General features: G+C 38.2%; 48 protein-coding genes and 3 pseudogenes (1 of these 51 running past the window's edge). 26 read left to right on the top strand and 25 right to left on the bottom strand.

Going from position 1 to position 57,671, the window contains the following annotated elements:
* The 7 genes from ACPK8D_RS10710 to ACPK8D_RS10680 form a co-directional block, all read left to right on the top strand.
* A protein-coding gene (locus ACPK8D_RS10710; RefSeq protein WP_424717840.1) for a trypsin-like serine peptidase crosses the window boundary here: on the top strand, positions 1-409 show its final stretch. The gene continues 587 nt to the left of window position 1, outside the view; only the last 409 of its 996 coding nucleotides appear in the window; the start codon falls outside the window, past its left edge; it ends in the stop codon at positions 407-409.
* A 203-nt stretch (positions 410-612) separates the two neighbouring features.
* A complete protein-coding gene (locus ACPK8D_RS10705; protein ID WP_424717839.1) occupies positions 613-888 on the top strand; it encodes a hypothetical protein in 276 nt (91 codons plus the stop codon).
* 366 nt (positions 889-1,254) lie between these two features.
* Positions 1,255-2,220 (top strand): hypothetical protein, encoded by a 966-nt coding sequence (locus ACPK8D_RS10700; protein ID WP_424717838.1) that lies wholly within the window; start codon positions 1,255-1,257, stop codon positions 2,218-2,220.
* Positions 2,217-2,480, top strand: coding sequence for a hypothetical protein (locus ACPK8D_RS10695; RefSeq protein WP_424717837.1), 264 nt, complete (start codon positions 2,217-2,219; stop codon positions 2,478-2,480). The genes ACPK8D_RS10700 and ACPK8D_RS10695 overlap by 4 nt, the downstream gene beginning before the upstream one ends.
* A gap of 21 nt (positions 2,481-2,501) precedes the next feature.
* A complete protein-coding gene (locus ACPK8D_RS10690) occupies positions 2,502-6,428 on the top strand; it encodes an RHS repeat domain-containing protein (protein WP_424717836.1) in 3,927 nt (1,308 codons plus the stop codon).
* A 219-nt stretch (positions 6,429-6,647) separates the two neighbouring features.
* Positions 6,648-8,483: a hypothetical protein gene (locus ACPK8D_RS10685; protein ID WP_424717835.1), complete on the top strand. Its 1,836-nt coding sequence runs from the start codon at positions 6,648-6,650 to the stop codon at positions 8,481-8,483.
* 417 nt (positions 8,484-8,900) lie between these two features.
* On the top strand, positions 8,901-9,959 hold the full coding sequence (locus tag ACPK8D_RS10680; protein ID WP_424717834.1) for an aldo/keto reductase: 1,059 nt from the start codon (positions 8,901-8,903) through the stop codon (positions 9,957-9,959).
* Positions 9,960-10,850: 891 nt separating this feature from the next.
* Here the strand turns inward: ACPK8D_RS10680 and ACPK8D_RS10675 are convergent.
* The 4 genes from ACPK8D_RS10675 to ACPK8D_RS10660 all read right to left on the bottom strand — a co-directional run bounded on the left by ACPK8D_RS10675 (position 10,851) and on the right by ACPK8D_RS10660 (position 12,500).
* Positions 10,851-11,081 carry a hypothetical protein gene (locus ACPK8D_RS10675; protein ID WP_424717833.1) on the bottom strand — a complete coding sequence of 77 codons (231 nt, stop codon included), beginning with the start codon at positions 11,079-11,081 and terminating at the stop codon, positions 10,851-10,853.
* 2 nt (positions 11,082-11,083) lie between these two features.
* The gene (locus ACPK8D_RS10670; protein ID WP_424717832.1) at positions 11,084-11,236 is read right to left on the bottom strand and encodes a hypothetical protein; all 153 of its coding nucleotides are present in this window, start codon (positions 11,234-11,236) and stop codon (positions 11,084-11,086) included.
* A gap of 143 nt (positions 11,237-11,379) precedes the next feature.
* Entirely contained in the window at positions 11,380-11,535 is a 156-nt protein-coding gene (locus ACPK8D_RS10665; protein ID WP_424717831.1) for a hypothetical protein, read from the bottom strand.
* 377 nt (positions 11,536-11,912) lie between these two features.
* Positions 11,913-12,500, bottom strand: a complete 588-nt coding sequence (locus tag ACPK8D_RS10660) for a tyrosine-type recombinase/integrase (protein WP_424717830.1) — start codon at positions 12,498-12,500, stop codon at positions 11,913-11,915.
* Positions 12,501-13,998: 1,498 nt separating this feature from the next.
* Here ACPK8D_RS10660 and ACPK8D_RS10655 point away from each other — a divergent pair.
* Both ACPK8D_RS10655 and ACPK8D_RS10650 read left to right on the top strand, forming a co-directional pair.
* Positions 13,999-14,541 carry a 6-bladed beta-propeller gene (locus ACPK8D_RS10655; protein WP_424717829.1) on the top strand — a complete coding sequence of 181 codons (543 nt, stop codon included), beginning with the start codon at positions 13,999-14,001 and terminating at the stop codon, positions 14,539-14,541.
* On the top strand, positions 14,490-15,614 hold the full coding sequence (locus ACPK8D_RS10650; RefSeq protein WP_424717882.1) for a PKD domain-containing protein: 1,125 nt from the start codon (positions 14,490-14,492) through the stop codon (positions 15,612-15,614). The genes ACPK8D_RS10655 and ACPK8D_RS10650 overlap by 52 nt, the downstream gene beginning before the upstream one ends.
* Before the next feature lie 580 nt (positions 15,615-16,194).
* Here ACPK8D_RS10650 and ACPK8D_RS10645 read toward each other — a convergent pair.
* On the bottom strand, positions 16,195-16,449 hold the full coding sequence (locus ACPK8D_RS10645) for a hypothetical protein (RefSeq protein ID WP_424717828.1): 255 nt from the start codon (positions 16,447-16,449) through the stop codon (positions 16,195-16,197).
* Positions 16,450-16,719: 270 nt separating this feature from the next.
* Positions 16,720-17,187, bottom strand: coding sequence for a hypothetical protein (locus ACPK8D_RS10640; RefSeq protein WP_424717827.1), 468 nt, complete (start codon positions 17,185-17,187; stop codon positions 16,720-16,722).
* A 414-nt stretch (positions 17,188-17,601) separates the two neighbouring features.
* Here ACPK8D_RS10640 and ACPK8D_RS10635 point away from each other — a divergent pair, with 414 nt between their 5' ends.
* The 3 genes from ACPK8D_RS10635 (at position 17,602) to ACPK8D_RS10625 (ending at position 20,259) form a co-directional block, all read left to right on the top strand.
* Positions 17,602-17,865, top strand: a complete 264-nt coding sequence (locus tag ACPK8D_RS10635; protein WP_424717826.1) for a hypothetical protein — start codon at positions 17,602-17,604, stop codon at positions 17,863-17,865.
* A gap of 488 nt (positions 17,866-18,353) precedes the next feature.
* Positions 18,354-18,656 (top strand): hypothetical protein, encoded by a 303-nt coding sequence (locus ACPK8D_RS10630; protein ID WP_424717825.1) that lies wholly within the window; start codon positions 18,354-18,356, stop codon positions 18,654-18,656.
* Positions 18,657-19,608: 952 nt separating this feature from the next.
* On the top strand, positions 19,609-20,259 hold the full coding sequence (locus ACPK8D_RS10625; protein WP_424717824.1) for a hypothetical protein: 651 nt from the start codon (positions 19,609-19,611) through the stop codon (positions 20,257-20,259).
* Positions 20,260-21,846: 1,587 nt separating this feature from the next.
* Here ACPK8D_RS10625 and ACPK8D_RS10620 read toward each other — a convergent pair.
* Together ACPK8D_RS10620 and ACPK8D_RS10615 are read right to left on the bottom strand one after the other, a co-directional pair.
* Positions 21,847-22,065, bottom strand: a complete 219-nt coding sequence (locus tag ACPK8D_RS10620) for a hypothetical protein (protein ID WP_424717823.1) — start codon at positions 22,063-22,065, stop codon at positions 21,847-21,849.
* Between the two features lie 221 nt (positions 22,066-22,286).
* A complete protein-coding gene (locus ACPK8D_RS10615; RefSeq protein WP_424717822.1) occupies positions 22,287-22,763 on the bottom strand; it encodes a DUF3795 domain-containing protein in 477 nt (158 codons plus the stop codon).
* Between the two features lie 120 nt (positions 22,764-22,883).
* On the opposite strand from ACPK8D_RS10615, the pseudogene ACPK8D_RS10610 reads away from it, so the two are divergent.
* Positions 22,884-23,222, top strand: a pseudogene (locus tag ACPK8D_RS10610) (IS6 family transposase); the annotation flags it as partial.
* 88 nt (positions 23,223-23,310) lie between these two features.
* On the opposite strand, the gene ACPK8D_RS10605 reads toward ACPK8D_RS10610, so the two are convergent.
* On the bottom strand, positions 23,311-23,505 hold the full coding sequence (locus tag ACPK8D_RS10605; protein WP_424717821.1) for a hypothetical protein: 195 nt from the start codon (positions 23,503-23,505) through the stop codon (positions 23,311-23,313).
* Between the two features lie 110 nt (positions 23,506-23,615).
* Positions 23,616-24,866: a PLP-dependent aminotransferase family protein gene (locus ACPK8D_RS10600; protein ID WP_424717820.1), complete on the bottom strand. Its 1,251-nt coding sequence runs from the start codon at positions 24,864-24,866 to the stop codon at positions 23,616-23,618.
* A 520-nt stretch (positions 24,867-25,386) separates the two neighbouring features.
* On the opposite strand from ACPK8D_RS10600, the gene ACPK8D_RS10595 reads away from it, so the two are divergent.
* Positions 25,387-26,217, top strand: coding sequence for a sensor histidine kinase (locus ACPK8D_RS10595; protein ID WP_424717819.1), 831 nt, complete (start codon positions 25,387-25,389; stop codon positions 26,215-26,217).
* 386 nt (positions 26,218-26,603) lie between these two features.
* Here the strand turns inward: ACPK8D_RS10595 and ACPK8D_RS10590 are convergent, their stop codons facing one another.
* Complete coding sequence (locus ACPK8D_RS10590) at positions 26,604-29,021, bottom strand: hypothetical protein (protein ID WP_424717818.1); 2,418 nt, start codon at positions 29,019-29,021, stop codon at positions 26,604-26,606.
* A 263-nt stretch (positions 29,022-29,284) separates the two neighbouring features.
* Between ACPK8D_RS10590 and ACPK8D_RS10585 the strand changes: the two are divergent.
* The 4 genes and pseudogenes from ACPK8D_RS10585 to ACPK8D_RS10570 all read left to right on the top strand — a co-directional run bounded on the left by ACPK8D_RS10585 (position 29,285) and on the right by ACPK8D_RS10570 (position 34,174).
* Positions 29,285-30,397, top strand: a pseudogene (locus ACPK8D_RS10585) (IS1 family transposase).
* Positions 30,398-30,726: 329 nt separating this feature from the next.
* Positions 30,727-31,416: a hypothetical protein gene (locus ACPK8D_RS10580; protein WP_424717817.1), complete on the top strand. Its 690-nt coding sequence runs from the start codon at positions 30,727-30,729 to the stop codon at positions 31,414-31,416.
* A gap of 1,384 nt (positions 31,417-32,800) precedes the next feature.
* Positions 32,801-33,397 carry an NACHT domain-containing protein gene (locus tag ACPK8D_RS10575; RefSeq protein ID WP_424717816.1) on the top strand — a complete coding sequence of 199 codons (597 nt, stop codon included), beginning with the start codon at positions 32,801-32,803 and terminating at the stop codon, positions 33,395-33,397.
* Between the two features lie 234 nt (positions 33,398-33,631).
* On the top strand, positions 33,632-34,174 hold the full coding sequence (locus ACPK8D_RS10570) for a cysteine hydrolase family protein (protein WP_424717815.1): 543 nt from the start codon (positions 33,632-33,634) through the stop codon (positions 34,172-34,174).
* 475 nt (positions 34,175-34,649) lie between these two features.
* On the opposite strand, the gene ACPK8D_RS10565 is transcribed toward ACPK8D_RS10570, so the two are convergent.
* Positions 34,650-34,934 carry a non-histone chromosomal MC1 family protein gene (locus ACPK8D_RS10565; RefSeq protein ID WP_424717881.1) on the bottom strand — a complete coding sequence of 95 codons (285 nt, stop codon included), beginning with the start codon at positions 34,932-34,934 and terminating at the stop codon, positions 34,650-34,652.
* Positions 34,935-35,593: 659 nt separating this feature from the next.
* On the opposite strand from ACPK8D_RS10565, the gene ACPK8D_RS10560 reads away from it, so the two are divergent.
* Entirely contained in the window at positions 35,594-36,223 is a 630-nt protein-coding gene (locus ACPK8D_RS10560; RefSeq protein ID WP_424717814.1) for a hypothetical protein, read from the top strand.
* 106 nt (positions 36,224-36,329) lie between these two features.
* On the opposite strand, the gene ACPK8D_RS10555 is transcribed toward ACPK8D_RS10560, so the two are convergent.
* The 5 genes from ACPK8D_RS10555 to ACPK8D_RS10535 form a co-directional block, all read right to left on the bottom strand.
* Positions 36,330-36,761, bottom strand: a complete 432-nt coding sequence (locus ACPK8D_RS10555) for a hypothetical protein (protein WP_424717813.1) — start codon at positions 36,759-36,761, stop codon at positions 36,330-36,332.
* Positions 36,762-36,815: 54 nt separating this feature from the next.
* Positions 36,816-37,214 (bottom strand): hypothetical protein, encoded by a 399-nt coding sequence (locus tag ACPK8D_RS10550; protein ID WP_424717812.1) that lies wholly within the window; start codon positions 37,212-37,214, stop codon positions 36,816-36,818.
* A 346-nt stretch (positions 37,215-37,560) separates the two neighbouring features.
* Complete coding sequence (locus tag ACPK8D_RS10545; RefSeq protein WP_424717811.1) at positions 37,561-39,177, bottom strand: HEPN domain-containing protein; 1,617 nt, start codon at positions 39,175-39,177, stop codon at positions 37,561-37,563.
* Positions 39,178-39,423: 246 nt separating this feature from the next.
* A complete protein-coding gene (locus ACPK8D_RS10540) occupies positions 39,424-39,645 on the bottom strand; it encodes a pentapeptide repeat-containing protein (RefSeq protein WP_424717810.1) in 222 nt (73 codons plus the stop codon).
* Complete coding sequence (locus tag ACPK8D_RS10535; RefSeq protein ID WP_424717809.1) at positions 39,623-39,922, bottom strand: pentapeptide repeat-containing protein; 300 nt, start codon at positions 39,920-39,922, stop codon at positions 39,623-39,625. The genes ACPK8D_RS10540 and ACPK8D_RS10535 overlap by 23 nt, the downstream gene beginning before the upstream one ends.
* Before the next feature lie 77 nt (positions 39,923-39,999).
* Between ACPK8D_RS10535 and ACPK8D_RS10530 the strand changes: the two genes are divergently transcribed.
* Together ACPK8D_RS10530 and ACPK8D_RS10525 are read left to right on the top strand one after the other, a co-directional pair.
* Positions 40,000-40,149, top strand: a complete 150-nt coding sequence (locus ACPK8D_RS10530; RefSeq protein WP_424717808.1) for a hypothetical protein — start codon at positions 40,000-40,002, stop codon at positions 40,147-40,149.
* Positions 40,150-40,199: 50 nt separating this feature from the next.
* Positions 40,200-40,448: a hypothetical protein gene (locus ACPK8D_RS10525; RefSeq protein WP_424717807.1), complete on the top strand. Its 249-nt coding sequence runs from the start codon at positions 40,200-40,202 to the stop codon at positions 40,446-40,448.
* Between the two features lie 731 nt (positions 40,449-41,179).
* On the opposite strand, the gene ACPK8D_RS10520 is transcribed toward ACPK8D_RS10525, so the two are convergent.
* On the bottom strand, positions 41,180-41,482 hold the full coding sequence (locus tag ACPK8D_RS10520; protein ID WP_424717806.1) for a PKD domain-containing protein: 303 nt from the start codon (positions 41,480-41,482) through the stop codon (positions 41,180-41,182).
* Between the two features lie 403 nt (positions 41,483-41,885).
* Positions 41,886-43,445 carry a PKD domain-containing protein gene (locus tag ACPK8D_RS10515; protein WP_424717805.1) on the bottom strand — a complete coding sequence of 520 codons (1,560 nt, stop codon included), beginning with the start codon at positions 43,443-43,445 and terminating at the stop codon, positions 41,886-41,888.
* 464 nt (positions 43,446-43,909) lie between these two features.
* Between ACPK8D_RS10515 and ACPK8D_RS10510 the strand changes: the two genes are divergently transcribed.
* Positions 43,910-44,491, top strand: a complete 582-nt coding sequence (locus tag ACPK8D_RS10510; RefSeq protein ID WP_424717804.1) for a hypothetical protein — start codon at positions 43,910-43,912, stop codon at positions 44,489-44,491.
* A 40-nt stretch (positions 44,492-44,531) separates the two neighbouring features.
* On the top strand, positions 44,532-46,745 hold the full coding sequence (locus ACPK8D_RS10505; RefSeq protein WP_424717880.1) for a tetratricopeptide repeat protein: 2,214 nt from the start codon (positions 44,532-44,534) through the stop codon (positions 46,743-46,745).
* A 264-nt stretch (positions 46,746-47,009) separates the two neighbouring features.
* Here the strand turns inward: ACPK8D_RS10505 and ACPK8D_RS10500 are convergent, their stop codons facing one another.
* The 6 genes from ACPK8D_RS10500 to ACPK8D_RS10475 all read right to left on the bottom strand — a co-directional run bounded on the left by ACPK8D_RS10500 (position 47,010) and on the right by ACPK8D_RS10475 (position 52,964).
* Entirely contained in the window at positions 47,010-48,665 is a 1,656-nt protein-coding gene (locus ACPK8D_RS10500) for a DNA polymerase (protein ID WP_424717803.1), read from the bottom strand.
* A complete protein-coding gene (locus ACPK8D_RS10495; RefSeq protein WP_424717802.1) occupies positions 48,666-50,594 on the bottom strand; it encodes a hypothetical protein in 1,929 nt (642 codons plus the stop codon).
* A gap of 254 nt (positions 50,595-50,848) precedes the next feature.
* Entirely contained in the window at positions 50,849-51,004 is a 156-nt protein-coding gene (locus tag ACPK8D_RS10490) for a hypothetical protein (protein WP_424717801.1), read from the bottom strand.
* 118 nt (positions 51,005-51,122) lie between these two features.
* Positions 51,123-51,389, bottom strand: a complete 267-nt coding sequence (locus ACPK8D_RS10485; protein ID WP_424717800.1) for a hypothetical protein — start codon at positions 51,387-51,389, stop codon at positions 51,123-51,125.
* Positions 51,390-51,590 carry a hypothetical protein gene (locus ACPK8D_RS10480; protein ID WP_424717799.1) on the bottom strand — a complete coding sequence of 67 codons (201 nt, stop codon included), beginning with the start codon at positions 51,588-51,590 and terminating at the stop codon, positions 51,390-51,392. It lies immediately after the preceding gene.
* Between the two features lie 81 nt (positions 51,591-51,671).
* Positions 51,672-52,964 carry a tyrosine-type recombinase/integrase gene (locus ACPK8D_RS10475; RefSeq protein WP_424717798.1) on the bottom strand — a complete coding sequence of 431 codons (1,293 nt, stop codon included), beginning with the start codon at positions 52,962-52,964 and terminating at the stop codon, positions 51,672-51,674.
* Between the two features lie 84 nt (positions 52,965-53,048).
* Between ACPK8D_RS10475 and ACPK8D_RS10470 the strand changes: the two are divergent.
* From ACPK8D_RS10470 to ACPK8D_RS10460, 3 genes and pseudogenes are all read left to right on the top strand, one after another.
* Positions 53,049-53,213: pseudogene (locus ACPK8D_RS10470) on the top strand (4Fe-4S binding protein); the annotation flags it as partial.
* A 1,357-nt stretch (positions 53,214-54,570) separates the two neighbouring features.
* Positions 54,571-55,785 (top strand): aldo/keto reductase, encoded by a 1,215-nt coding sequence (locus ACPK8D_RS10465; RefSeq protein WP_424717879.1) that lies wholly within the window; start codon positions 54,571-54,573, stop codon positions 55,783-55,785.
* Between the two features lie 400 nt (positions 55,786-56,185).
* Positions 56,186-57,385, top strand: coding sequence for an aldo/keto reductase (locus ACPK8D_RS10460; protein ID WP_424717797.1), 1,200 nt, complete (start codon positions 56,186-56,188; stop codon positions 57,383-57,385).
* Positions 57,386-57,671 lie beyond the last annotated feature (286 nt).

Genomic DNA, 57,671 nt, shown 5'->3' with positions numbered 1-57,671 from the left:
ACTCGTACGCATTGACCGCCCGGTAACTAACCATCGTATTGTCCGGATCAGGCGGGATGGGAAAATCAGTGAAACTAAAACCCTGCACGTGATCGGGCATCCTAGCGGCTTGCCTACGAAATTTGCAGGTGGGGCCTCGGTTCGTAAAAACGAGGAAGATGCGTTTTTTATAGCAAATCTCGATACTTACGGAGGTAATTCGGGGTCACCGGTTTTCAACAGCGAAACGCATGAGGTTGAAGGCATTCTTGTGCGGGGCGAAACTGACTTCGTAAGACAGGGCACCTGCAGCGTGTCCCTCGTTTGCCCGAGTACGGGATGCCGGGGAGAGGACTGTACCCGGACTACCGAGTTTCAGCGACTTGTCCCTGAGCCGTCATCCCTCCGTGAACAGCCCGTTCCGCGCTGAGGAAAGCGGCTCTGCCATCACATCATCCATAATGTTTGAGAGGCAGGCAACCGATAAGGATTGTTGATTTGCTGATCCTGCAGTCAGATTGACACCATGTTCAGTCTTCTCTTTGAGGGTTAGACTGGCAAGGTGTCACTCTCTATAGCTGTGACTATAGCCGTGATTAACTTATAATCGTCAAATGAACAGAAGCGTTTACTATGTCATCCTCAACTCTTGATTTTGAGGCTTTTGAAAAAAAAACAGCCTCGACGATTGACAATGCCAGGTCTCTTGACGAGATCGAAGCCTGGCTCAGGTCGCAGCAAGGGGTAAGGTCCGTGCAACTGGCCGATTATCTCATGAAATCCAACCCACCGCAGCGCGAATTTCTGGTAGAATTCAATATGCAGGACAGTTCAACGGTCAGGAAGATTATTAATATTTTTGACCTGGGCAACCAGCAATTTGAATTCCACGAGCTGCGTGACGAATAATACAGCAGGTCGGTCACAACACTTTCTGAATGGGCTCTTAATTAAATTACGCCCTGGAAAAATAGAAGCTCCGACCACTGGCTGTACGCTACATCTCGTTCGCAAAGTGTTACCAAAAAACACTCTGATGCATAGAATCCACTTTTTGAACAGACATTCCAGACAGTCGTGAGTATAGGTTCTAAGTATATTTTCTTCAGTAATTTTATATTACTACATTTATAACATTTTGTATCGGGCAGATTGACAAAACACTGTCAGTAAAAACATTAAAACTAAGTTATCCATTGGAAGCAGGGCCCACGTACGTACAGACTCAATGTGGTGATGGGGGACTCAATATTCTTTTGAATTTTTAAAATGAGAATGAATCACTTCAGCGAGTCAAAAAACTTTAAATTCAGCAAGTGGGTCCAGCGAACGCATTTAAAACGTGCCGCCTTCAGGGCTGCCGTTAGCAGGCAATATCAATATGTGTTCGCAATGAATAGCAGCAGGAGCGAAAGAACAATGATGGAACGTTCTCCAGGCACATACGGCCCTGAATTCTTAGAGCCCGGCTTCAAAGAAAATGGAAGTTACTTTGACGCAGGTCTTCAGGTGAATGTAAATCCCTATGGTGGGAACCTGACGATTTCCGCAAAAGATGTTTCAATACCGAGTCAGGGAAAATTCGAACTTGCTTTTACTCGCACATTTAATAGCAACAGTCTCTATTTACCGGGCATGGGTATCTCAAATCAAGCTGATTCTCCTCTCGGTGAAGGCTGGGTAGGTCACTACGGAATCCTCTGGGCAGCAGGTACCCCTCTTCCTGGAGGTGGACCGGTTCCTCATCCGGAATTTGTGGATAGCAGCGGCGCAAGGCATCGGTTCTATCGGCATGACCTCCTTAACACAGAGATACCGATTAGTAGCCCGGGCAATAATGACGAATGGATCTCCGCGTCAATGGAAATCCTGCTAAAAATTGATAATGACACTTACGAGCTGTTGACCCCGAATGGTCTTAAGTACACACTGGAGCGGTTGTATACCACGGATACCTCCACAACACCGCCTCAGAGTATACTGCGCTATTTCTACTTCGTGACAACTCAAGTTAGTGATTGCTACGGCAACACGTGGGAAATTGTCTATGAAGAAGATATCACGCCATATTTCGAGCATCCGCTGGTTCAGTCTATTAATGATGGCTTCGGACGTACCCTGAATTTCGAGTATGACACTGATCAGCTTGGAAAGAGACGGCTCTATAAAGTCAGATTTAATGGTAAGTCAGGTAAGATTCTTGCCGAATATGACTACGAACCTTCCGGCACGCACGCTTGAAGGAACATCAGACAGGTGAAGGGCGTGTCACTACGTACACAAACGATTTTGCCCCTGCATCGAATTCCGCTGGAACGGTTATCAGCGCGATAACTCAGATCGAGTATCCAACAGGTGGCGTAACAAAGATCAATTATGATCTTAAACAAATTTTCTATCAATCAGGTGTCCAGACATTTGCGTATGCTGTGAAACGCATTGAGAAAGGCGGTCATATCTGGGATTACGAGTACCTGAACACCGGGCCAAGCTCGCCCTAGAACAATGAGTTCAAAGTCCGGGTGACAACAACCGATTTAGAAAACACCTACACCTACTACACATACGGTTCGTCGGCGGTGTGGAATTCCCAGCTCTGGAAAGTAGGGATACTTATCAATAGTGAGGAGAGATTCAGAGCCGGAATGACCTGGACGGAGACCGAAAAAACGTGGGACTATGCTCCCTTTGAAGTTTCAATGGAACCTCAAGCGGCTAACTCGTCATCTATGGTTTCGTCACCACGCCTGTTAAGCGAGATCGTTGATCAGGATGGCCACAGCCTGACTACGACCTATCCAGACGCAATGTATGACGGTCTCAACTTTCCAAAACTAATTAACCGGCCTGGAAACGTAACTGAGGAGTTCGAATATCAGCACGTTAAAAGCGGAACTGGCGGAGCGAATCCAAAATATATACTCGGCTTGAGAGAGAGCGAAACGGTGAGTATTGCCGGCAGTATTGTCAAGAAAACCACTCAAGACTATCCGAACACAGGGGCGATTGTCCCCAGTTATGCACGTTTTTACCATACTGAAAATAATTATCTCCAAGTTGACAACGAGTACTACTGGACGAATGGATACGCAGGTTCGCTCAGGTCAATCTCTTATGGCGGATATTCAGAGAGCTATGAATATGAGAACGGAGTCGTGAAGAAGCTCGAATATCCAGGGGGACCTAATATCGAGCGTATTATCAATCGAAATGGGACGATCAAGGAGGAAACGCGCAATGGCGTCAAAAAATCCTTCACCTGGGACAATGACTTTCGCTTGACCCTCGTGCAGGCACCTGATACGGATAATGCCGTCATTGACTACGACGATAGAAACAATATTGTAACTCTAACACAAGGGTCGAGTGAGATTAAGCTCACGCATGACGAGTGGGGCAGGCTCATCGAGAGGAAGGAGAAGGTGGAAGGGAGCCAGTATGCCGTTCATACCTACAGTAATTTTGACGCTTTTGACCGGCCTATGCAGGAAATTACTCGAACAGGTGCAACGTACAGCCTCGCTTATGATGTGCATGGGAGGTTAAGATCGCGGAGTGCACCAGGAGATGAGCATGAGTACGCATATGTCACAAGCGATGGAAGTGTAAAAACAACAGAAACCCTCAACGGATCAGTTGTTATCGAGCGTGAGGTTGATCATTTTGGTCGCATTCTTATGGGTTCTACAAATGGGAATCAGGTAAATTACAGCTATACCTCAGTGAGCGACGGGATCGAGCAAACAATTACCTTTTCTCAGGGGCAGGCGCAACGTACTATTGTGCAAAATTTTCTTAATAATAAGGTATCAGAAACGCACCCTGAGACAGGTTCCATTAATTACGAGTACACCCCTGAATTATGGTTAAAACGGGTCACTCGGCCTGGAATGGACTACACCTTTATGCATGACGGGCGTGGGCGAGTGAAAGAGATGAAACTCACTGGCGGTGCAACTGTATCTACTCGAGACTATGACCCGACTTTTGGATTCATATCACAGACTGAGCACAACGGAGTTATTGTCGGGTATTCAGATCCTGATAGAGCAGGGAGACCACAGAAAATAAAATTGTCAGTGCCAAGGCCGCTCCCCACTCCCCATGTTACCCATCCCCTGGGGTACCTTGATCCGGCTTCTCTCTTTAAAGATGCGTTTATCTGGGAAGCTGTTAAGGACGCCGATGGAAACCTCGCTGACAGTTATGACTTTGAACTCTGGGAAGGGGCGTGGTCTCCTCTGGTAGCCCCACCAGGAAGCAATCAGTATCCTCCAAGGTTGCTTTATCGGGGAGAAATCCGGGATATAAAAATACCTTTCTCCGACATCGCCTTCATCCCGGCCGGAGATCAATGGTACTGGTTTAGAGTCCGGGCGAAAAAGGCTAATGGTGAGATCGGTCCTTTCTGCAGACCTCATTCGTTTGTCGTAGGCACCCCATTCACTGTCAGTGAGAAGCTCGGCGCTATTCCAATTAAACCGGAAGGATTGCCGCCGGAGGTAGATCAACTACCTCGTCCTGAGACCGGCGATGACGCTGTCGATCCGATTGGAGATGAAGACATTTTTATACCTCCCAGGCCCCAGCCAACGACGTCATATGCTGTGTTTGTACTGGAGCTTGAGTACGATGGTCTCGGGCGAGTTTCGGGTGTGAAGCATCCGGATGAAGACCTTACCGGCATTATAGGAAACTGGCAGAAGTACGGTTTCAACAATCAGGCAAGTCACAAAAGGGTCGAATACGGAGGTAATCCGATTGTTAGTGATACCTCTTATTGGGATAGTGGGCTGTCTAGCAAAATGCAGATGCTAATGCTGGATTCACGTTTCTCACAGATCGGCAGCTTTGAGGTAGACCGTTCTTATGACTCACTGGGCAGGATTAAGTCCCACTCCGTCAAGATGAATGAAGAGTCAGTGATCTATAGCGCATCACAGATCGAATATTATGACGATGGCTATGGGCATATAAAATCCCTAACCCGCAACGATCCTGGCCTTCAGAGTACAGTAGGGTATACCTATGACCCACGGGGGCTTCTCGAAACTCTCACAATCGGCAGTGCAGTTAATACATATGTCTATGATAACGCAGGAAATCTCACTGACCGCACCGGGCTCAGTGTCCTTGGGCTTACTGCTACTGACATCAATAACAATCCTGTACCTGCAAGCCTTTACCTATCTGCTTTTAGCGGAGTCAGTTATAACAATGCTAATCAGCGTATCGGATGGGGTTATGATCTGGACGGTCGATTGATACTGGATGATCAGTGGGGGTACATTTATACATACCTTGATCAGATTGCAGGCGTACTCGACCCTGTAGCAGGATGGTCAAAGGCACATTACCTCTACGATGCAGATGGCAATCGTGTACGTGAAGTCCATGGCCATCAGGTTGTATACTCGATACGTCTTCCCAATGGGCAACTGATTAGCCAGGAGACGCAGTTTCAGTCGTATGACTGGACCGGAGTTAAGCACGATTTTGTTTACCATAACAGTATACCCATTGCACAGATTCGCTATGGAAAAAACATTGAATATGAGTTTCGGGACCGGCTTGGGAATCCGGTGGTAGCTATTCAGTGGCCCTGGGTGAAATACTACGAGTACGCACCTTATGGACACCAGATGCGAACAGAGATCATCTACAACTTGATGGAGCTTGAGTTTGCCAGCCATGAAAGGGACAGATATACCGAACGCGACTACATGATGGCACGTTATTATGACTCCTTTGCCGGGAGATTCAATCGACCTGACCCAGCCTTTGATTTCGATGAGACGAATCTTATGAGTTTCTATCTCTATAGCTATGCACTCGGAAATCCAGTCAGCTTCGTCGATCCAGATGGTCGTGTGCCGGTTCCAGTGATTACTGGTGCTATTGGCGCTGGAGCAGGATTCGTTGGATCTGTAGTTGGTCAAAGCATAAGCAAAGGTTTTAACAACGTTGATTGGGGAGATGCTTTTATCGCCGGAGGATCGGGGGCAGTTGCAGGAGCTCTTGCACCATTCGTTGCCACTAAACTTACAGGCGCTGTTCTCCTTGGCTCCAGTGCTAACATCGCTCAATATATTGTAACTCAGCTTTCAAACGATGAGTTGATCACATTGGAGGGGATTGCTATCAATGCAGGGACAGGCGCTCTGGCTGGTTTAACTGGAGGGGCATTTTCTAAACCAAGCGGTATCCTTTTCGAAACAAGCTCAATTCATGCCACCAGTACTTTTCGTGCCATTGGCAATCAGCTCAATAGAGAAGCCGCAATCAAAGCAAATGCAGGGGTTTCAAATTTTGTCCGAAGTGCGCTAGCTGGCATTACTTCAAACACCGATCCACGGGATCTTCCAAAGCTTATCCCCAATCTCACCTCTGGGTTAAGTCCAGCCGAAAAGGCAAGCTTATTGGAACATGGTCGTGGCCTGATCCATTAAAGATCAAAGGGAAAGCAAAACAGGTCGCGATGGCTCTAATGGCCGGCTATATCCCGAAACTGTTGATAGTCACTGGAAGCAATGGACAGGAACAGTTCTAGAGGTTGTGTGGACTGTCAAATGCCACCTCGCTGTAGAATAAAGAACGGTTATCCATGGTATCAGTCGGTCATGAGGGGACGGAAAAAGAGTAATAATCTAGAGCTTAGAAAAGTAGAGTTGATTTTAGAACATAAGAACATATTTAGTGGGGAGATAATTACGCAATACCGAGAAGCTATTGGCAACTGGCGCATCGACGCGAATGGTTTTATTGGCATTTTGCAACTCTGGATGACAGGCGGCGCTGCCGCTGGAAGGCTGTGGCTTGATGCACACCAGGTCTGGGAAGCACTTACCGCAGTTAGCTTCAACACCAACACTGACGAACTGGCCTTCACTCGTGGAAACCAAAGATACACCGGTAAGCTCGCATTTGATACCCTGCGCGGTCAGTTCGTGGATGGTGGACGCACCTATTCCTGGCATGCAGAGAGGGCATGGCCTGCCGAAACTCGCCAGGAGAGCACCAGCCCACGCGTTCGCTTTCTCACTGCTAGACCAGGAGCACCAACTTCACCACGCGTTCTTGTCCTTGTTGAGGAACGATTGCTTGGTCCGATTCTCGCCGCTTCAGGCGGAGGCTGGTCGCCTTTTACGCGCTGGCTCGATGACCTTCAGAATGAGGGATGGGATGCCTATGCATATACCTACGACGTCCGAAGAGACGAGACCGGCGAGCGCGGGAATCGCCATTTACCCTCGGAATTGCTGCAGCTCTATCGTTATATTCGAGATTTCTATTTTGCAGGTGGGGCACGCTTAAGCGGAGTCGTACTTGTGGGAGATTTTCCGGCGGCTGGAATCTGTACTTTTAATGATATACCGGGTGTACCTGGCGGGCGGGGAGAGCTGGATTACTTTTGTGTGGATGTAATGCTCGCCGATCCTTTCGGCTACTGGGAATGGCAGCCTCTCGCGCCAATGGTGCCCCCTGGAAGCCCTCAAGTGCTTCGCCTGCCCTATGACGAAGGGGCACCACCGAATTTCGCGTTCTATCCACGTACCCAGTGGAGTGCTCCTGGCTTCGTGTTAATGAGGCAATCGGAGGTACATCACTCGCAGCGTGATCCGAATAAATACGGTGCAGACCCGAAATACTGGATTGGGCGAATCAGTATGTCGCAGGCGGCCTGGCGCACAGGTCTCCAGGGCTGGGAATGGTCTGAAGCCGAAGAAGTCCGACTGCTCATGGACTACTTCAACAGCAATCACGACCACCGCACTACGCGGCGTACTCGAAGGGGCTATATTTTCCTTGACAAGGACTTTGCCGGCGGCTGGCAAGCCGAGCGCAATAAGATGTCGGCAGCTGTTCCAGCCGCCAATATCACGGTACACGCGGATACCGCGGCCTTCCCCGCCAACCAGAAGGCGAGTATTGCCAACTATGTAGCGTCATTCCAGCAGGAGTACCTTATCTGTCAGTATGTAATGCACAGTGACTGGCTCAATCATTACTTCGCGGCTGAGTCTGGGCAGGATGTTTTTCCTCCTAACTTTCCAGCTACCTACACAAGCCCAGGTAGTACTGCCTCTATTTCGCTCCTGCCTAGCGGAAGCGTTAAAGAAGCCCACATCCTTGCCGTGCCAAACAAGAATGAACTCTCGCGCTTTTATCTTCTCGGGGGATGTGATATAGGGAAAATTCTCTTTAGGCCGCAGTCTCTTGTGGGTATGGGCGGCGAGCAGACTTCCCCAGCGACGCCGCTAAATAGACAGTATGGAGCACATATGCTCGGCACAGCCTATCTTGCTCATGCCAAGGGACTGGCAGTACTTACCCATAATGTCACCAATCCACCCGGGGATTATACAGTAGTCTTTCAGAACCTGCAGCAGAACATGCCTTTTGGCGAAGCTGTGCTAGCGCTTATGAGGGCAGAGAATGCCGCGAATTTACCGCACTATCGAAATGTTATTTTTGGCGATCCGACTCTCAAACTCAGCTATTGAGAATGTTCTGTCTTTTTAATGCCTGTCACCTTTATCGCATTGCCTTAATAGCAATTCAAAAGAGGCGGGGGTAGATAGGCTCCCTTTTTACTATTTTCCTGCGGAAGAAGATCTATCAATAGCCTCTATTTTAAGGTTAAAGGCAGGCCAAGTCATTACGAGAAAATAAAATCGAAACTCAAACTTCCTTTCAGGATAAAATGAGAAGAATTGTCAAATTCGATCAAAAAAGCTTATAAAAGGCGGACTCCAGATTATCTTGAAAAGTTTTCTAAAAACCAGTTTCTTCCTATCCCTTGAGGATTAATAATCAGTTTTAATGAAAAGAGTATTTTCAAAAAAGACGAGTGATCTGTCAATCAACCAGAATGAAATATCAAGAAAAAATCGTGAAAGAGAATAGCAGGAAAACGACAGATGCTGTACCGAAAAATGCCAGAGAACGGAGACGAACTTTCAGTACTTGGGTTCGGTTGCATGCGCCTTCCCGTAAAAGAGAACGGCAAAATAGATGAGGAAAGAGCCGCGCGGCAAGTTAGATATGCAATTGACCACGGAGTGAACTATATCGACACAGCCTGGCCATATCACATGGGAGAAAGCGAGCCTTTTCTGGGCAGGGCGCTCGCCGACGGAGATCGGGAAAAGGTTAAACTTGCTACAAAATTACCTTCCTGGCTTGTGGAAAGCCGTGAAGATATGGATAGATTCCTGAATGCCCAGTTAGAGAGGCTCAACACGGACTATATCGATTATTATCTGGTTCATGGGCTCGCAGGAGAGGTCTGGGACAAACTTGAGCCTCTCGGTGTGACCGATTTCCTTGATAAAGCAAAGGCTGACGGCCGAATTGTCAATGCCGGCTTTTCTTTCCACGGGTCAATTGAGGACTTTAAGCGAATTGTGGATGCATATCCCTGGACTTTCTGCCAGATTCAGTATAATTTTATGGATGAGAATCACCAGGCTGGCACGGAAGGGCTTAAATATGCAGCTTCAAAAGGGCTGGGTATTATTGTCATGGAACCTCTGCTCGGAGGCAATCTGGCCAGCCCGGTACCTCCTGAAGTGCAGGAGATCTGGAACGAAGCCGAGGTAAAACGCACACCTGCCGAGTGGGCTCTTCGCTGGGTGTGGAACCATCCCGAGGTTACGGTTGTGCTTTCGGGCATGAATGAGGAATCTCAGGTTGAAGAAAACCTGAAGACGGCAGAAGAAGCCTATCCGAACTCCCTGGCCGAAGCGGAAGTACAGCTTGTTAGCAAAGTTGAGCAAAAATACCGCCAGCTTATGAAGATTGGCTGTACTGGCTGTCAGTATTGCATGCCCTGTCCTTCAGGCGTTAGTATCCCTGAATGCTTTAATATTTACAATAACCTGCACATGTTTGGCAATGCGGACGGAGCCAGGTTTACATATGCAGTCAGGATGAGCGGCGTATTTACAAACAGTCATAGTCTTAAGGCAAAGTATTGAATCAGTTAAAAGCATATGAAAATGTTACTTTGAAAAGAAATGGGGGTGAATGTGAAACCCTGCAGAGAGATGATAGAAGACTGCAGGTAAGATGATTTAATGTGATTGCGGGAAAGCCAGAGATAGCGTTCATTCTTAGGGGTGTGCCCTGCCCATCACCGTCTTCAATAAGTATAACAATGGCAGAGAATACGGCTTCTGTATATACTTTTGTAGATTCTAGTTGAAGCAAAATATTGACGACATTCAATTTTGGTTGGTGTCGCTATCAGTTTTAGGCTATTTTGGGGATACTATTGCCTATTTCTAGCAGTTCCTTATACGTAATTTAGCGACAGTTTATTTGATATTGGTTTCTAAAATATATCTAATGCGACTCTCTCATCTGCATCTGGTTTTAAACATCAATGTATGTAAAGCGGCGACTACACACGCACGCGCAGTACATATTATTTAACTTAGAAGACTCCCCGAAGCAAATAACAAAAAATGTCGTCATGGCTGTTAATTCCTGTCAATTTATAACAGTACTTTGATACCATTAAGTTTTACAGTATTACTATATTCTGTCTGTCGTCTCAAGCTTGTAGACGTGCGTCTAGACAGATGTAAGTAAATTGCCTGATTTTCCCGTTCCACACCGGAATGCTTGAAAATAAATTGTTAGGATGCGACAAGCTAATAGTAAGCTTGTGTGTATGCCTGAGCAAGGTCACAGGCTCTTGTAGAGAAAAGAAGGAAGATTAGGCTTTCTTTGTAAGGCTCATGAAACTTTTTCTCACATATGAAATATGATTTATCCCTTCTAGTCAGATACTCCTATAAAGCAATGTAAAATAATTTTAAGTCCGTCAATTGACGGGATAAAATTTAAAGATTCAATGAATTTTATCAAGCTTGAGTATTTGCCTGCTGTAAGAATCTAAAGCTCTTTTTTCCTGCTTCAATCTTAGCCTCTGAAGGTCCGTCTGGATCTTTACCCATCCTATAAGCCCATAATGTGCAGGTGCTAAGTTTAGCTTCTGGACCTGCCGTGCATTTCTCTACATCCAGGTAGGAACCTCCGCAACATTCAAGGCAGTGTTTACGGATAACTTGCAATAGTTCCGTTTTTGTGGTCATGCTCAATTCCTCTCAATGGTAACAATAAGCTCATTGCTGTTTTTTCCTTTTCTGACAGTTGTCTTTTTTCCTTTTTGAAGTTTTAATGATCTAGCAACCCGAATAGGTATATTTACAGAAAATACCCCTGTTTTTGAAAGTTGGATTGAAGGCATGTTAACACCATCTAAACCCAATACAACTTTCAGTTGTGATTATGCTGAACTCTTGCCCTTCCTGAAATCCAAACAACCCCCCAACTTCCAATGGAATTTTAAGAAGGTAATCTCCCGTCTTTTTTTCAAAACAGTAGTCGTTTTCATTGCAGGATCACCTTAGAAACGTGTAGGGCTTTTCCAACCAATTCAATGTTTACATTGTCTTCCTTAGTGAGTCCCATTTCCTTTGTAAATTTTGCAGGCACTGATATAATCAGTGTACCAGCACTGTTGTTACTATACACTTTACGAATCATTTTCAACCCTCCGAAACTCCCAAACTTCGGTATATAATGTACGTTGTCTAAGTGTATATAACTATCACAAATATGTATATAGTACCTTTATAATGATTATATATAATCTTTTACAAAAGCGTTATATAGAGGCTTGAGAACATGCTGAGTATGTATAATGTACATTTTCTGTATGTACGAAATATGTACATAACATGTGTAGAAACAGCTTAACCAGAAGACCTAGAAACGATTCGTTTTATCAGGGAGGTATAATCTATCTTATTTTTTCTGATAGCTTTAAAAAAAGGAATTAGCAGTATAGAACTGCATAAAGGAAAACAGCAAAAAGATTGATGAGAATTCATTGAAGGGTACTAAGGTCTGAGAAGGTCACTTTAAAAGCTCCCGCCGATTATGTCCGTTACAGGATCTCCCAGCTCGTCGAGCTCTCTCTGAATATCTGCAGTTGTAATCTTTAAATAAGCCATAGTGGTTGCTAAATTTTTGTGTCTCAGGTACTTTGATACCTTTGCCAGTGTAATACCTCTATTAAGTAAGTGAGTAGCTCTTGACCTTCTCATAGTATGTGTGCCTATCTTCTTGTCAATTCCTGCTTCCTGGCACAAATCATTAAGCTTCTTATATACCCATGATCTGTCTGCCTTCTTTCCTTTGTTCGAAAACATAATGAAATCAGAGGGCTTTAAGTCGCACCTTTCAGCATAACGCTTAATCTGTCTAAGAACCTGCAGGTTACATGGTACAGGCTCTATTTCATTGTCTTTACGCTTCTTACCCCCAATTACATTGATCTCCTTCTTCTCAAGGATAAGATCACGCACTCTAATATTCAATGCCTCTGTAACCCTAAGTGCAGGTGTATAAAGCAAAAGAATCCAGATTTCGTATTTTTCTTCAAGGTTAGGAAGTTCAAGAAGTTTTTTAACTTCCTCTTCAGTAAGCCATTCTTTAGAATATCCCATTTTTCATACTCCTATTTTTTAGACTCCCATATTATATATAGCAACAATAGGTTATAAATGTAGCGTTCTTGAAACTTGAGAGCCATAAAAATAAACAATTTAGCAAAAATTCAATGAAAAAAGCAACAAATTGTCTAAATTGTTGATAGAGTGGTTTATGCGTTAATCTTTAGTTTTACGATTGCCTATGGAATTATCGGTATAAATTAATCCCATACAATAACGGATTGAAAAACATTAGAAAAAGAAGATGATTTATACATAAACAAATAATTAAAAATGAGGTGTATAAATGGAAATGTTAACTAAACATTTTCATCTACAAATGACATAGAGTGGCAAAGAGTTTATGATGAAAAAAAATATCTAATTCAGACGTATTTAGTGATAGTCACATTGTTAGAAACATTAAATCAAGGCACATCGTATATTTGGTACGTGCTTTTTATCTTTTTCATCATGTGCTATACCGTAGTGATAACAAATACAAATTATGATAGACCTATTGGCAATAATATAAACTCACGGATAACAGAGACTAGGAAATGGCTGAAAAAAACACCCATCTTAGGTGTACGTATGGTGAACTATTTCGCGTTAATTGTAAGCTTATTGGTTGCCATTCTCGTTATTCAACCTGATAGTTTTCTTACCTATTTTTATATACATGGTTCTCTTGCTGAATTTGTATTTATTATAATTGATTTGTTTGCTTTATTCGCATTAACTGTAGTTTGTTGTCTATCTCTCTGGGTCTGAGTAGTGACCAGCAGGAAGGTTGCATAAATGAGTAGGAGAATGAAGAGATGTAATAAGGATTATTGGATCCAGCAAAAAAGACAAAACGAAATAACTAAGCGTTAGTTTAAACGTATCTTTTAATGCATTTTATATAATGCGGGTATTTTGAATCCGCATAAAATCTACTTTATTATGAGTCCTGATGATGAATTAATTCTTGTACTTGAATTGGTATCCTTTATTTTTATTTTATTGGATTTTTTATCAGCTTCGTGTAAACGCCATTAATGGTAAGTCAAAAGATTAAAACGATCACCAAAACTTCCATCGACTCTTTTTATTTCCAGGTGCCTCTATTGCCTTTTGATTAATCAAGCTCTGAACCTGCATAAAGTAATTATTGTGCATAGACTTAAGGTCCTCTTCTGTCTGGTGCCTTTTCTCGAGTTATACAAATTTGGTAAGTTCTATATCATAGAAAGAACTGAAAATAATATAAAATTAGCCTGATAATAGAAATTTATTGTTTTTTATTCAAATCATTTTCTTTATAGAGAAAAGTATTATGTGGTCCTATTTTTTAACTATGTTTCATTATAGATTCCAAAATTAATTTATTGAAGTTAAAACGAAAGAATCAAAATTTGGTAAAAGCACAACTTAAATAACCTATGAGGAGGATTCGAAGACGAATATTCAGCAGGTCAATATTTCTAAGAAAATATTGTTATTTTTGATTTTATTCTTTCTTGGATTGATGAGTGTTTCAGTTGCCCAGGCTGAAACTTATACTTTTGTTGCAAAGTGGGGCTCTTATGGCAGCAGTGATGGACAATTTAAAACTCCAATTGGTATTGATGTGGATTCTTTGGATAATATTTATGTTGCCGATTTTGGTAATCATCGTATTCAGAAGTTTGATAGCAACGGTAACTTCATTACCCGATGGGGATCTGAAGGCACTGGTACTGGACAATTTAAGTATCCACGGGATGTTGCTGTAGATTCTTCAGACAATGTTTATGTTGCCGAAGAGCGCAATAATCGCATTCAGAAGTTTGACAGCAACGGCAACTTCATTAACCAATGGGTTCTTCTGGCACTGGCGACGGACAACTTAGTATTCCAGTGTGGATTGCTGTTGACTCTTCGAGCAATGTTTATATTATGGATTTGGCTGCTACTACTTCGGGTTGGGCTTATCCCCGCGTTCAAAAGTTTTCCAGTGATGGCACATTTATCAGTAAATTGGGTTCTCAAGGCTCCGGCGATGGACAATTTAATAGTCCAAATGACATAGCTGTTGATTCTTCAGACAATGTTTATGTTGTGGACTCGGGTAATCATCGCATTCAGAAGTTTGACAGCAATGGCAACTTCATCACTAAATGGGGCTCTGAAGGTACTGGTGATGGTCAATTTTATAATGGCTTAAGCGGTATTGGTGTAGATTCTTCAGACAACGTTTATGTTGTGGAACCGGGTAATAACCGCATTCAGAAGTTTGATAGCAACGGTAACTTCATTACTAAATGGGGCTCTGGTGGAATCGACTACGGACAATTTAAGTATCCATATGATGTTGCTGTAGATTCTTTAGGTAATGCTTATGTTACCGATACTGAGAATCAGCGCATTCAGAAGTTCTCAATAGAAAAATTTACTCCAACAATAACCTGGAGTACTCCTGCTGATATAATCTATGAAACAGCTCTAGGGAGTACTCAATTAAGTGCCTCTGCTTCAGTACCTGGAACCTTTACTTACACTCCGCCCGCAGGAACTGTACTAGGAGCAGGTACGCATTCATTGCATGTTGATTTCACTCCCACAGATTCTGCAAACTACAACACAGCTTCAAAGGACGTTACAATCAATGTTCTGAAAGCTACTCCCGCAATTACATGGAATAACCTTGCTGACATCATAGCTGGAATAGAATTGAGCGACACTCAATTAAGTGCCTCTGCTTCAGTACCTGGAACCTTTGTTTACAATAAGCAACTGGGAACTATACTGGATGTTGGTACTCACACACTACATGTCGATTTCACTCCCACAGATATTGCAAACTATACTACAGCATCAAAGGATGTTACTATAAATGTTTTAGAAAAACCAGCAATTCCTAGTGCTAGTTTTTGGGCGACTCCTATAACAGGAAAAGTACCATTGCAGGTTCAATTCACAGATAAGAGTATAGGGGTGCCTACTTCACGGTTCTGGAATTTTGGCGATAAAAGCACTTCGACAGATAAGAATCCCGTACACCAATACATTAAAGCAGGAAAATACACTGTCAGTCTAACGGTAAAGAATGAGTTAGGTAGCAACACAAGAAAGATATCTAATTATATTGTAGTAAAAAAGTAAAATCATTGGAGTCAAAAATAAAATTGGAGAAGCTTTAATATGAGAGGGAATTTATTGACCATCATAAATAGTTAAAAATTTCGATCTTTTTAAGTAAATTCGCAACACTCCCTCTCTTTTCTTTTAAAAAGTTCTACTAAAAGAGGTAAAATTATTTAGATTCTATAACCCTTTACAGTATTTTCTTAATCATTTTTACTTTTGACCTGAAACCAATGCTTCCCATTTATTTACCCTTTCCAGAACATGAGTATTAAGAGTAAACGGTTCACCTGATTTGGCGTTCTGCTTCATGTAATGCAAAGTGCCTTTGGAAAACCTAATTTATTCCAGTCAACACAAGTGTGTATGCGTACCCTGCACGCTAAGGGCTGTCCACTACTGCTCGAAAAGAGGATTTTTCCGATTATGCAATTCAAAAGGACTGTTTCTTCCAAGGAAGCAGGGTAATATCTGATAAACAAATTTTGTTTATTAATAGAAATGCGTTTTTTAAAACTCTGTTGGAATATTTCTTACTTGGGAAAATTGGATAAGCTTTTTCAATATATGTTAAGTTTATAACCTTATTTAGATTATTTCAACCCTGAGATTTTAAGGAAATTCGGAATTCCCAATTTAATTTATTTTTATTCACAGGTAAGAAATTACATCTGACCATTGCTTCTTTGAATTGCTTATTTGTAATAAAGAAACCATCTGGTGTTTGTTCAAACAAAATTTTAAGTGCATAGCTAGTGTAATTTTTGTTTGGTGTTTTTTGAGGGAGTATATTTAACATTATCCAATTATCCAGGGCTTTTTTTTCAATGTCGGTTAATTCGTATTCACTCATTTTACTCACTCCTATCTTTCATAATTTGCCATAAAGTACCACTGAGCTATGCCTTGATTTCCTTTACTTTTGACCCATCATTTATTAAAAGACTATGCAATTGTATCTGAGGCAGGGATCCTCTCATCCTGACCTTCCTCAAGCCTGGGCGGGAGAAACTGTCTCACCCGCCCATTATCTGAGAATTATTGTAAAAAACAGCATGTGATATCAAAAAGAAGTCTGTCTTTCAATGCCTCTTCTGATAGCCTCGGCTAGTTTTTCGGGAACTTATGAGCCTATCATTATTTTGCTCATACTTCTTCCATCCATAAACTCAATAAGCACACCACTGCTAGAGCCGGCAAAAATGGATCTAACAGCATAAATAGAGGTATAAGGACGAGGAATGTCTTTAACAGAACCCCTCATATGATAAATCATTTCATCAATGGTTCTAACTTTATAGCTTTGAATATTTTTAAAAGGAAATGATCTGAAAGAAGAATCAAGAGAAGATGTGCTAACATATACTCCATCCTCCCGAACTTCAGTAACGAGCTTTTTGAAGAAAGAAATCAGGAAATAAAGTCCGAGTACCAGAACAGGCATCATCATAAAAAAACTAGATATAAAATACCATAAAATAACAACAGGAACTGCAGCCATAGAACCAAGTAGTATCATCAGTTTTCGATCAGATTCCTGGACTTCTCTAAAAAGAATAGTACCGCTTTCTTTCTCATTGTTAAGCCCCATATCTGCAACCTCTAAAAATAAATCGTAAATAGCTTAGCATGAAATGTATTTAAAATTAGTGATTAAGTAAAATAGTTTAAACCACGACTCCAATACAAAGTCCTCTATAGCAGGTATCAATATCTAGACCAAAATACTTTCACACAGCTCGGGTGCTCCTTTTAACCTATCACTCGTAATTCATTTTGAGGATGGTTAAGTGGATATATCAGAGAAATATATCAAAATGTGCTTATTAGCGAAGGAAATTCAGCGAAAATGGGTATTCCAATCCGGTGATTTTTTTATAATCCTGCTTTTGAGGAAGTTGAGGTTTTACTCTATCCCGGAAGTAATCCTATTAATTATATCTGGCTACCGAGACAAGATCAACTTCAAGAAATCTGTATCGCATTCTTTATGCAGAATCTGAAGATGTCAAAATCCGAAGCATTATTACAGTTTTTAGAGTGGTATTCTGGACGCCTTAGATATACTTTCGAACATGGACTCAAAAATGGAAACGATTTCATCGACTCGGGAGAAGAACTTTTGTTAAACCGTGCAATGATTATGATGCACTGGAAAAAATGGGACGGGGAAAATTGGGTAAAAGCTTTAGAAGGGTATAAATCATCAGGGAAAACTCCCAAAAAAATCCTAATTAACTCTAGTGTCGCGTCAATCCTCAAGGATTGAACGATTCCGAATAATTGTAATCGATTAGATGCGACATTTTACCGCTGACGCGACACTAGGCTGGATCTAAAAACTATTTCTTTATTTTAATCTTTATCTACCCTTTAGAGGTATACACTGATCCAAAGAAGTTTAAAAAGACTTTAAAAGTAGTGGTAGGCTTTATTTTTTCATACCATATAGTAAAAAATGAATACAGTTCCAAGTATGACGCTTCTGCCTGCTTAACTTCAATTACCATTCTCTTATAAATTTAATTAAAGTGGTAATTGTTAGAGACTTTGGTCATACAAATTATATGGGTATTTAGAGATTGTAGAGTTTAGAATTCAATCGGGTGTGAGATTAGCGATTGGAGTCCAGAATCCGGAAACTCGATCACTTACTTACAAAACGAGATCCAGAGAAGAGTTTTGAGTTTTAGGATTAGCTTATTTAGAATTTGAAAAGTAATATAAATTGAATAAAAAATAAGAAGGTGATATCGTATGGAAGGCAAAGTTAAAAAAGCAATAAGTATCGCACTGCTAGTCTGTGTTGCACTAACAGGTTTAGCTGCTCAACCAGCTTTAGCTGCTGGTGACGAAGCTCCCGTAATGGATTTTGAGGGTTATGATCACGGTGGCATTGTATGGGATTTTACTGACTATGAAGGCGGAGCTTCCGTAATGGATTTTACTGACTATGAATATACTAGTGGAATTTGGGATTGGAGTTTTGACACTGATGAATCTGGCGATAATACACTGGATTTTAAGGGTGATACTCCCAGTACTCCACTTGACGTTTGACGATCCTGAAACTCAAACTTGTTGTAGCATAAACGATGCTATGGATGAATATAATTATGAAGAGTACTGTATTCCTTCTGGTAACTATTAAATCTAAAGAAAGTATAATCGCTAAACTACAGAACTCAAACAAAATACGAAAAATGAGCTGTTTACTAGCTTTTGAAAAGTATTTTTGACAGCTACGTTTTAAGAGAAAACGCAGCTATTCCTTTTTAATTATCTTTTATATTTTAATATAATATTTGTTTTCAAAGTGAGTTTAGCCAAGTATATTCTATTTTTAATCCATCTGTAATCAAAGGTAATTTCTAGAGATTTTTGCTGGGAGAAGCTCCCCTTTATTTGTAAGTCAGTATTTTATCAAACACGTTTATTTTTTACAGTAGAAATACATCATCAAAATTTTAAATCAAATCCTGAAATTTTCGTCTAGAAGACAGTTTTAACTTAAAAAGACTGTTAGTATGAAAAATATAACTTCGTAACACTAAATTTATAAACAATTCTTATTTTTACCTTCATATCCTGTGGAAAATTGGAATTTCAATAGAGCATCAAAACGCAGAGAAAAAACCGATTTCCTCAGGGGTTTTGTTCACTCGTCAAATAAAAACGCCATGTTTAAACGTGCCTATGTGTTTTTGTTTATAGCTATTCCAAAGACCAAAGACTATAGACAGGATTCTGAAAAACGTTATCATTAGAATTGATTTTTAGACGATAATATTTTTCCCTTCGATAAACGTCCCATTTAGAGTAGATAATGTAGCATTTAGCATAAAATTTCAGTCAGTAAATAAAAAGTGAAATTAAACGATTTCCTTCATGAGCAGACAAATGTATAAATTCATTTTTTACTTTTTTTTAGGTCTTTTTACAATTTTAAAAGATTTACACAGTTTTATATAGGATAACGCTAAATTATGTTTAACAGTTGTATGTATTGTAAATGTATACAACTGCATTCATAAATTTTTGTGTATTATATTTAAATTTGAGAATATACGGAAGTGATATAATGAGAAAAGTATTTTCAGTAATTTTTGCTCTCATAATTTTGCTCTCGCTGGCTACCAGTGTACAAGCTCTGGAATCTAAAACAATTCAACGAGACAACGGTGCTTCTGCATGGGCCTGTTGGTCTAAAACAGATGGTGATCTGATTACCGACACTTATTTATCTGCAGTTAAATCTGACGATGGGACTGAGATATATCTGAGTACCTATACATGGGATACCACAACCGGATATACAGTTAATGATGAGTATGGGTACACGTTTACGACCGATGATGTTTTCAGCATAGATAAAAAGCTTAATTCTGCAAGCCTGTCTCAGGTTCCAATTAACGTTTACAATTGGTATACAGGTGAAATAAAGACCTTGAACGTCACTGCTGATTGGACTGGAACAGGTGAAGTTGAGAAGGGTAGTTCCACCTATGTTTCAACAAGCGGCGATTACAGATTTAGGAGTACCAGCAGTTCGAATTATAGAGCAGCCACAGCTACAGGGAGTGTAAACGATAACGACCTTGGACAAAATAGTGGTAGTAGTTTGTCTAATTTTAAGTCTGCATATATAGATATGGAAAAATAACCAATCGATGAAAATTAAAAACGTTTCACGTTCTCGATTATGTATAAATTTTCCAATGGCTACGGTTATTGATAACATGTAGCCATTTTTCTTTTTGATAAGCCCCAAACAGATAGGCAGATAATAACCCTGTACTACCCCTCTGCGTGGTTAATTTATCTACTTTACTAGCTTCAGAAAAGAGCAATTTTTACAGCTACGTTTTATGAGAAAATGTAGCTGTTTCTTTGATTTTTAGCTAAGTTTTTAGGCAAATAAATAACATATAAGCTGAAAATAGCTGCCTTTCATTTTGTAGCTATGAAATTTCTATGGAAATTGATTATTAATTACTGCAAGGCAGATAAGTTTTACAAATTGCATTAAAATTTAATAAAATCATAACGCATTTTACCATATTCATAAAAATCATTTTGGGTTTATTATTCTTGGTAATTTACTCCACAAAGTCATCTTTGAAGTTGAAAATGCTCCTTCATATTAGGCAATCTTTTGTTTAACCGTCTTTTAAAATCATTATTGGCTAAAGTCTGCTATGCGTTTGAGTTTAGTTTCATTCCAGAGACTATGTAGCACCTTTAGAAAATCGATATCGAGTAACCTTATATTCTAAACTACTATATTTTCCCCTCGATAACCGTGACTTCAATGCAAAAAGATAGTGAGAAACACATAGCAGATCATAGTGAAAAATGTTAACATTTGATAAATTTATAATAATTTGTTACGTACATCAATTTAATTTTTGATTATGTGGTCACTTTTTGCCTATATGTCAGTAAATCATGCTATTCAGATATCTTATAAGAGTGTTAGAGATTTGACCGATTACCGTACTATCAAATACAAAAAAACCTGAAGAAAAACATACCACATATTTCATCCCGCAGACTGATAACGATTATATATTATATACTAAGACTATGAAATTTACAAGATCGCGTATAAAAATAGTAGATCAGAAATTAAAATATATTTTGGGGCTCAGCTCCGTTTTCAAATTTTAGTTACGGTAAATAGCCTGAATCCGTACCTTTGGGTCAAAGCCCTCAGGTTTTTTTTTGCGTTGGATGGTGCGGTAATCGGGGTAATACCAGCGTCGTTTAAATGAGACGCAAAGTAGTTAACTTATTCAAGGGAGAAATCTTGAAATCAGTATCAAGAGGACCAAATATAATCAATATTTAGACGTTATCAGTATCAATTTAATTTTAAGTTTTTGAGAAATATGCTATTGAGAAGAAAAATAAAAATATTCTTATATTCATCGGTCGAAAAAATAAAAAATATGAAGAGATGGGTAGCATTACGAATTCTCAGTATAAGCTAGTTATTTTGCGTCTCATTTAAGTAACGCTGGTATTACCCCCTACCCCCAGGGGTGGACCTGCTCCCAGGCTTTAACGGCCTCCCACTGGGCTTTTGCCACAGCCTGGTCTGACCATCTATGACAAAGATCTTTGTTTCCTGGAATCTGGGGCCACACTCAAGAACTTCTAGTCTTCTTCGGAGTTCTGCAGCTGTTACCATATTACAGGCTCCAAGTTTACAGAGTCCCGGCTGCGATTTTCATAACGCTTTAACAATTTATGGCTCTAAGCCTTCTGTCAGAATCTTCAGTTCTTCTGTTAGCTCTTCTAGTTCGGTCTGCTCTTTATTGATCTTAGCTTTCAGTTTCTTTATTTTCTCTTCTTGGCCCAGGTCTTTCTTAGCCTTCTCAGGCTCCTGCTGGTGCAGGATAATATAAATCCTTTCCAGCTTGCGGAAGGCCCACAGAGGACAGGAGGTCCCTGGAATCGGCAACACCGGAAAATACTTCCTGGTCTGAGACTTCCAGTCTTTCCCCTATGAACTCTCAATAGGCCCTGATTTCTCAGCTTCCTGAAGGCCATGCACAATAATTACAATGCTTCAAGTTCAGAGCTTGATTAATTAGAAGGCGGTTGAGACGCTACTAATAAAAAATCATTAGTATAGTTATTATTTATTCCAGTAGAATCATGAGTCATTTAGTGAGCTTGAAATCATCATTCCTCGGAAATCTTTTCTGACCAGATGTATATGGTCTCTCTGTGGGCAGCCCATTCATCCAGACCATATTTTTTAATTTTCCTGATGTTGTTATGTGGGGCATTTCCATGGAATGGTCTAAGAAATTCAAAGTTATTACATGTTTCCAACTCTTTGCATGCCCAACAACCCTCAATTCCTTTTAAATTAACACATTTTGCAATCTCACATCCCTGTGCACACCCACCGCTTCCCGACCTGCAAGGGAGATCGCAATTTAATTTGCAGATAGCCTCCATAGCAGAGACCATTGCTTCGTAATTCCCAAGTTCCTTAACATCCTTCTGTTTGACCTTCACATAGTTTTCGTATTTTACTTTCCTTAACTCATTTAATAGTTGTGAGGCTAAATCAGAGGTTTTGCTCATATATCGGATGCAATCCCCACAAAAAAGTCCGCAATATGCCGTCAGTTCATTATCTTGCTGTTTCATGTTCCCCTCATTCTAGTTACGATCACCTGGAGAAAAAAACCATAGTGGATGTTCTGGTTCCGTTGCAAAAAAATATGAGATCGATACTATAAAATAAATAGGAATTTAGGAGTGTATGGTATGCCGATAAATGCCTTTAAATGGAAACACTTTGTAGGAGAAATCATCTTGCAAACAGTAAGATGGTACTTAAAATATCCATTGAGCTATAGAAATTTAAAGGAAATGATGGCAGAAAGAGGAATAAAAGTCGACCATACAACAATCATGAGATGGGTACATCAATATTCACCTGAAATAGAAAAGAAGATAAGAAGGCATTTAAGACCAACAAATGATTCATGGAGAGTTGATGAAACCTATATCAAAGTAAAAGGTAAATGAAAATATCTTTACCGAGCAGTTGACTCAGATGTAGACACAATTGATTTCACGTTAAGTTCAAAACGAGATAGAAAGCTTCGCATACCACTAGAAAAGGACTTCCTTGAGCTTTTTGAAGTAAAAAAATCAGATCTTGATCTAGAATAACGTTCCCGTAAAGACCTTAAACCGAAACATCAAGACCACAATCTGGGGGGAGCAGAACTACTGTGGTCTGAGGATGTTTTCTCCTATAAGCTTCACTCCCTTTTTCGGCAGGACTGTCCTTTGCTCCCAGAATAAGCGGTGGGGATGGAGGTATGATTTCTTCCGTCCTTTCCGTATAGGGGTTTCCAGCTAATAATACAATCGTTTTCATAAAAGTACTGTATTTTTGCTATAATATGGCTGGAACTGTGGAAAGGAGATTAAGACTCCCTGCAAAATGCAGTTGTTTTAAGGGGAAAAAATACTGCATTTTGAGAAGGCTCATGAGTTTCTTTTTATCGGAGTCTTAAGGAAAGCTTGGGTGCCGAAAGAAAGCTGGTGCGCTGCTTTTCCAAGACGCTTAATGCCTTCTTCTATCGTGGCTTCGTCAACACAGGAGAAACTCAACCGCATAGTGGAAACATCGTTCTTTCCTATGTAAAAGGGATGTCCCGGAACAATACACACGCCGTCTTTGACAGCCATTTCGAAAAGCTTCATAGATGAAACGTTGTTTGGCAAAGTTGCCCAGAGAAACATACCTCCTTCTGGATTCGTACACTTAACAGATTCCGGAAAGTGCCGAGCAATAGCTTCTATCATGGCTTGTTTCTGCGCAGCATATTGCTTCACGATCTTGGCAATATGCGCTGCAGGATCATTGTTAATCAAATACTGGTGGAGGACGCGCTGCGAGAATGAATTTGTATGAAGGTCAGCCGCCTGCTTGGCGATCACCATCTTGTCAATAATGGGTTTTGGAGCAACGACCCATCCTAAGCGAAAAGCAGGAACAACGATTTTTGAAAACGTTCCCAATAGAATAGTGTTCTCGGGAGCAAGATTCATGAATGACGTTTTGGGCCGCCCCGAGAAGCGCAATTCTCCATAAGGATCATCTTCCACGAGAAAAGTTTTGGTGCCGCGGATAACTTCAGCAATCTCTCTGCGATTTTCTTCCGGATAAGAAATACCCGTGGGATTTTGAAAGTTTGGGATTATGTACATCAGCTTCACACTTTGTGAAAAAGCATCCTTTAGCCGATCCACGTTCATTCCTTTCTCCGAAATAGGGATTGTAATAAACTGAGGGCGAAAAAGAGAAAATGCCTGAATAGCGCCAAGGTACGACGGCTCTTCCAAAACAACCCGATCGTTTTCATTAATAAGAACTTTCGCCAATAGATCCATGGCCTGCTGCGATCCGCAGGTTATCAAGATGTTCTCGGGCGAAACATGAAGAACGCCTCGCTCTTTATAGTGCTCGGCAATATATTCTCGAAGCTCAAATAAGCCTTCCGTATTGCTATACTGCAAGACATCGGGGCCATAAAGACTGAAAACCTTATCACATGCCTTGCGTAATTCTTCTACAGGGAAGAGGTCTTTGTTAGGAAGGCCTCCAGCGAAGGAAATCATTCCTGGAGCAATGGCAACTTCTAAAATCTCGCGAATAAAAGATTGGGGAGTTTCCATTATACGTTCGGCAAAGACGTCATCAAAAACAAATTTCTGTGAATTCTTTTCGGTCATATAAATCACTTCTTATCCTCTATTAGGCTCAATGGAAGCATAGCTGTCACCAAGTGCAAAGTAACTTCTATTATCAACTAGCAATAATCTCAATCGGAATTCACTTTTCCATATCAAGATTAAAATGTCCATATAGATTAATGTGGCTATAAATGGCAGATGAATCTAAATCGTAAATTCTGCACCATCCAGTTTTCAGGCAAAATTTTCCTTTATACCTGACTCAGAAAAAGAACCAGAGAAAGAAGAATATCCAGGCACATTATAGGGGTCATTATCAAAACTGCAGTTATAACCTTTGTGTTTACCTACATCATTTTTTCAATTATTCATATGTAAAGCTGGAAGTTCTCCAGCTGCAAAGACGGCAGTTACCTTTGCAGGTTGTTACCTTTGCAGTTGCTGTCCTGAGATCGGTAGTTTTCTCTTTGGCTTTGACCTTGGGGGACCTCAGAAGTATTGCCTGAAGTTCTTTCTTTGAGTATCTTCAAAATTTTAAGCTTTGATTATCGGACCTGGCTTGTTCTGGAAAGTACTCCGAAAAGTGGCCGCAGGAGAGGCTCTAAGATCAAAAATAAGGTGCCCCCTGGTATATGATATTACTGAGAAAAAGGATATTGAAGCAGCTCTAGAAAAAATTGAGATTGCCCGCCAGAAGGAGCTTCACCACAGAATTAAAAACAACCTTCAGGTTATATCTTCCCTCCTGGATCTTACGGCTGAGAGGTTCAATAATAGAGAGTGTATTCAGGATTCTGAAGTCCTTAAAGCTTTCAAAGAAAGCCGGGACAGAGTTATATCTATGGCTCTGATACACGAGGAACTATACAAAGGTAAAGGGTTCGAAACTTTGAACTTCTCGCCCTATATTGAGGAACTTGCTGAGAACCTTCTACAGACTTATGCGGTCGGAAATCTCAATATTAACTTAAAGATGGATCTGGATAAAAATGCATTCTTTGATATGGACACTGCAATTCCTTTAGGAATAATTGTCAATGAACTCATTTCCAATTCTCTCAAATATGCATTTCCCGATAGAAAAGAAGGAGAAATCCGGATAGAATTACACAAAGAAGAAAACGGAGTATGTACAAAAAGCATAAACGAAGACTGTAGGATTACCAATTTCGTTCTGACCGTTTCAGATAACGGCGTGGACATACCTGAAAACTTCGATATGGAAAATCTTGACACTCTTGGCATGCAGCTGGTAACTTCCCTTGTAGACCAGTTAGATGGCGAGCTTGAACTGAAGAGGGATAATGGGACAGAATTCGCCGTGCGTTTTACGGTAACAGAAAAAGAGGATCAGACATCAGCGCCAGCAATCATACAATTGATTGAATAATATCATTTATACTGAGCTCACCCCAAAACTTGATTTAACTCCATTATTGCTGCTAACATTACAACTCCCATGTATGATATTTCTTTGATTTCATATCTTGGAAATACTTTCTTGCATGACTTTATCCAGCAGAAGAACCTCTCTATTGCACTTTTCTTTTTGTATTCTTCCTGATCTACCTTTATTGGTCTTCCTCTCTTCTTTTTCTTCTGATTTCTTTTGTTTACTGGTATATTGGACTTTATTCAGAGTCTGGTCTTGTAGGAGTTCGTGCGTTCGAATCGAACTCCCAAGTTATAAAAAGTAGTCGATTTCAATAGGATATTGAGATTTTATCTGCTGATTTATAGAACGAAGAAGAGAAAGAGTTAAAATAAGAGTTTGTCTTACGCTAATTTTTCAAATTCTTCTTTAACATATATCAATAACAAAATTCCTTTAATCCTTTGGGGATTCTTCTCTTTTAAATCAACTCTACAATCCTTTGTCTCTCCTGGAGTTAGTAAAAATTTATTCGTATTTAAGCGCAATGGCTCTTTCAATCTGTGGTCATCACTTTCTTCAATAACTTGAATATATATCTCGCTGACAAATTCTAGACTATTACTCTCAGAATTTTTATTCTTTATTTCTATAATTATATATTTCGAACCTTCTTTATTCTCTAAATAGTTGATATTCTTGATTTCAACAGGATAAGCTCCAGATGATTTCATCGACGACATACATAAATTTATTGAATTTATTGATCGAAGTTTTTGAAATTCTAGATCTATGTAAGGTTCACATGTTTCATATGCTTCTATCATTGCTCCACATAAATCAGAAAAGTCAATTTTTTCGCCATTATCAAAGACTCCTGTTGAATAGTAATATTTTCTTCTCCCACTTCCAAGAAGTTCGTAGTAGGAATCTGTAGCGAGGCACTCCGTTTTCGTGTAGTAGCATATTCCTCTAGGGTCGTAATACTTATTTTCGTCTTTCAAAAATATTTCTCTGGTTATCCATAAAGGTCTTTGGCCTTTATTAAGTACTGCAAATTCCAAATCCCAAATATAATTAGATTGCTGCTTTTCCACCTTTTTGTATCTAACTTTATTTACTACAACTTCGAGATCTTTGTTTTCGAATTCAAAGTCTATACTTCCAATGTGTATATTTTCCTTATTGTTAGATCCAGGATCAAAAAGGTATGAATCTATAAAAAACGTAGATCCTTTCTTGGTTAAACTAACTTCTATTTCGTCTTTATTTATCGTTTCATACTCTGCATATCCCCTATCGTATAGTAATTTTATGTAAAAATCCATATATTTAGATCTGAATGCGTTTTCTTTTGAAATTTTTATGGCCAAAACCGAAGATGATGACTTCAAAAGGTTAACAATCTCTCTTAATTTATCATCCTTTAGTGCTACTACCATTGTACCTAATAATGGGTGCCTATACTCTATATTTTCACCCATTAAATTTTCTCCTATTTTCTCAATTTCTAAGAATGGACGTGTTACTACTCTACTTCCAACATCCAAATCATCATCCATGTTTGATTTGATACTCCATTCCCATTTGACGTCCCCATATTCTCTGTAAAATAAAAACTCACGGTCAGTTAAAATTATTTCATGCATGCTTCTATTATAGGTTATTAGCATCGGAGAGATCTTATTTTCAGATTGTAAAATCTCCAACTCTTCTAACGTACTTTTTAAATCTTCTTCAGTTATCGTTTTGTCAAAATACCGAATTCTTTGGTGGAGTTCTCTGCGATGAATTCCATTTAATAAGCTCTTGTTGTCAAATTCTGTTATTGCTCTGAAAATTTGATAGAAACAGCAGTTTGTGTAATTATTGAAAGGCCTCGATTTAAATACATTTTCAATTCTCTCGTATCGTTTGGCCATTTCCTTTATTAGAGATGTTATCGCTATATTTAATGAATTATAGTTTGAAAGTATTTTGCATTCTTCTTGCGTTTTTAATATGTTTTCGATGAAACAAAGTTTTTCTGCAATTCTTGAAACTAATCCGACATTATGAAAAGAACATTTAATAATTCTCTCAGTTAAATTGTTAGAAAAAGTTATGTTAAGTGCTTCTGCTCCTTTCGCAAGAACAAGATTTAACTCTGGATCAGTCCATGTAATATTAATTTCGTCAACTCTTCCTAATAAGTCCCCATTATAATATGAAAGAATATTTTGCTCTTCCCAAACACCACTTATCAAAACAAAAGTGTGATTCTCAAAAAAAGCTTTCAGATCAAAGGCAAATTCTTCTTTTGTAAGTTCTGAGAGGTAATGAAAATCTTCTAGAACAAGTTTTTTATTTTCTTCAAATAATTTTTTTGATATATATTGGATATTTTTTTCGTATCCACTTGTGTATTGATAAGAACATGATCTTTCGACTGAATCTGTCCCTTCGACCTCTCCTTTTAATAAAAATTTTCCAATTAATGAGCAACCTGCTTCTAATTTTGCTGCCAAACTATTTTTTGTAGAGTTAATTTTTTTTTCATCACTTACGTTAGGTACGGGTTTATTTAGTACTTCGAGTATATGTTGAAGTATGTTCTCGCAGGTCATGGAAGGAATGCATTGAATGATTGTACACTGGGAGTCAGACAATACCTTTTTTCTTAGGCACGATTTCCCTTGCTTGGAACTGCCATAAATTACAATGTGCTTTTGAGTTGATAATAAATATTTAAATTTCTCATCAAGATGTGATCTGTCCACATATGTGTATTTGGGCAAGTCGCATCCGATTCCAAAAACTTGAGCCAAGCTGACAGTGTTCATTTATTCCTCAACAAAGATAGAACTATTCCATTTTATATAAGATCGAGTTTTATATTATGTAGTTCAAATCTATTTAGTGTCTCAATGTGATTCATATAAAACTTTTGGTTTTTTCTTGGAATTGCTCTTTTAAGGGCAGAGGTCATTAATATGATCCCGAGCATAGGCTAAATTCTCCTCTTGAGTTTCTGGCTTTTCTTAGTTATTGATGGTCAATTTGTATTTGATTGATATTATATAGTAGTAATTGGATCTGTATTCTTATGGGGAAAAGAGGTCCAAAACCACAATTTACTGACGTTGCATGTCCTAATAAAGACTGCAAGCTCTACGGTCTTACTGGTCAAGGCAATGTTGTTGGAAAGGCAATGTTGTTGGAAATGGTACTTACATAAGCCGTGGAGAAAAAACAAGAAGATATCGTTGCCACGAATGCGGCAAAGCATTTTGCGACCACAACGGCACTTTTTATCACGATCTTCGTAAAGATGAGCAAGTTATCGGTTTAGCTTTAAAAATGTCTATGAAAGGAATGAGCGTTCAAGCCATTGCCGATGTTTTAGTGATACAACCTGCCAGTCTAAAGCGATGGTTAGCCCGTGCAGCTGAACAATGCGATAAAGTAAATGATACTATGATGAAGAACGTGGAAGTGTCAAAGGTAGAAATGGACGAATTATGGGTGATAATCCAAAAAAATAGTTCCAAGAATGAAAAATTATGAAGATGATGGCCCCTAGATGTGGGTAGCTTTTGTACCAGGTTGTAGGCTGATACTTGATTTTGTAATAGGTCCAAGAAAACAGTATGTTGCAGATAAGCTTGTTGAGCTGGTTAATAAACATCTTTCAGAAAAAATCCCTGTTTTTGTCACAGATGGACTGAAATTTTATAGAGAATCTCTTTTAAAACAATTTTGAGTTTTGGAAGAGTTCCCAGCTACTGGGAAAAGAGGAAGACCTAAGAAACCAGCAATAATGCCTGATCAAGATTTAAAATATGCTCAGGTTGTCAAAAGCAAACAGGGAGGAAAACTTCACAAAATCGAAAAAAGAGTTATCTTTGGTCAAAATGTAGATCAAAATGAAATCTCAACAAGTTTACTTGAGAGACAGAATCTGACTTTTAGACAGGATAATAATAGAATTTCAAGAAAAACAATAGGATTTTCAAAGAAAGTTAAAGGGCTATACAACCAAATGAGGCTTTACTATACTCATTTTAACTTTTGTAGAGAGCACAGAGGATTAACAAAAGAAAGGGAATGGGGGGACTTGAAAGAAAAGGCACCAGCAGAGGAATCTGGAATTACTAATAAGAAATGGAAATTAACAGAGTTGTTAAATTACAGGTGCCTCAAAACATCAACTAATTAACTAGGGAGCACCAAAATTTTAATTCTTAATATTGTCAATAATTTATATGACATATTGAAAAAAGAATACTTTTCTAATTTATAATGAGAAAATAAAAAGAAAATAATTCTTATGTTTTAATGACAATCTGTGTGAATACCATGTATAAGGAACATATAGCGTTTGAAACTCCTACAGACTCCACTGTAATTTGGAGGTATATGGATTCTGAAAGATTCGAGTTTCTATTAGAATAGCAAGCCATTTATTTTGCAAATTTTAAATGTTTTAAGGATCATTTAGAAGGATGCAATCCATTTGGCAACTGGAAACATTTCTATAATGTTCTCATGCAGCGCAGAGGGTACGATACAGAAAATCCAGATAATCCAGTGTTGGCATTAGAGTTAGTAAATCGAATAGAAATGCACTTTAAGAAAAATTTTTATAAGCCTGGCCCTTTTGAAGAATGGAAACTTATCTATGACAGTACCAGTCAAGGTAGAAACAACGATATAGAGTTGTTATTAGAGCTAATAGAACTGATGGAAGCATATATATCTTTCCAATATTTGATCGGGGGTCATTTTATAAATTGCTGGCATCAGAATGAATGCGAATCTGGTAAGATGTGGGAAGAATATACTCAAAAGGGTGAAGGAATTTGCATTAAGTCAAATATTAAAAGATTAAAAGAATGTTTCGCTGAAGATGAGAAACACGAAGTTAAAATTGGAACAGTAAGTTATATTGATTATTCTACCGATTATCTGCCTCCCGACAAAAATATGCATTATATTTTTACACATAAGGACAAAGAGAAGTGCGGATATGAGAATGAAGTCAGAGCATACGTTTTGATGAAAGGTAGAGAGTATCGTGATAAAAAATGTATTTGTGTACCGGTTTCTCTCGACATTCTAATTGAAAAAATTTATATATCACCAATAGCAGACGAACAGCTCTTAAATTCCGTGAAGTCGATAACAGAAAAATATGATCTAAAAAAAGAGATAATTTTATCTGATTTACATAATTAATATTCTGTCTCCTTCAAAATATCTTATCAGCTAGAATAAAGCTCTCCATTGCACATATAGCCCCTACTATTTTTTCTAATTATATTCTTTTCTTATCAATCGCAGAATAGAAAGATGATGTGAGGAAGAACCAATCACCGTAGCCGCCTACAGGTTTTGTTGTTTGCATTGGTTTTACGCAAACATTCAATAAGCTGTCAAACTTTACAATTTTTGTATAGATGAGTTCGTGAGATCTCCTTGACATCAAAAACGTATCAGATTTACTGAGGTTGCCCGTTATGCACGTATCTCGACAACCTGAATCGATATCAGAAAAATAAGTTTATGTAGGGGTAGGTTCCCGGGGGTGTGAGTTTGGTTACTCATCTATCCAAATTAATATTAAAAAGAAAGTTAGGTCGTCTGTTTGTATTCAGTTGTTATTATTCAAACGTAATCGAAATAACATATACCCTCATCTTTTCCCATGACTTTGGCGTGTTTAGATCACCGTGTCGCAGAAGCATCAAAACGCGATCAAAAGTCACGTTGGGTATTTTATACTGAAAACATCAACCCTGTATCAGTGGACGACCTAATTTTAAACATATGTGATATTATTTGAGTTCTCTCAGTCATATACCATTCTGGAGGCATTTCGCAGTACTATTTTAGAGGCTTTAGATGTAATTTTTTGAGAAAATAAAGGTTTATATTCCTTTTATACTTTCAAAGCATTTTTATCAATTTTGGCAAAATTTCATATCTCTGATTATATATTATATTTGTACATCTCTATATAGTTTCAAATTTATTTATAAGTGACCTTACAAAATGCTTAAGGATAAAACTCAATAAATTTTGACCTTGAACTTTCTTTCAAGTGTATAAGTCCTAAAGAATCTAATCTTAATTTGGTAGTGAAAATGAAAATTTCAGAACATAAACCATTTTTGGTTTATCTGCTCGCAGTTATAGTCTCCGTACTAGTATTAGTTAGGACTTACGCAGTTGAACTGAAAAACAGCAATAGTAAACTCTTAACTGTATAAACCTCAATTAACTTGATGAAGCTGCTTGTATTTGATTTTGTACTTCAAGTGCGTAAGTCCTATTAGTATTAGCTAATATTTATATAATATTTCCAGCCTCCATCCCATTATGTACGGCTATTATTACTGCAACCTTCAGTTATTATAACTCAAAAAGGTCGCAGAAAAATCAAATTGAAATTGAAGACTCGCGTGAAGATGAAAAAGAAATAAATCAAAAAATCTCCACCTACCTCCGGAAAGAGAAAGAAGATCTTTTTAACAACATTTCACCGGGTTCCACTAAACTATTAATTAGAGAAATTGTAGAAAATGATAAATTATTCATATCACCCCCTTGGGCAAATTATATGGGCACTGTCCGGTCTGGAAAACTTGTAGAATACTTGGTATCTGCTCTATCTTTAGGCAAAAAAATTCTATTACTAGGTGATCCCGGACAAGGAAAGACCACAATTTTTAAGCGAGTCTTCGCAGTTATGGTGGATAGTTTTGTGTGGGAATCAAGTAATATAATGCCTGTATACATCCCTCTCCGCGATTTTGCATATTCAGCGGATAATAATGGTAGAACATTATTAAAATTGTGGGAGCATTTGCACACCAAACCAAGCAATCCACTTCCACTTACTTATGATCAGTTTACTTCACGACGGGAAAAAAATTGCATTGTTTTTCTATTTGATGGCTTAGATGAGATGGTTATGGAGATTAGCCAGTGTTCAATAAATGAAAGTGTGCATAGTGATATCTTTGATCTCCCATCAGTTTTGTCTTGTAGAAAGAATTTCTATGAACTCAATATATCTGAATCAATAATACAACAACACTATCTGGAAAAAATAGAGTTGTTGCCATTGGAATTTGACTCGGTGAAGGAATATATTGTCACGTTCTGCAATAACAAGAGAGTTGAGAAAGATAATATCTCTGAGAGCGTGTCTTAAATTAAAATGAATTGCACAACTGAGATAGAATTCATGATCTGAAAAAAGAATTAGGTGGAGTCTATCAGAAATTTAGATAACATAAAGTCATATGTACCCAATTTTCAGAAAAATTTATGATCTTATTCCAAACTAAACGTTTCCAATTACCAGTAGAGTTGATTTTAATTTTAAGACACTCCCTTAGTCTGAATAAACCGTCAAAAATATTAATATTGAAAACTCACTAGCTGTATGAAAGAAGCCCTTCTTCTTATTGATATCCAAAACGACTATTTTCCTGGCGGCAAAATGGAACTTGTCAGCATGGAAGAAGCAGCAAAAAAAGCAGGAGAACTCCTTAAAGCATTCCGTACTGCTGGTAAACCTGTTTTCTTTATTAAGCATATATCTACAAGATCAGACGCCACATTCTTTATACCCGGAACTCAGGGAACGAATATTCATTCGAGCGTGAGTCCTCTCCTAGACGAAACTGTCATTGAGAAGCATTTCCCTAACAGTTTTTTACAGACTGAACTCCTTTCAGTTCTTAAAGAACAGGAAGTAACTGACCTCATAATCTGCGGAGCAATGAGCCATATGTGTATAGATACAACTGTCAGGGCTGCAAAAGAGCTTGGATTTAAATGTACCTTGATAGCTGATGCCTGTGCTACCCGTAATCTTAAGTTCGGAGAAGAAATTTTGCCCGCGCAAACTGTTCATGCATCATTCATGGCGGCGTTGGACGGCATGTTTGCAGCTATCATGACTGCCGACGAATATCTTAATTAAATGCTACAATTTTCCTGTTCAATCGCATGAATCCCAATTATGTGATTAAGTTTAATTTTAAGCCATCCTCTTAGAGTACGTAGGAGAGTTGCTGACGAGAACCCATCAAGCTGCTTTTTTTCTACTGAATCCTGAATTGATAAGTAATTGTCATGCAATATTCCACCCTAAAAGACCGATTTTCATTTACTTTAGGAAAAAGTGTACAAGTGAGTACATTAATCTGATAAATTTTAAACGAACACTCAATGAACGCCTTCTGTAGTCCATATCCTTTGAATACTTATTGTTAGAATTAAAATGAATTTTTGCGGCAAAAAGTGCCTGAAAACCACATTGAAAGTGACTTTTATCTAATTACGCTTCTCACGTAAGGAACTCAAACGAAGGAACATAGGAGAAGAGAGACAGAAAAATAAAACGGCATATTTGAAAAGCCCATATTAAACCTATTTTCCTTTTATTTCCTTTATATTTATTCAATTGTCTCGATTTTCTCTTTTTTGACAAAGGGCTTGCTTATTTCCTCTGGCATCCAGCTAGGTTTATTTTCTGGGGCTTTAACGATTTCTTTCCATGCCTTGAACACTTGCACTTTCTTTGTACCACGTTCCCTGAGTCGGATAGTAATTGGTTCGGATTTTGTTCCGTTACATCTATTTGCAGCTTTCAGAGCAGCCTGTCTCGGTTGTTTTCCAGTGAAAACTCCATGCTCACTACCGTCTTCGTCGCGCAAAACAAAATTTCTCATGTCGGATATAATGGTCACCTCAAAAATAAGTTGCTAGATACTGATTATGTTCTTAAGTATATAAAAACTTTCTGAGTATGTTGCCGGATGTTATTAGTTTATGAAAAAAAACAAGTGCTGCATCACGTAACAGCCTTTTGTAAAGCTTTGCATCGGTAGTCGATGAGGTGGGAAATGTATGCAATCAAATAAAACTTTGTGTTAACCCTAGAATAAAAAGAGGACCAGAAAATAAGTTTAAAACAGAATTTTGATGTAGTGCATGGCGGTGCTAAACTTTTAATTACTGCTTATTTAAAAGCAGTCCTATCACATAGAGGAGTATAAGAAACTCCCCAAAGCTAAATGTTAGAACCAAATTTTGAAACTCTCCTATAATTTTATATTTTACTTGAGTCTGGTAAACGTTTTTCCAAGCGTTTCGTTGGTTCTTGGTGTGGAAAATATTGTTGCCGAGGCACAATGGTACAATATGTGAAATGAAAACAGATTGTCTGGTATCCATTCATGCCGACTTCTTGCACCACATCAAAAAGGAAATGCAATAAACCTATAAAAGAATAATGATTGTTAACATGTTTAGCAGTGTTTATTCAGCTTAAATTGATGAAAAGTTATTAATTTCGAAGGATATTTAAATTATTAATCAAAATAAATTATTAGTTAACATGGATTTTAATGAATCTATATGGTATACTCTTATTGCTCCGCTTATAGTTTTGATTTTATCTCCCTTGGCTACTTCCATAGGAAATGAAATACTTAAAAGAAAATGGAATTGGAAAGCTGCTTTGTATAACACTGTTATTTTATCTTTACTGCTGATAGTTTTTCCAATAACAGTTTTTTTTGAGTGCAGGCAGTTGGAAAAACAATGGAACTTTCTTCTTCCATATATCGAATATGTCTCCCCTTTTATTCTAAAAGCACTATCATGGTTTTTTCATGGACTTGTGATAATACTTGTGGTATTTTTTATTTTAATATTATTTGGTATAGGTTATTATTTCGCCAGTAATGGAAGAAATATTGACACGCTTCAAGAAGAGATAGAAGAGTTAGTTTACTTTAACATTGATGAACAAAGCGTTAAAACTTTAATATTGATCTTTTTACTAGCAACGATTGCTTTAGGGTATAAGCTTATTATAGGAGCTTTAAATGTGTCAACGTGGATTCATTATGAATGTATAATAATTCTTTTCATATTAACTAGTGGAGCTGCTTACTTCTATTCAAAAGGCGGCGGGGATATTGGAATGGTTCAGGAAAAGATACGAGAGCTTACCAAGAAATAAAATATGGAATTTTTTATTGTAATTCTTGCAGAAATTCTGAAAAAGTCACAGAATACACGACCATCTGCAGTTTAACTGTGACCTGCACAAAGATATTTGCATCGAGTCATAGCCTAAATGACTGAAAATTTGAATTATGTAATTTATAAGGTTGACTCTTCTCAAAATATTTTATAGTTTGATAAACTTCTTCGAAAATATCTTCGATTGAAGTATCGATTTGAGGTTCTATCCCTTTGATCTTGCTGTCTTTATCCGTTTTTAAGTCCCAGCAAATAACTCTGCAACCTTCCACCTTTTTATAAGTATTAGCCTTATTTTTACTACTACTTCTAAGTATCACAAACAGAAATTTTATGTTTTCATTTAACCGTTTCCACATTTCATAGTCAGCGTTGTAGGTTTTTAGCAAGCTTCTTTTTGTATAACTAGCCTTCAGTTCAATTATACAAATAGGTTCACCTGTCTCATAATTCATAATTAGTACATCTGGTTTTCTTTTTCTTCGTTCTCCTGGGACTGAAACCGAATCATTCAAAGTAATTTTTACTTTTTCGAACTTATTTTCTGGTGACCATAAGTCCGGCTTTGATCATAAGTAAGAGTTCAAAAGAAAGCTGAAGTCATCTTCAAAAAAGCCTCCGGTCCTGCTGTCTCCATTTATTCTCTCAGCTGCAAATGTCTCCGAGTGAGGGTTACTAAATTCACGAAAACGATCTATTACAAAATTTGTCAACAATTCCTCTTGCTCTACAATATTCCATTCTTTTCTCAGATTTCTTGCTAGATTTATAATGTCAATGTTCTCAAATTTGGGCTTATTCTCTAGTTTTTCCAATTGAGTACTTGTAGAGCATTTCTTTGGAACCTGTGTACGATTAGCTTGAATTAACTTGTCTACAGATTTTTCGAGATCGATCAAAACGTTATCAGGAAGTTTTTCAAGCTTTAAAATTAGATCATTACTGACCTTTATTTCATACACCCCCATTATACAAAATGGGTATAGAATATTTAACTGTTTCTCGTTCAAGAGTGTGAAATAAAGACAGAATGTAAGAGCAGTGTCATATATATAGCAATTTCCTAGTCTATCTGTGAGCCAATACCGAGATCCTCGAGCAGTTACAGGCTGTCCGACAATTACCTTCGGTAATAAAAGAATTCCTTCTTTTTTGATTTTAAAGGTCTTATCTGCTTTCTTTTTAGCACTTTTTTATTACTACCAATAATTGTCGGACAGCCTGAGTAAGGGCAGGGTTGGAGGTCAATAAGGAAATCAGTTTTAAAACTTTAGTCGGTTAATCGATTGAAATGGAAATATAAAAAGATGGATTTTATGGTTTCTTTTTAGAAATTAAAGCAAGACTTTCCACATTCAACTTATTTATTTTTCCTAAAGGCAAATTTATATTTTTTTCTGGAAATCCGATTACTGATCTATCGATATGCCTTCCTTCATATCCTAAAACTTTTAAGAACACTCTATGAAAAAGTGTTTGATAAGCACGAGTACACTTTTCCATCTTTTCAGATTCTTCAGCATTCATCTTATCGCTATGTGCCATAGAATGCCTAGAAGCTATGGCTTTATCTTCAATTGACCCAATTTCGAGTCCTATTTCTTCAAAAAAAGCTGCATACCGTTTAGTTAAAGACATTTGATTTGAATAACGTATTTTATTCAGTACCTGCTTTTTCAACTCCCCCATTTCTTGAGCTTTCAACGAGTGTCTTTTTTCTGGATCTAGACTTTTGTTCTTATTTTCAATATACTTATCAAGCTTTTCTTCAGCAATATTTAAACTTTCCTCAATTAGATCTTCAAATTCTTCATTGGGTATCCAGAGTGCTTTACTTTTTGATTTTTCACTCTTGAACCATTCTTCCTTTATGATTTCGAGAGCGCTTGAAAGAGCTGGAAGATTTGTTCCAAGTGGCATGTCTCTTGATATCCAATATTTCCATAGAGCTTCTTTCAACCTCATCTTGTCTCTTAAGCTTAAGTATTTTGGAACAAGATCGCACAGTAGTTCTTCAATTTTTCCTTCGTTTATTATAATTCCTAAATCAAACGGTGATAGTGTTATATCTTCACAAACGGATCTTGAGTATCCCACTCCCCAGGAAGGTTTTGCGAAAAACGTCAATGGCTGCCATTCATGATCATATTCTGTAAATCCAACATTCAGAAGTTGTGTACCTAACACAAAGCTAACTATTTCACTGATAGCCTCTCTTTTCTGACTATCGGGGATTGGACCAAAATCTTTTCTATATTCTATACATATATTTTTTGACCAGTCTGGACCAAAACCATTCAGTACTCTTGCAACTATAAATTTTATAGTATCAAAGGTTACGAGTGCAAACTCCCGATCCATCTCTGAAGACTCAATGTTTTGGATGCTTAATTCTATAGCTTTGTCCAGAGAAATATCAACCGTAACTCTTTTTCTCGCTGCTTTATCAGATCCGTTTTCTTGAAGTCTTAATGTCTCTCTTGGAAAAAGTACTCCATTGTTTGGTCCATTTATGTACCATTCTAATAAGCGAGACGCTTCATAATCACTGTTTTTTTCAATCTTTATTTCATATACTATAATATTAAGTGTTACTAACCTTTCAGAACTATTTCTTCCTCGGGAACCTATATGAGTTATATAACAGTTTTTTAACTCCACATTTGAACCATACTGATCTTTCCCTTTGAGATTAAACGGCTCTATACGTGAGCCAGGAGACGTTTTATAAAAACGCTTATAACATTCGGTATCTCTTCCTGCTAATGGTCCGTTTTCTTCTATAGCGGTTAAAACAGCTCTTATCTGGTAAGAATCAGTTCTATTGACTACTATACTTATAGAATTTTTTGGTATCCATTTATTTAGAGTTATTTCTTCAATTATAAGTGGTTCTTGGAGAACTTCCCATTCCAGATTATTGTCAGTCATTTCAAGCAATTCCTCACCAAGTTATTAAATAGAGAACGAATAATAAACTTTTTGAATTTATGTCTGCGCAAAACAAAAACCAATGAATCAATATGCTGCAATGAAGAAGAAAACTGAGTAAAAAGAGAATGGATATTAAGACCTATGCGTAGCATTCAGAAATTACTTGAAAAAATACTGAAGAGATCTTCTTTTAAAATAGTCACAATTTCAAATAAAAATTATGGGTACTCTTTTTGAAAAGCTCTAGATTTTTTCTTCTAATGAGGCAAAGATTTTGTCATCTAATTTAGCTTCATATAACATGCTCACTTTGGAAAGTTGTTCGATAGTTAAATTTTTAGCCCCTCTTAGATCTGCTTCATCAAATCGAGCTCCCTTAATGTTTGTGTTCTCGAAGTCAGTTACTTCAAGCTGAGATTTACAGAAATTAGCCACCTCAAGATTACTTTCTATAAAAAAGCCCATTTAAGATTTGTGTACGTAAGTTAGTATCTTCAAGATTAGCACGAAAAAAGCTACAGTTCTCAAGCTTAGCTTCTCTAAAATTAACTCCTACTGAATAAGCGTCCTGAAAGCTAGCTTCCTCAAGATCAGCTCCACCAAAACTAGCTCCTTCTAGATTAGCTTTCGTAAAATCGGCACTTCCAAGCTTAGCAGACCAGAAAATCGTTTTCCTAATTTCAATACAGATTTTAATAGTAGTGCTTGCTCTTCTTTTAGCGAGACTTATTATAAGAACCATTTGATATCAAATACTTTCAGTTAGCTCGGATATGCCTTTTAACTATTGCATTAGTGATGATTTCTGAGGATGTTTAAGTGGATACATCAGAGAAATATATCAAAATGTGTGAATCAGCTAAGGAAATTCAGCGGAAATGGATATTCCAATCCGGTGATTTTGTTTATAATCCTGCTTTTGAAGAAGTTGAGGTTTTACTCTATCCTGGGAATAATTCTATTAATTAATCTGGCTACCGAGACAGGATCAACTTCAAGAAATCTGTATCGCATTCTTTATGCAGAATCTGAGAATATCTAACTTTGAAGCATTCTTACAGTTTTTAGAATGGTATTCCGAACGCCTTAGATATACTTTCGAGCATGGACTCAAGAATGGAAACGGTTTCATCGACTCGGGAGAAGAACTTTTGTTAAACCGTGCTATGATAATGATGCACTGGAAAAAATGGGACGGGGAAAATTGGGTAAAAGCTTTAGAAGGGTATAAATCATCAAGGAGAATTCCCGCAAAAAATTCTAATTAACTTCTAAGATAGATCAAAAACGATCCATGCGTCAACGGTTAAGGAATTTTCTTGCCTGTATGTCTCGATTTCAGAGAGAAAATTGATCCCCAAATTTTGAGCTCTGAAACTGAAATCGATGTCCAACTCCAACTTCACATCAATGAATAAGTTGACAAACTTTGTGGAAATCGATTTAATTTATCACGATTCCTCACTTAAGCGAAAACGCATGAATTAGAATTATTAATTTATGACAAATTTAGAGATTAACTGAGAATGTTTTATTCCAAAGTTATTTCGGTTTTTTATTCTTTTATGTAGGATGTAAATCGAATACAGGAGAGTCATTGTTTTTACTTTCTCTTCAAATTTGTTTCATCTCATATGGTCATTTCACATCACTAGATAGGAATGAATTTCCCTCAATAATTAAACTCTTGAGCCATCCGATAGTGTATCATATACCTAACTATCCAATGATTTTGAAACTGCGAAATCATTTCAGGATACAACAATCCAATATGGCAATGCAAAACTCACATTTGTGCTCGTATTGTTAGCAAAGAATCTCAGGTTGCTGAAATCAGCATTCATCCCCGATTCCCAAGGAATCGTAAAATTAACCTGATAACCATCCTGAGCAGTTCCTGTTACATTGATGTTCATATAAGAGTAAGAGCTGCTATTACCATAGATAGCGTCAAACACTTGTATAATTTTATTTGTAGAATCATATCCGAGAGCATTGGTTACAGTAAGATCACAGTATAGTTTCCCATTTCAAAGTAAGTATGGATAGGGTTCTGCTCAGTAGAATTAGTTCCATCCCCAAAATCCCAGTTCCATTCTGTTGCATTTTCAGAACTGTCGTTAAACTGGACTGACAGGGGAGCATAACCCTCGGTGACGTTGGTGCTGAAATTCGCAATGGGATGTACTGATGGTGCTGCGTCTGCAATTATCACAGACATATTCAGCGCCAGCGCCATTATTCCTATGACTGTTATGAGGGCATACCCTCTGTGTGTTTTGCCACATTTTGTTTCTCGCATTTAAACATGCTCATCTTCCTTCGTTAGCGTTTACTTATCCCACCTACACTCCAATTATTTTTCATATAAAAAAATTAATATTAAAAACCAATGCATACTTTATTAATTTTCTCATGAGCTGTTGGAAGCTTCAAAAAGCAGTTCCTCTTTTGAGAGAATTAATTAAAAATAGTATTAAGAAACCTCGTAACAAAAGGGTCACTCAGGAATAATAGATGGACTTAGAATTCTATTGAGAGGTGAACAGCACACAAGCTAGCAATAAAAAAAGGTGAAGTGTTGCTCTTTCACATTGTTTTCTACATCTATCTTTTTACCGTTGTTATTTCAATTTCTGAAATAATCATTTACTAAATTTATGTGGATTCTGTATTTCTAGGGATTTATAGAGCAAAGATTTCACTTATTCCTTAGGACGTCGTCGTTTTATCCATGCTACGATACGCTTTTTCGATTCATAATAAATATCTTCTATAACTTTGGTAAATATAACAGGAAGAGCAGCGAAAAAGACAATACCGATTAAACCAATAATTTTAATCTTTGGATTTTGAAGTAATTCCATTACTTCTTTTTGAACCGTTTGTGTATCAATAAGAGAATTGCTATGTTTTGAGTTACTGTCATTGCTGTGAGATAGATTAGTTTCCTCTGTCTGTGTCGAATGAAGTTGTTCCTTTGCTACTGCAAACACATTAGAATTTATACTACTTCCAACTTCATTCTTTATAGTCAATTTAACAGTATAACTACCAGCTTCAACAAAAGTGTGCGTTGGATTTTGGTCAGTAGATGTAGTTCTATCTCCAAAGTCCCATAACCATGAGGTAGGCGTTCCTGTACTTGTGTCAGTAAATACTACACTTAAAGGTACAGTGCCAGATGTTACACTGCTAGTAAAACTTGCAACCGGTGGTTGTAGAAGAGAATCGTTCTTAATAGCAAACTTCTGAATGCGATTATTAGTAGAATCTACAACATAAATACTGCCCGAAGAGTCTATAGCGACACTTTGTGGATAATAAAATTTTCCGTTCTCCATACCAGAAGAACCCCATTTGGCAATTAAATTATCGTTGCTATCGAACTTTAGAATGCGGTCATTGAGCTTATCAGCAACATAAATATTGTCTGAAAAATCGACTGTAACACCGGATGGATTATTGAATTGTCTGTCATCTCCGACCTGAGAACCCAAATTGCTAATGAACCTGCCATTGCTATCAAACTTTTGAATGCGATTATTATATGTATCAGCAACATAAATACTGTCTGAAGAATCTATTGCAATATCATATGGAAGACTAAATTGTCCGTTGTCGCTACCAGAAGAACCCCATTTAGTTATGAACTTGCCACTGCTGTCAAACTTCTGAATAATGTTAACATGATCTGCAACATAAACATTGCCTGAAGAATCAACAGCAACACTAGTGAGAGAAAAAAATTGTCCGTTCTCCATGCCAGAAGAACCCCATTGAGTAAGATAGTTACCATTGCTGTCAAACTTCTGAATGCGATCATTACCAGAATCAGCAACATAAATATTACCTGAAGAGTCGACAGCAATATCAACTGGTTCATTAAATTCTCCTTTGCTGCTACCCTTAGAGCAACTTTCTGCAGATTGTATGTCACCCACACATTTAATGAAGAGACCATCGCTGGAGAATTCCTGAATGCGATGATTGGACTTATCAGCAATATAAATATTATCTAAAGAATCTACAGCAATACCCATTGGGACATCAAATTGTCCGACGGCTTTTCCGTTAGAACCCCATTGCATAACATATGAGTAAGTCTCAGCGTGAATTATAGAAGCAGTCATTAGTCCGAGAAGAAGGATAGTGAGGCATATTGAAGTGACTCTTAACAAGCTCACATGTTTATACTTCATCTTTGATTCCCTTTTCGTCTTCCCTTTCTTTCCTTCCTTAATAACATCAGCTGTTATTACCATTTTATATCAGTTTATAAACTTTTTCATTTATCCTCGCTGATGAATTAATTGTCTTATTCTTCCCTCGGTGAACTCCCTTTGGCGTTGTGAGAATTCTACACATCAATACAAGTATTGTAATTTGTCGTTTCACACTTTTTTCCAGTAGTTCATTAACCATTAGCCTATTGCAAGCGAAGAGCGAATCATTTTGAAGCCGGTTATTACATTGTCATAGGGCATAAAAGCTGAGAATTACGTATTTGGTACATTGCTAATTTATCATAGGACTTACGCATATGAAGTTCAAAATCAAGTACATTTGACATTGCAGTTAAACTTGCTCTTTAAACAGTTAGAGGTTTATTGGCTCTTGATTCTCAGTTCAACCGCGTAAGTCCTAAATCATTCTAAATAGTAAAACTTATTTTACTAGCTTCTCATATCAGAAAGGAAATAGAAAAGTCTTTCAGATAGGGATTTTTGTGGATGCAGCGACCCTTGAGATTATCTCTAAGCAGGCAGCGACAATTCTTGCTCCAGCGCTTCCTTTCATTTATATAAGCGGCGAAGCCGTAGCAGAGACTGTTAAAAATACTCTTTTAGAGGAGGGTATTAAAAAACTCGGCAAAGAGACAATATATAAAGCTAGATATTTGTTAGAAAAATTAAGTCCTAAAATGAGTGAGTCTCTTGAAAAAGCACGCAGAAAAGTATCTAAAAACTCAAATTGTCCAGAAGCAAAGCAGGAACTTCAAGAAGCAAAGGAAGAGTTAAAGCAAGAAATTCTTAAATTTTTGAGAGAAAATCCTACTCTCGCAAACGAAATCGAGACTATAACTCTTAATATAAAAAATGTTAATCAGTTGAATGTAGGAGATAACTGCATTTATTTCAATTTTGGAACTCTCTCCTATGATGAATACTTTAAGATCATTGATCATATTACGAAAGAGAATGCAAATATAGAAATTGATAATGAGAAAATTCTGAACAGTTATAGCCCTTCCATTCTCCCTTATTACTGTGATCCACTAAAAAGTTTAGTTAAAAAAAAATCGAGCTGAAGATTTAAAAAAGTCTCAAGAATATCTTAAAAAACAAAGAATTCTAATAATAACTGGGGTAGGTGGAATAGGAAAGTCAACTTTATTAAGAGAAATTGTAGATTCAAGACCAGTAGAAATTCCCTCTCCTTTCTGGTTTTCTTTTTACCAGAATCAGGACGCAAAATTGATCAACGTTCTTGAGGCACTTGCAGGTTACCTGAAAGTTCCAGAAATTGCTTCATTTGATAAGGAAAAAGGGGAAGTTGGACAGATCAATATTAATAGATTAACAGATGAACTCCATAAAAATACATTCTGGCTCGTTTTTGACGATCTGAATACTATTCTGGAAGATAGGAGTTTTATAGATAAAGGATTGGAGAACCTCTTTTTTTCTCTCCATAACAACACTCACGAATCAAAAATTCTCATAACTAGTCGAATAATTCCTATGTTTAAAAATGGAGGGAGCTTAATAGATCTCAATAAAGGCGAAGATAAGCAGAAATTAGAAGGTCTAACAATTGAATTTGCAATAGATTTCCTTGTCCAAAGCGGATTTAAAGAAACTGATACTGACCAGTTAAAAGTACTTGCTGAAAGGGTAGGAGGACATCCTCTTGCCCTTTATCTCCTTGTGAGTTTGAGCAAATCGTATAGTGTAGATGATATTCTTAGAGAGACGATACTGTTTCAGGATGAGAAGGGAGCAATTAAGAATACTAGAAGATTATTTGACAAATTAGCAGGAAATGAGAAAAAACTACTTGAAAGAATTTCTGTATATCGTGAGCCTGTGAAACTACAAGCCATAACAGAAATGCGTACTCAAGACATTCCAGTAAATTCTATCCGAAATTTAATCGAAAAATCCCTACTTGAAACAGATAATGCTGGTAAATATTGGCTTCACCCATTGATTAAAGAGTTTTCCTATGAGGACCTGGAAAACAAAGAAGAAACCCATTCATGTGCAGCAAAATATTATAAGTCCCTTATACCCCAAGGGAAACCTTATACTAAAAATCTTATTCAGCCAGTAATTGAAGCCCATTATCATTATTGTAAAGCTAGGAAATATGATGAAGCGGCATCTTTTATTTTGGATTCAAACTTTAATAAGTTATTAAATGACGAGGGGTACTCTAGAAAATTGATTGAGACTTATGAACTAATGCTACCTGAGGAAGATTCTAAAGGTAATTCATTTTTTGAAAAGCAGACTTATGGAGATATTCTCAGTAATTTGGGCAATGCACGCCGTTATATTGGAGAACCCAGAAAAGCAATTAAGCATTACAATGAGGCAGTAAAAATTGCAGAAAAGAATAACAACAAAAAAGCAGAAGGAATTAATCTTGGCTATCTAGGGGATGCATACCGTAATCTTGGAGAACTCCGAAAAGCGATTGAATATTATGATCAAGCAGTAAAAATTGTGCGTGATATCAAAGATAGAAGAAGTGAAGGAATTAACCTCGGAAATTTAGGCATTGCTTATAGTGATCTTGGAGAGACAGAGGAATCGATTAAATGTTATGAAGAAGCGCTCGAAATTTCAAGATTCTATAAAGATAGGAGAGAAGAAGGAAATTATCTCGGTAATTTGGGTAGTGCATATCGCAATCTTGGGGAGTATAAAGAAGCAATCAAATATTACAATGAATCAATAAATATTTTACATGAGGCTGGAGATAGGAGAAGAAAAGGTAATCACCTTGGAAACTTAGGAAGTACATATCGAGATCTTGGTGATGAAGAAAATGATAAAGAAAAAAGAATTGGGTATTATCATTTGGCAGCTAAATATCATAGTAATGCAATAAAAATATTGCGCAGTGTTGGCGATAAGAGAAGAGAAGGTAATCACCTTAGCAATTTAGGTAGCGTATGCCTCGCCCTTGATAAGACAGATGAAGCGATAGAACACTGCAGAGCTGCGCAGACAATTTTACTTGAGGCTGAAGATACAAGAGGCATAGCAAATAACATCAATATTTTAGGTAGTGTATGTCTTAAACTTGGGAATCCAAAAAAAGCAATTAGATATTATAATAATGCGCTGGAAATTCAGGAAAAAATAGAAAATAAAAGAGGAGTAGGAAATAACCTTCGAGATCTAGGTTTTGCCTACAGTGAACTTGGAGATTCAGGAAAAGCTATTGAAAATTTAAGGAAGGCTTTGAGTATTGGAAAAGAAATAAAAGATCCTCGAATAATTAATCGTTGTGAGCAGAAAATAAAATCATTACAAGAATCTGAAATGAAGTAAATCAGAGATGTTAGTTGTTATGAGAAAAAAATTAAGAGAAGTTTGAAAAGGAGAAAGAGAAAATAAAAGATCCAGGGAGTCATAAAACTTTTTCTTTAGGTTGCGGGGACCCCTGATAGAAAAAATTAACAGACAGGTGCTAAACCTGCTTTTTTAATATTTGTAATTTTAGCGTTAGCATCATTAATATATTGAAGATTTTAACCTTCATCTAAAAGCCCATTCAAGCATCGTTTTTCACTTCCGTTTTTAGTGAATTAATGCTCACTTGGACCAACAATCTGCTACAGTGACTTCAGCAACACAAGGCAGATCTTTTAAGTACACTTTGCCTGCTTTCTCCATTTCCTCTTTCACAATTTGGGCAACTTCCTCTGCCATTGCTTCAGGAGCTTCAAAGCATAATTCATCATGGATTGTATTCACGAACCTAATAACGCCTTTAGGCTCCAGTTTAAGGAAGATATTTGCCATTGCTACTTTTATCATATCAGCGCATAAGGACTGTATAGGCAAGTTTTTAGACTGCCTTTTTACACTATTTATTTTACTTTTATCCAGAGTTCTTTCAAATTTTATGTATCTTCCAGCCTTATTCTTTAATGCAAACTTTTTGGCACCTTCTTCACTAATATCCCAGAGATAACTTTTTACTGAAGGATAGGCTTTAAAGTAATCTTTAATTACTTTTTCAGCCTCCTCTGTGCCCAATGTAATTTCAGCTTGCCTGAGATTCTTTATCAACCCTGGAACCCAAAGACCATAAGACAACCCAAAATTAACCTTTTTAGCTACTGTACGCTGTACTTTTGTTACCTGGTCCAAAGGTACACGGTAGATCTTTGATGCTGTGAGCTGGTGCAGATCCTCACCGGAATTATAAGCCCTCAGAAACTCCTTATCCTGTGATACCTGACCAAGAATTCTAAGTTCTATTTGTGAGTAGTCTGCAGTTATTATCTTATATCCTGATGCTGCTTTGTATATGGATCTCCATTCTGTAAACCTTGAAGGCTGCTGCTGAAGATTTGGGTTTGAACTTGTAAACCTGCCGGATTTTGCGCCATATTGATTAAAGTCTGAGTGGACTCTGCCAGTTACAGGATTAATGAACTGTTGAATTCTAGAGGTGAATTTAGTAATCAGTGTGTTTACTTCCCTATACTCCAAGAGTGTATCTATTACAGGATGATCATATTTCATCAGCTCACCTGCAGACGTGCCATCTACAGGGATTCCCAGGCGATTTAAGGCATCCTTTAATTGTACTGGACTGTTTATATTAACTGTATGTGGCTTGAATGAATTTGCAAGAGACTGAGCTAATTTAACCCTCCGTTCCTCAAGTTGACTGTTTATTTCTGCAACTTTTTGCACATCTGTATTGACTCCTGAGAGCTCAAGCCATACTACTGCAGGAAGGGCTTTCATCTCTGTATCAACAACAGAGCTGATACCAAGATAATCAATCATGGCTCTCTGTCTCTGCATTATCTGTGGAAGATACACCAAATCATTCAATGCGTACTCTTTTTGTTCCTCTGTAAGATCCACACCTCTTTTGAATCCGCATTGTTCGGATTTATCCAGGGTTACTCCACAATATTTAAACACAAGATCTTTGAGTGAGGCTCCCTTTCTTCTTGCAAGGAGTCCTCCAGATATAGCAATCTCTGCAATGTAGGTATCATATACGTTTTTAAGAGTTATTCCGTATCTGTATTTCAGAAACTTTGAGTCAAACTTTATACCGTGTCCTACAATTACATTATTCTCCAGCTTCGGTTTTATTGCATCCAAGTTATCAGGGTCTTTCAGGAGAATTGTTTTTCCTGACTGCGTTAATATCTGTAATGTCACAAGATTACAAGTATAAGAGTCAAGACCGTCAGTTTCAATATCAAGAAAGAGGAAGGGCATTTAAAGCACCTCCTCATCAAGGAGATTTGCTGCATCAGAGAGAGTTTCAGCACTAATCTCTCTTTTAGTGGCTCCCATCATAGATTTTAGGCTTGCACCTGCTGGCTTTGCAGTGGCGAGAGGCGCGGATTTAACTTTGGATTTTGGAACTTGATTTTTCACCTCTTTCACCAATTTCGCCGATTTCACCATTTCACTTGAATGATCTATCAAGATCGCGTTTACTATAGAATTATCCTGATTTTTCACCTTTTTCACCACACTTTCTGTATTGTTGGTGAATAGGTGAAATTGGTGAAATTGGTGAAATTGGTGAAACGTACTTTTCTCTAGGTGTTCTCTAAGGTCAACCTGATCATCTTGCAGAATTATTATTTCTCCACCTGTTTCAACGATACGCTTTATTATGACTGCTTTTGATGATTCAAGAGTCTCAAGAACATCCTCAAAATCTTTCTTTTTGAGTTTAGAGTTTTTCAATAACTTTGACCTAGTGGCTGTATTTCCCTGTCTGCGTAGAGTTACAAGCACTTTTTCAACTTGGTTAAATTTAACATCTTCTTCAAGTTTTGAAATTACGCTCATGTACGATGGTATGAAGTACTCAATAATGAGTGCCAGAGCGAGTTTCATTGTTTCTTCGGTAATTTCAAAGCTTGGTCTCTTCTTTCCAATTTCAATAAGCATGGCAAGTTTCAGTGCATAGAGTTGATACCTTCCTACTGCTGCATTGAGCATACCGTTACCTAATTTATCTAAGGAGGTCTCCAGATCTGCTACTACATGATTAAATAGAGCTAGAGCAGGTTTCTCTATGTGGAAGTCAATTACAGGTGACTCTTCAAACATCTTGTGAATTAATTTCACTCTGGCTGATAATGTTGTCCAAGCGTTTACATCTTCATCAGCCTCAAGATCAATGTCTTTCCTAGGCTTGCAGTAATCAGGTGAGAAATACAGGAACCTAAAACCCCATCCAGTATTAACACTCTCTAAGGTTACTTTCTGTACAAAGCTATCAAGAGTAGTTCCGTACATGTGAGTAACATAAGGGCTGTTTACTATGACTTCTTCTTTGGCAAGGGCTTTCCTGAGTGTCTGACCATCATAAATTGCACATTCGTTATCGTAAATACCTTCATTGTACTTCTTGTTGTATTTTGCAAGCAATCCGCTAACTTCATCTCTTACAAAGTTTGCTGTTGGAGTCTCAGAAAGAACTTTCAGATAACCTTCAACACTAAACTCATCGTTGTATAATACAGAGCTAGTGGCATGTTCATATATACTTCTGGTTTTATTGATTGCTGTTGATTTTCTGCTTGTTGTGGATCTACCAAGAATGAACATCCAGATATTTGGTTTAAGGGTTTCCTGCTTCAACCTGAGTTGTACTTTTCCCTGCGTTAATGCAGACAGAAGCCAAAGTCCAGAACCAACCTGATACTCATAGTATGTGTCAGAGAGGCTTGATAGCCATCTTGTGTGAATGTTTATAAGGTGGTCTTCTTCAAGGATCTCTGCTAAGTCTGGCATCCTGACACTGAAGCCATTAGATTTAATGCTGTCAAGCTGCTCAAGTGTTATTTCATCCTCTTCAGCCTTCTTTTCGTCAGCTTTTTTAATCTCAGCGGTAATAAATAGCAGTTTCTCATCAGTCTGAAGTCTATTCCATTTAACACTTTTAGCATATGTAGAGAGTATAGCTTCAATATCACGTTCATCGAATTCAGCAAGCAGCCTTACAAGTTTATTATAAAGTTTCTCATCATCTTGATATGACTTTGATTTAAGAATTTTAAAGATAAGGGGTTTTGTAATCATCATCTCAACTAAGTCTTCATCAATGCTACAGTTCCCCTCAATTGATTTTTGAGGTAGATAGTGATAAGTATCAAGTAACTCTTCACGGTTCATTTCTTCAACCATTTTTCACATCTCCTAAAAATCAAACTACCTTAGCGGCAACTGATCCATTTCCAGTCAAAAAAGTCGATACAAAATAAAGGTTTCCGTATGCATAGACGGCGATACCCTTAAATACACAAAGGACATAAATAATATATAGATATAAATTCTTCATATTGTCAAATCCATGATACCTTTTTGGTGTTGTGGTACCGGTTCTGCAGGGTTCTGGTCGCCAAACTTTGAGCCCTGTTGAACTTCGTGCTATACTCTTTTTACACTGGATTCCTCATATTGAATGCTTCCTCAATTATCATTCCGTAAAATGCCGAGGTTGACATGCTGGGCGTTTTTATAGCCTGCAATTTTTGATCAGTTTCAAAATCCAAGTAAACCATTCTGCCTACTTTCTTGTTCGTTACGTTTGTCATTCTTAACACCTTAGAGACGTTTCTAATTCTTGTTTCTTAATTACTTATATATCATGTTTCTAAGTATTTAAATATTTCTTAAAATGTGTACATTATACATAAAAACCTTACCCTTTGTTTATATATCAACATGCCCTAACATCTTTCTAACTAATCCTAAAAACAAATATAAATTTTCATTACGTGCAGACATTGGAAGTATATACTTTTCAGGGCAGTTTTTCAAATATTTGCTTATAGAGAAGACTTTGTAGAGGTAAAAGTTTAAATTCATGTGAAAATTTGACGTAAAACTTTCTTTTCTTTTTAATGGTTTACGTGTATATGTGCAGGTCAGGGCAGACCTGAGCAAAGCTAGATTAGAAAAGAGAAAAACAGGAAGCACTCACGCACCTCCTGCTGCGATTTCAAAAATTAAGTTAGCTTTCGCTCGTTCGGTAATAGTTCCGAATTTAGAAAGGTAATCAAGCGTTTCCTTGTGGCTGCTTACAATCTTTTTGAAAGTCTCCACTATCTCAGGATTTAGGCATGTCACAGGCTCGGTACATTGTTTATTCTGGTTTTGGTAATCATCTCTCGGCGACATCGAAGGCTTTTCAGCGATCGCTACAAAATTTTCGCCTTTTTAGTAGCTATATTTATGTTATCTGAATATTTAAAGTCAAGCTTAATTTTTGTTATTTGAAAGTTCTGAAATCTTAGCATTAAGCATGTTTAATATTTTTGGGTCTGCTGCTATAGCTTCCATTATAACCGTATCTAAACTTTCTTTTTCTCTTTCAAGTTGCTTCATTCTCTCAATTTCTGCTTTTAAGTCCTGTACTTCTCGTCTTTCCACTACATGCCTTGCAGTCTCAGATCTGAGAATTTCATTCTCTCTCACAATTGCTAGGTACTCAGGACTTACACTTATGTCAAGCGATTTTTCTATAGTTAAATAAGGTATAAATTTTTGATACATCTCTTTGAGCTGCTTATTATCAGGTCTATAATACGCATGTTTTGTTTCTCCTAGAGAGTGCCCCATTGTAAATTCTACAAACTGCGAGTCTGCACCTGCGTTCAGCATTGCTGAATTATAGTACTTCCTCATAGTATGCGAGCGTACAACGTTGTAGAATCCCTGTTTTGTGCTTTTCTTCGCTTTATCTGATATTGCCCTATACAGTTTGGATATAGCATTTTCTGTAAGCTTTCTTAATTCATCATCCTGGGTCTGCAGGAATTCGTCAGGAACTTGCCGCAGAATAAAAAGGTAGCCGTCATTATCTAAGGTTCTCTGTTTTTCGACCTGTTGTTTTCTCCTACATGTCGCGGCTTTAATATCTCTGTCTCGAAATTCAAGGTAATCTAAAACAGCTTTAGACGCCTCAGGACTTAGAAAAGTCACAAACTCTACCCCTGTCTTTCCCCTTGTTAAGTTAAAAGTAGTGATTCCCGTTTTAGAGTCGTAACCTTTCTTAAAATCATCTAACTTTAAATTTTGTATTTCGTTTGAAGATAAACCGCTTGAGATTCCTGTAAGCATAATTGCCTTTTCAAGTGGATCGCATACTTTTAATACGTCCTGTAAATCTTCTTTTTTAGGCACTAAATTATTCTCTTTTATGGTTCTTGCTCTGCGTTTGTCACTCTGAAGATTTGGAATTTCAATATCAAAAGATTTATAAAAACTCCTTACACCTGTAATGCGCCCTCTGATAGTGAAGTCTGCTAAATTTTGGTCTTGCATTTGCTTTTTAAATCGCATCAGATAAGTTTTTATTTTTCTCTGACGTGGTAATATACCTGAGGTAATTTCTCCCTCTGCTTCCAGTATCAGCTCTTTGGAACTCTTCCCTACGAAGTCAGTGTAAGCTTGCATACCCTGAAGGTACGCATTCTCTGTGTTCTCCACAGGATTTAGATTTAAAAGCCACTCCTTTATAAACTCATCTTGTTTAAGTTCGTAAATTTTCATAGCTCAACCCTGAAAAATAAAACGATCTCAAAACATAAATACCTTGCCTTAAGTATATGACTATTTACAAACACCGAGCCCGGAGGATTTGCTTCCCAGTGCATTGAGTGTGGCCAGTGTATGGAAAAATGCCCCCAGAGTCTGAAAATTCCCGATCTGCTCAAAGCTGTTGCAGAGGAACTGGAAGGACCTGATCTGGAGAAAAGGATAGCCATCGCTAAACAACTTTTCAAGAAAGTTGATTGTTGAGTAAAATTCACTAACTGGCTAATGGGAGTAAGGGGAATCAATAGAGAGAGCAAGGGGAGTAAGGGGGCAAGGGGGCAAGAGAGCAAGTGGGAAAATGGTGCTCAACAGAAGGATTTCAAACTCTGATTCTCAAAACAGTTATGAGACTTTATGCATATGGAATAAAAACGGTTGTGGAATGGGCTCATGATATATTTGGATAGCCAGCTAAGACTCCCGGATCGGAATTTCCAGGCTCTTGATCCTCCAGGTACAGATAAACCCAGGAAATCCGTTTTCAGGCTCCTGGCTCTATTCTATGTTTTTAAATGACCTGGATCTTTGAGCGTTAGCGCTGGCACCAAGTTAACTTCAAAGTTTATTTACTCTTGCCTCTTGTCTCCTTTTTCTCCACCTGAGAAGTCTTTTGGCAATACAATAAAACAAAATCATTTTTAAGATATAAAGAGATATTAAAAACGATATCACGTAACACTCTTAGCATAAATGTAGCTTACTTAGTCCAATTCTTTTGTATAGTTGCAATCCAGATCTTCACACACAGAATAATTATTGTGAGGTTCTTGCGCAGAAGATAAGTTCATACCTTTGCAAATGTAAGTGCTTATCTTTTTATAGATCTGCTTCCTTGAAAAGCTTAAGCTTTCTAAAACAATTAAGTTTTCCAAAGTAATCACGCTTGCTGTACGTGAAGTATTATAAATCATTCCAACATTCTCTGGAGTTTTGTTGTCGGACTTCCCAGAACCCCACGGGAAAGTCAGGTGCTTCTGACTTTTCAAAACCAATTGGTTCCGGAATGCCAGCTCCATCAGCTGAGACTATGACATATAGAGACTATGATAATATATCCAGTACCTCTTCCTGAAAACTCCTCTTTATTATTTATCTTTATTATTTAGCTGGTTTCCAGGCTCTTCATTAAAAAGTCAATTGAATTTCTCCATTTCCGATTAGGAAATGCATGTTTAAAGGAATTGGAAATAAACTCATTAACAATCGTTTCTAATGAACCGCAGTATCTTATTCTTCCCGGATATTCCAGTAAAGGTGCAACAAAATCTCGGTGCAACAAAATCTCAGGAAGTAAAAAGGCAGTTATTCTCTGGAAATAACCTTCCCATAAATTCTTTCTCTGGTTGAAAACTCCAGTGTTGAACATTTTAATTTTAACTGAGATATATTAGATATTTTTTTATTTGAGATCAATAAAATTTTGGGATCAACAATTTCTATTTTTACGTAATCTAGATACTTTATTCCTTTAATAAAGTCATGATAACGTATAATTACATTAATGACGTCATTTTAAAGGCAGAAGAATAATGAGAAAAGGGGAAGCAAGGGGGGAAAGTGGATACTTTACAGAAGGATTCCAAAGAACGGAGACAAGCTTTCAATACTGGGTTTCGGGTGCATGCGGCTTTCTGTAAAAGATGGGAGGATTGATAGGGAAGAGGCAAAACGCCAGATACGTTATGCAATCGACCATGGAGTTAATTACATAGATACAGCCTGGACATACCATCTGGGAGAGAACGAACCTTTTCTCGGGTCAATTCTTTCAGGTGGATATCGGGAAAAGATCAAACTTGCTACAAAACTCCCTTCATGGATAATAAAGAGCAGGGAGGACATGGACAGCATTCTGAATGCCCAGCTTGAGAGACTAAGGACAGGTTATATAGATTATTATCTTGTGCACTCCCTTATCGGGACTTTATGGGACAGGCTGAAAAGCCTCGGGGTAACCGATTTCCTTGACAGGGCAAAGGCTGACGGCCGAATTGTCAATGCCGGCTTTTCTTTCCACGGATCAATTGAAGATTTTAAGCGAATTGTGGATGCATATCCCTGGACTTTCTGCCAGATCCAGTATAATTTTCTGGACCGAAAAAATCAGGCCGGTGCCGAAGGACTCAAGTATGCGGCTTCAAAAGGGCTGGGTGTTATTGTTATGGAACCCCTGCGCGGAGGTAAACTTACAAGGCTGGTACCTCCTGAAGTGCAGGAGATCTGGAACGAAGCTCCCGTGAAACGCACGCCAGCAGAATGGGGTCTTCGCTGGGTGTGGAACCATCCGGAAGTTACGGTTGTGCTTTCAGGCATGAATGAGGAGTCCCAGGTTGAAGAAAACCTGAAGACGGCAGAAGAAGCCTACCCGAACACCCTTGCCGGGGTCGAACTGCAGCTTGTGGATAGAGTGGAGCAGAAGTACCGCAAGCTTATGAATACGGGCTGTACAGGCTGCAGGTACTGTTTACCCTGCTCCTCAGGTGTGGACATTCCTGGCTGTTTCGAAATCTATGACAACGTCTACCTGTCAGGTGATGAAGACGAGGGCAAGCTCATGTACGCAGCAAAACCAGGAGGAATAATAAGAGGTGGTGTCCTTGGCTACGCCTCCCAGTGCGTGCAGTGCGGACAATGCCTTGAAAAATGCCCCCAGCACCTGGATATACCTGCAATACTTAAAACTATTACACAGAAATTTGAAGGCCCTGATATTGAAACCTGGAAAGACGCTGCAAGAGAAAAGTTCAGGAAGGATCAGAGATTAGAAGCTATCTAAAGCTCGAATCCACCTGGAAGAGCTCCAGGCTGCCGCGACTATGTCAAAACTTCCAGGAAACTTCTATTCCAGTAATCCCGAAACTCAGCAAGGGCTGGAGGAAAAAAGGTCACGTATTACTTCCTTTCAATGTTTTCCAGGCTGTATCCGGCTTTATTTACTGCTAACTTAAGATAAAGGCACGGAAAACCCACTACAGAATTAATAACCGCGAAAAGCGGAGAATGTGGAAAAAACAGTTTTCCTGAGAATATGGAAAAAAAGTTTCCCTATTTCTTTGCTATATACTTCCCTTCCATTGAACGTTCATAACATTACTTATAAATTCACCCTCTGAGTAAGTTAAAAACGATAAACTCTTAAAAATTGGGGAAACAACTTAAAACGAAGGGTAATGGAAATGCTGTACAGGAAAATGCCACAGAAGGGAGATGAACTTTCTTTACTTGGGTTCGGATGCATGCGCCTCGCCATGAAGGAGAACGGCAAAATAGATGAGGAAAGAGCTACCCGGCAGGTGCGCTATGCAATCGATCACGGAGTGAACTATATCGACACGGCCTGGCCGTATCACATGGGAGAAAGCGAACCTTTCCTGGGCCGGGCCCTTGCAGGCGGATACCGTGAAAAGGTTAAACTCGCTACAAAACTTCCCTCATGGACAATAAAAAACACCGATGATATGGACAGGATCCTGAATGCCCAGTTAGAAAGGCTCAGGACGGACCATATCGATTATTACCTTGTGCACGGGCTTGTGGGGGCTTTATGGGACAAAATGGAAAAGCTTGATGTCCTGAGTTTCCTTGATAGGGCAAAAGCTGACGGCCGAATTATAAATGCAGGTTTCTCCTTCCACGGGTCAATTGAGGATTTTAAGCGAATTGTGGACGCATATCCCTGGGCTTTCTGCCAGATCCAGTACAATTTCCTGGACGAAAAAAACCAGGCAGGAACGGAAGGGCTTGAGTATGCCGCTTCAAAGGGATTGGGCATTATTATTATGGAACCCCTGCGCGGAGGCAAGCTGACAGATCCCGTGCCCCCTGAAGTGCAGGAGATCTGGAACGAAGCTCCCGTGAAACGTACACCTGCAGAATGGGCCCTTCGCTGGATCTGGAACCATCCGGAAGTCACGGTTGTGCTTTCAGGTATGAACGAGGAGTCCCATATCGAAGAGAACCTGAGAACCGCAGCTGAAGCCTATCCAAACTCCCTGAATGAAGCCGAACTTCAGCTTGTAAAGCGAGTGGAGCAAAAATACCGCCAGCTTATGAAAACCGGCTGCACAGGTTGCAGATACTGTTTATCCTGCCCTTCAGGTGTGGATATTCCAGGATGCTTTGAAATCTATGATAATTTCTACCTGTCAGGCAATGAAAAAGAAGCGAAGCTTATGTATGCAGCAAAGCCAGGTGGGATAATAAGGGGTGATGTGCCAGGGTATGCCTCCCAGTGCGTGCAGTGCGGACAGTGCGTTGAAAAATGCCCGCAGCATCTGGATATCCCTCCCCTGCTTGAAGCCGTGGCGGAAAAGTTTGAGGGAAAAGACCACAGGGGATGGAGACTGATGGCTAAAAAGGTGTTCGGGAAGGAATAAAAAGACAAAAGACTTTTGAAAAAGCATAAAGGCTTTTTGGAAGGGATAAAAGATTCCTGGAAAAGCAAAAAGGTTTCTTGGAAAGAAAAGGGTCAGACGACAAAGCGCTGATCCTTTTAGGAGCTTTTAAGGCTAATCCCCGTCACTTTAGTGGCGGGATACAGCCTTCATCTGTATCAACTTTCGTTATTTGCTAACGTTTTTCTACTTTTCAACCTATACTCTATTGTCAAGTTTTGTTCTGGAAGCTGCGAATGCTACAGAAGTCGCTTGACTTTGCTATTGA

The organism is Methanosarcina sp. (assembly GCF_049706645.1).
Classification (GTDB): domain Archaea; phylum Halobacteriota; class Methanosarcinia; order Methanosarcinales; family Methanosarcinaceae; genus Methanosarcina.
The sequence above is the reverse complement of the archived record's forward strand: the minus strand, read 5'-3'. Positions and strand labels throughout refer to the sequence as shown.

Excerpts from the sequence above, each read along its gene's own strand:
- ACPK8D_RS10705 (WP_424717839.1), top strand. The coding sequence starts at position 613 with ATGTCATCCTCAACTCTTGATTTTGAGGCTTTTGAAAAAAAAACAGCC.
- ACPK8D_RS10700 (WP_424717838.1), top strand. The coding sequence starts at position 1,255 with ATGAATCACTTCAGCGAGTCAAAAAACTTTAAATTCAGCAAGTGGGTC.
- ACPK8D_RS10680 (WP_424717834.1), top strand. The coding sequence starts at position 8,901 with ATGCTGTACCGAAAAATGCCAGAGAACGGAGACGAACTTTCAGTACTT.
- ACPK8D_RS10675 (WP_424717833.1), bottom strand. The coding sequence starts at position 11,081 with ATGACCACAAAAACGGAACTATTGCAAGTTATCCGTAAACACTGCCTT.
- ACPK8D_RS10670 (WP_424717832.1), bottom strand. The coding sequence starts at position 11,236 with ATGCCTTCAATCCAACTTTCAAAAACAGGGGTATTTTCTGTAAATATA.
- ACPK8D_RS10665 (WP_424717831.1), bottom strand. The coding sequence starts at position 11,535 with ATGATTCGTAAAGTGTATAGTAACAACAGTGCTGGTACACTGATTATA.
- ACPK8D_RS10660 (WP_424717830.1), bottom strand. The coding sequence starts at position 12,500 with ATGGGATATTCTAAAGAATGGCTTACTGAAGAGGAAGTTAAAAAACTT.
- ACPK8D_RS10655 (WP_424717829.1), top strand. The coding sequence starts at position 13,999 with ATGAGTGTTTCAGTTGCCCAGGCTGAAACTTATACTTTTGTTGCAAAG.
- ACPK8D_RS10645 (WP_424717828.1), bottom strand. The coding sequence starts at position 16,449 with ATGAGTGAATACGAATTAACCGACATTGAAAAAAAAGCCCTGGATAAT.
- ACPK8D_RS10640 (WP_424717827.1), bottom strand. The coding sequence starts at position 17,187 with ATGGGGCTTAACAATGAGAAAGAAAGCGGTACTATTCTTTTTAGAGAA.
- ACPK8D_RS10635 (WP_424717826.1), top strand. The coding sequence starts at position 17,602 with ATGTCAAAATCCGAAGCATTATTACAGTTTTTAGAGTGGTATTCTGGA.
- ACPK8D_RS10630 (WP_424717825.1), top strand. The coding sequence starts at position 18,354 with ATGGAAGGCAAAGTTAAAAAAGCAATAAGTATCGCACTGCTAGTCTGT.
- ACPK8D_RS10625 (WP_424717824.1), top strand. The coding sequence starts at position 19,609 with ATGTATACAACTGCATTCATAAATTTTTGTGTATTATATTTAAATTTG.
- ACPK8D_RS10615 (WP_424717822.1), bottom strand. The coding sequence starts at position 22,763 with ATGAAACAGCAAGATAATGAACTGACGGCATATTGCGGACTTTTTTGT.
- ACPK8D_RS10605 (WP_424717821.1), bottom strand. The coding sequence starts at position 23,505 with ATGAAAACGATTGTATTATTAGCTGGAAACCCCTATACGGAAAGGACG.
- ACPK8D_RS10600 (WP_424717820.1), bottom strand. The coding sequence starts at position 24,866 with ATGACCGAAAAGAATTCACAGAAATTTGTTTTTGATGACGTCTTTGCC.
- ACPK8D_RS10590 (WP_424717818.1), bottom strand. The coding sequence starts at position 29,021 with ATGAACACTGTCAGCTTGGCTCAAGTTTTTGGAATCGGATGCGACTTG.
- ACPK8D_RS10580 (WP_424717817.1), top strand. The coding sequence starts at position 30,727 with ATGCAGCGCAGAGGGTACGATACAGAAAATCCAGATAATCCAGTGTTG.
- ACPK8D_RS10575 (WP_424717816.1), top strand. The coding sequence starts at position 32,801 with ATGGGCACTGTCCGGTCTGGAAAACTTGTAGAATACTTGGTATCTGCT.
- ACPK8D_RS10570 (WP_424717815.1), top strand. The coding sequence starts at position 33,632 with ATGAAAGAAGCCCTTCTTCTTATTGATATCCAAAACGACTATTTTCCT.
- ACPK8D_RS10560 (WP_424717814.1), top strand. The coding sequence starts at position 35,594 with ATGGATTTTAATGAATCTATATGGTATACTCTTATTGCTCCGCTTATA.
- ACPK8D_RS10550 (WP_424717812.1), bottom strand. The coding sequence starts at position 37,214 with ATGGGGGTGTATGAAATAAAGGTCAGTAATGATCTAATTTTAAAGCTT.
- ACPK8D_RS10545 (WP_424717811.1), bottom strand. The coding sequence starts at position 39,177 with ATGACTGACAATAATCTGGAATGGGAAGTTCTCCAAGAACCACTTATA.
- ACPK8D_RS10540 (WP_424717810.1), bottom strand. The coding sequence starts at position 39,645 with ATGGGCTTTTTTATAGAAAGTAATCTTGAGGTGGCTAATTTCTGTAAA.
- ACPK8D_RS10535 (WP_424717809.1), bottom strand. The coding sequence starts at position 39,922 with ATGGTTCTTATAATAAGTCTCGCTAAAAGAAGAGCAAGCACTACTATT.
- ACPK8D_RS10525 (WP_424717807.1), top strand. The coding sequence starts at position 40,200 with ATGCAGAATCTGAGAATATCTAACTTTGAAGCATTCTTACAGTTTTTA.
- ACPK8D_RS10520 (WP_424717806.1), bottom strand. The coding sequence starts at position 41,482 with ATGCGAGAAACAAAATGTGGCAAAACACACAGAGGGTATGCCCTCATA.
- ACPK8D_RS10515 (WP_424717805.1), bottom strand. The coding sequence starts at position 43,445 with ATGGTAATAACAGCTGATGTTATTAAGGAAGGAAAGAAAGGGAAGACG.
- ACPK8D_RS10500 (WP_424717803.1), bottom strand. The coding sequence starts at position 48,665 with ATGCCCTTCCTCTTTCTTGATATTGAAACTGACGGTCTTGACTCTTAT.
- ACPK8D_RS10495 (WP_424717802.1), bottom strand. The coding sequence starts at position 50,594 with ATGGTTGAAGAAATGAACCGTGAAGAGTTACTTGATACTTATCACTAT.
- ACPK8D_RS10490 (WP_424717801.1), bottom strand. The coding sequence starts at position 51,004 with ATGACAAACGTAACGAACAAGAAAGTAGGCAGAATGGTTTACTTGGAT.
- ACPK8D_RS10480 (WP_424717799.1), bottom strand. The coding sequence starts at position 51,590 with ATGTCGCCGAGAGATGATTACCAAAACCAGAATAAACAATGTACCGAG.
- ACPK8D_RS10475 (WP_424717798.1), bottom strand. The coding sequence starts at position 52,964 with ATGAAAATTTACGAACTTAAACAAGATGAGTTTATAAAGGAGTGGCTT.
- ACPK8D_RS10460 (WP_424717797.1), top strand. The coding sequence starts at position 56,186 with ATGCTGTACAGGAAAATGCCACAGAAGGGAGATGAACTTTCTTTACTT.